Source organism: Opacimonas viscosa (genome assembly GCF_024199005.1).
In the GTDB taxonomy this organism is placed as follows: Bacteria; Pseudomonadota; Gammaproteobacteria; order Enterobacterales; family Alteromonadaceae; genus Opacimonas; species Opacimonas viscosa.
The window spans coordinates 1-57,671 of the sequence record NZ_JANATA010000006.1; the positions used below are offsets into that span (position 1 = coordinate 1).

Annotated in this window: 57 protein-coding genes and 1 riboswitch (1 of these 58 running past the window's edge); of the genes, 27 read left to right on the forward strand and 30 right to left on the reverse strand. The window is 41.8% G+C overall.

The window, feature by feature from the left end:
- Nucleotides 1-180: 180 nt before the first annotated feature.
- The 4 genes from ccoG to NLF92_RS04760 all read left to right on the forward strand — a co-directional run bounded on the left by ccoG (nucleotide 181) and on the right by NLF92_RS04760 (nucleotide 5,885).
- Nucleotides 181-1,644 (forward strand): cytochrome c oxidase accessory protein CcoG, encoded by a 1,464-nt coding sequence (gene ccoG / locus NLF92_RS04745; protein WP_254099411.1) that lies wholly within the window; start codon nucleotides 181-183, stop codon nucleotides 1,642-1,644.
- Between the two features lie 43 nt (nucleotides 1,645-1,687).
- Nucleotides 1,688-2,695, forward strand: a complete 1,008-nt coding sequence (locus NLF92_RS04750; protein WP_254099413.1) for a serine/threonine protein kinase — start codon at nucleotides 1,688-1,690, stop codon at nucleotides 2,693-2,695.
- Nucleotides 2,696-2,776: 81 nt separating this feature from the next.
- A riboswitch (cobalamin riboswitch) is annotated at nucleotides 2,777-3,015 on the forward strand.
- Between the two features lie 66 nt (nucleotides 3,016-3,081).
- Nucleotides 3,082-5,085 (forward strand): TonB-dependent receptor plug domain-containing protein, encoded by a 2,004-nt coding sequence (locus tag NLF92_RS04755; protein ID WP_254099415.1) that lies wholly within the window; start codon nucleotides 3,082-3,084, stop codon nucleotides 5,083-5,085.
- Nucleotides 5,086-5,252: 167 nt separating this feature from the next.
- The gene (locus NLF92_RS04760; RefSeq protein ID WP_254099417.1) at nucleotides 5,253-5,885 is read left to right on the forward strand and encodes a thiol:disulfide interchange protein DsbA/DsbL; all 633 of its coding nucleotides are present in this window, start codon (nucleotides 5,253-5,255) and stop codon (nucleotides 5,883-5,885) included.
- A 420-nt stretch (nucleotides 5,886-6,305) separates the two neighbouring features.
- Here NLF92_RS04760 and NLF92_RS04765 read toward each other — a convergent pair whose 3' ends face one another.
- Both NLF92_RS04765 and NLF92_RS04770 read right to left on the reverse strand, forming a co-directional pair.
- Nucleotides 6,306-7,868 (reverse strand): SulP family inorganic anion transporter, encoded by a 1,563-nt coding sequence (locus NLF92_RS04765; RefSeq protein WP_254099419.1) that lies wholly within the window; start codon nucleotides 7,866-7,868, stop codon nucleotides 6,306-6,308.
- Between the two features lie 72 nt (nucleotides 7,869-7,940).
- Complete coding sequence (locus tag NLF92_RS04770; RefSeq protein ID WP_254099420.1) at nucleotides 7,941-8,501, reverse strand: HD domain-containing protein; 561 nt, start codon at nucleotides 8,499-8,501, stop codon at nucleotides 7,941-7,943.
- A 133-nt stretch (nucleotides 8,502-8,634) separates the two neighbouring features.
- On the opposite strand from NLF92_RS04770, the gene NLF92_RS04775 reads away from it, so the two are divergent.
- A complete protein-coding gene (locus NLF92_RS04775; protein WP_254099421.1) occupies nucleotides 8,635-9,594 on the forward strand; it encodes an AEC family transporter in 960 nt (319 codons plus the stop codon).
- Nucleotides 9,591-10,100 (forward strand): hypothetical protein, encoded by a 510-nt coding sequence (locus NLF92_RS04780; RefSeq protein WP_254099422.1) that lies wholly within the window; start codon nucleotides 9,591-9,593, stop codon nucleotides 10,098-10,100. The genes NLF92_RS04775 and NLF92_RS04780 overlap by 4 nt, the downstream gene beginning before the upstream one ends.
- 83 nt (nucleotides 10,101-10,183) lie before the next feature.
- On the opposite strand, the gene folA is transcribed toward NLF92_RS04780, so the two are convergent.
- Entirely contained in the window at nucleotides 10,184-10,660 is a 477-nt protein-coding gene (folA, locus tag NLF92_RS04785; protein WP_254099574.1) for a type 3 dihydrofolate reductase, read from the reverse strand.
- Nucleotides 10,661-10,737: 77 nt separating this feature from the next.
- On the opposite strand from folA, the gene NLF92_RS04790 reads away from it, so the two are divergent.
- A complete protein-coding gene (locus NLF92_RS04790) occupies nucleotides 10,738-11,199 on the forward strand; it encodes a methyltransferase family protein (protein WP_254099423.1) in 462 nt (153 codons plus the stop codon).
- 47 nt (nucleotides 11,200-11,246) lie between these two features.
- Here NLF92_RS04790 and NLF92_RS04795 read toward each other — a convergent pair whose 3' ends face one another.
- From NLF92_RS04795 to rplU, 4 genes are all read right to left on the reverse strand, one after another.
- Entirely contained in the window at nucleotides 11,247-11,942 is a 696-nt protein-coding gene (locus tag NLF92_RS04795) for a hypothetical protein (RefSeq protein WP_254099424.1), read from the reverse strand.
- Between the two features lie 120 nt (nucleotides 11,943-12,062).
- Complete coding sequence (gene cgtA, locus NLF92_RS04800; RefSeq protein WP_254099425.1) at nucleotides 12,063-13,217, reverse strand: Obg family GTPase CgtA; 1,155 nt, start codon at nucleotides 13,215-13,217, stop codon at nucleotides 12,063-12,065.
- A gap of 256 nt (nucleotides 13,218-13,473) precedes the next feature.
- A complete protein-coding gene (rpmA, locus tag NLF92_RS04805) occupies nucleotides 13,474-13,731 on the reverse strand; it encodes a 50S ribosomal protein L27 (protein WP_254099426.1) in 258 nt (85 codons plus the stop codon).
- 15 nt (nucleotides 13,732-13,746) lie between these two features.
- The gene (gene rplU / locus NLF92_RS04810; RefSeq protein ID WP_254099428.1) at nucleotides 13,747-14,058 is read right to left on the reverse strand and encodes a 50S ribosomal protein L21; all 312 of its coding nucleotides are present in this window, start codon (nucleotides 14,056-14,058) and stop codon (nucleotides 13,747-13,749) included.
- A 268-nt stretch (nucleotides 14,059-14,326) separates the two neighbouring features.
- Between rplU and ispB the strand changes: the two genes are divergently transcribed.
- The gene (gene ispB / locus NLF92_RS04815) at nucleotides 14,327-15,307 is read left to right on the forward strand and encodes an octaprenyl diphosphate synthase (RefSeq protein WP_254099430.1); all 981 of its coding nucleotides are present in this window, start codon (nucleotides 14,327-14,329) and stop codon (nucleotides 15,305-15,307) included.
- A gap of 150 nt (nucleotides 15,308-15,457) precedes the next feature.
- Here the strand turns inward: ispB and pepQ are convergent, their stop codons facing one another.
- A complete protein-coding gene (gene pepQ / locus NLF92_RS04820) occupies nucleotides 15,458-16,789 on the reverse strand; it encodes a Xaa-Pro dipeptidase (protein ID WP_432420208.1) in 1,332 nt (443 codons plus the stop codon).
- Nucleotides 16,790-16,805: 16 nt separating this feature from the next.
- Nucleotides 16,806-18,773, reverse strand: coding sequence for a transglycosylase SLT domain-containing protein (locus tag NLF92_RS04825; protein WP_254099432.1), 1,968 nt, complete (start codon nucleotides 18,771-18,773; stop codon nucleotides 16,806-16,808).
- Nucleotides 18,774-19,012: 239 nt separating this feature from the next.
- Between NLF92_RS04825 and fadB the strand changes: the two genes are divergently transcribed.
- Both fadB and fadA read left to right on the forward strand, forming a co-directional pair.
- Nucleotides 19,013-21,166, forward strand: coding sequence for a fatty acid oxidation complex subunit alpha FadB (gene fadB, locus NLF92_RS04830; protein WP_254099433.1), 2,154 nt, complete (start codon nucleotides 19,013-19,015; stop codon nucleotides 21,164-21,166).
- Nucleotides 21,167-21,184: 18 nt separating this feature from the next.
- Nucleotides 21,185-22,348: an acetyl-CoA C-acyltransferase FadA gene (gene fadA, locus NLF92_RS04835; protein ID WP_254099435.1), complete on the forward strand. Its 1,164-nt coding sequence runs from the start codon at nucleotides 21,185-21,187 to the stop codon at nucleotides 22,346-22,348.
- A 111-nt stretch (nucleotides 22,349-22,459) separates the two neighbouring features.
- Here fadA and NLF92_RS04840 read toward each other — a convergent pair whose 3' ends face one another.
- The 9 genes from NLF92_RS04840 to NLF92_RS04880 form a co-directional block, all read right to left on the reverse strand.
- A complete protein-coding gene (locus tag NLF92_RS04840) occupies nucleotides 22,460-22,984 on the reverse strand; it encodes a rhodanese-like domain-containing protein (protein ID WP_254099437.1) in 525 nt (174 codons plus the stop codon).
- 28 nt (nucleotides 22,985-23,012) lie between these two features.
- Nucleotides 23,013-23,294 (reverse strand): ArsR/SmtB family transcription factor, encoded by a 282-nt coding sequence (locus NLF92_RS04845; RefSeq protein ID WP_254099439.1) that lies wholly within the window; start codon nucleotides 23,292-23,294, stop codon nucleotides 23,013-23,015.
- A 200-nt stretch (nucleotides 23,295-23,494) separates the two neighbouring features.
- Nucleotides 23,495-25,162 (reverse strand): bifunctional protein tyrosine phosphatase family protein/NAD(P)/FAD-dependent oxidoreductase, encoded by a 1,668-nt coding sequence (locus tag NLF92_RS04850; RefSeq protein ID WP_254099441.1) that lies wholly within the window; start codon nucleotides 25,160-25,162, stop codon nucleotides 23,495-23,497.
- A gap of 8 nt (nucleotides 25,163-25,170) precedes the next feature.
- A complete protein-coding gene (locus NLF92_RS04855) occupies nucleotides 25,171-26,031 on the reverse strand; it encodes an MBL fold metallo-hydrolase (RefSeq protein ID WP_254099442.1) in 861 nt (286 codons plus the stop codon).
- A 9-nt stretch (nucleotides 26,032-26,040) separates the two neighbouring features.
- Nucleotides 26,041-26,820 carry a sulfite exporter TauE/SafE family protein gene (locus NLF92_RS04860; RefSeq protein WP_254099576.1) on the reverse strand — a complete coding sequence of 260 codons (780 nt, stop codon included), beginning with the start codon at nucleotides 26,818-26,820 and terminating at the stop codon, nucleotides 26,041-26,043.
- Nucleotides 26,821-26,923: 103 nt separating this feature from the next.
- Nucleotides 26,924-28,588 (reverse strand): amino acid ABC transporter ATP-binding/permease protein, encoded by a 1,665-nt coding sequence (locus tag NLF92_RS04865; protein WP_254099443.1) that lies wholly within the window; start codon nucleotides 28,586-28,588, stop codon nucleotides 26,924-26,926.
- Nucleotides 28,585-30,288 (reverse strand): thiol reductant ABC exporter subunit CydD, encoded by a 1,704-nt coding sequence (cydD, locus tag NLF92_RS04870; RefSeq protein WP_254099444.1) that lies wholly within the window; start codon nucleotides 30,286-30,288, stop codon nucleotides 28,585-28,587. The genes NLF92_RS04865 and cydD overlap by 4 nt, the downstream gene beginning before the upstream one ends.
- A gap of 3 nt (nucleotides 30,289-30,291) precedes the next feature.
- On the reverse strand, nucleotides 30,292-31,293 hold the full coding sequence (gene cydB, locus NLF92_RS04875) for a cytochrome d ubiquinol oxidase subunit II (protein ID WP_254099445.1): 1,002 nt from the start codon (nucleotides 31,291-31,293) through the stop codon (nucleotides 30,292-30,294).
- A 1-nt stretch (nucleotide 31,294) separates the two neighbouring features.
- A complete protein-coding gene (locus NLF92_RS04880) occupies nucleotides 31,295-32,692 on the reverse strand; it encodes a cytochrome ubiquinol oxidase subunit I (protein WP_254099446.1) in 1,398 nt (465 codons plus the stop codon).
- 150 nt (nucleotides 32,693-32,842) lie between these two features.
- Between NLF92_RS04880 and NLF92_RS04885 the strand changes: the two genes are divergently transcribed.
- Nucleotides 32,843-34,135, forward strand: coding sequence for a sigma-54 interaction domain-containing protein (locus NLF92_RS04885; protein ID WP_254099447.1), 1,293 nt, complete (start codon nucleotides 32,843-32,845; stop codon nucleotides 34,133-34,135).
- A 79-nt stretch (nucleotides 34,136-34,214) separates the two neighbouring features.
- Nucleotides 34,215-34,688 (forward strand): LabA-like NYN domain-containing protein, encoded by a 474-nt coding sequence (locus tag NLF92_RS04890; RefSeq protein WP_254099449.1) that lies wholly within the window; start codon nucleotides 34,215-34,217, stop codon nucleotides 34,686-34,688.
- Between the two features lie 31 nt (nucleotides 34,689-34,719).
- Here the strand turns inward: NLF92_RS04890 and nagA are convergent, their stop codons facing one another.
- Together nagA and NLF92_RS04900 are read right to left on the reverse strand one after the other, a co-directional pair.
- On the reverse strand, nucleotides 34,720-35,889 hold the full coding sequence (gene nagA / locus NLF92_RS04895; RefSeq protein WP_254099451.1) for an N-acetylglucosamine-6-phosphate deacetylase: 1,170 nt from the start codon (nucleotides 35,887-35,889) through the stop codon (nucleotides 34,720-34,722).
- Nucleotides 35,886-36,776: a glucosamine kinase nucleotide-binding domain-containing protein gene (locus NLF92_RS04900; RefSeq protein WP_254099453.1), complete on the reverse strand. Its 891-nt coding sequence runs from the start codon at nucleotides 36,774-36,776 to the stop codon at nucleotides 35,886-35,888. Before NLF92_RS04900 ends, nagA begins: the two co-directional genes overlap by 4 nt.
- Before the next feature lie 160 nt (nucleotides 36,777-36,936).
- On the opposite strand from NLF92_RS04900, the gene NLF92_RS04905 reads away from it, so the two are divergent.
- From NLF92_RS04905 to rpoS, 10 genes are read left to right on the forward strand one after another with little or no spacing between them, the layout of a single operon-like run.
- The gene (locus NLF92_RS04905; RefSeq protein WP_254099455.1) at nucleotides 36,937-38,547 is read left to right on the forward strand and encodes a hypothetical protein; all 1,611 of its coding nucleotides are present in this window, start codon (nucleotides 36,937-36,939) and stop codon (nucleotides 38,545-38,547) included.
- Nucleotides 38,548-38,588: 41 nt separating this feature from the next.
- A complete protein-coding gene (locus NLF92_RS04910; protein ID WP_254099457.1) occupies nucleotides 38,589-40,301 on the forward strand; it encodes a TIGR03545 family protein in 1,713 nt (570 codons plus the stop codon).
- Nucleotides 40,302-40,361: 60 nt separating this feature from the next.
- Complete coding sequence (gene ftsB / locus NLF92_RS04915; protein WP_254099459.1) at nucleotides 40,362-40,652, forward strand: cell division protein FtsB; 291 nt, start codon at nucleotides 40,362-40,364, stop codon at nucleotides 40,650-40,652.
- On the forward strand, nucleotides 40,653-41,369 hold the full coding sequence (gene ispD, locus NLF92_RS04920) for a 2-C-methyl-D-erythritol 4-phosphate cytidylyltransferase (protein ID WP_254099461.1): 717 nt from the start codon (nucleotides 40,653-40,655) through the stop codon (nucleotides 41,367-41,369).
- Nucleotides 41,366-41,857 carry a 2-C-methyl-D-erythritol 2,4-cyclodiphosphate synthase gene (gene ispF / locus NLF92_RS04925; RefSeq protein ID WP_254099463.1) on the forward strand — a complete coding sequence of 164 codons (492 nt, stop codon included), beginning with the start codon at nucleotides 41,366-41,368 and terminating at the stop codon, nucleotides 41,855-41,857. The genes ispD and ispF overlap by 4 nt, the downstream gene beginning before the upstream one ends.
- A 6-nt stretch (nucleotides 41,858-41,863) precedes the next feature.
- Entirely contained in the window at nucleotides 41,864-43,003 is a 1,140-nt protein-coding gene (gene truD, locus NLF92_RS04930; RefSeq protein ID WP_432420209.1) for a tRNA pseudouridine(13) synthase TruD, read from the forward strand.
- A gap of 8 nt (nucleotides 43,004-43,011) precedes the next feature.
- A complete protein-coding gene (locus NLF92_RS04935; protein ID WP_254099465.1) occupies nucleotides 43,012-43,659 on the forward strand; it encodes a protein-L-isoaspartate(D-aspartate) O-methyltransferase in 648 nt (215 codons plus the stop codon).
- Nucleotides 43,656-44,240 (forward strand): YqaA family protein, encoded by a 585-nt coding sequence (locus tag NLF92_RS04940; RefSeq protein WP_254099467.1) that lies wholly within the window; start codon nucleotides 43,656-43,658, stop codon nucleotides 44,238-44,240. The genes NLF92_RS04935 and NLF92_RS04940 overlap by 4 nt, the downstream gene beginning before the upstream one ends.
- 18 nt (nucleotides 44,241-44,258) lie before the next feature.
- Complete coding sequence (locus NLF92_RS04945) at nucleotides 44,259-45,086, forward strand: peptidoglycan DD-metalloendopeptidase family protein (protein WP_254099469.1); 828 nt, start codon at nucleotides 44,259-44,261, stop codon at nucleotides 45,084-45,086.
- A 54-nt stretch (nucleotides 45,087-45,140) separates the two neighbouring features.
- Nucleotides 45,141-46,184: an RNA polymerase sigma factor RpoS gene (rpoS, locus tag NLF92_RS04950; RefSeq protein WP_254099471.1), complete on the forward strand. Its 1,044-nt coding sequence runs from the start codon at nucleotides 45,141-45,143 to the stop codon at nucleotides 46,182-46,184.
- A 130-nt stretch (nucleotides 46,185-46,314) separates the two neighbouring features.
- Here the strand turns inward: rpoS and NLF92_RS04955 are convergent, their stop codons facing one another.
- Both NLF92_RS04955 and NLF92_RS04960 read right to left on the reverse strand, forming a co-directional pair.
- Nucleotides 46,315-46,629, reverse strand: a complete 315-nt coding sequence (locus NLF92_RS04955) for a BolA family protein (RefSeq protein ID WP_254099473.1) — start codon at nucleotides 46,627-46,629, stop codon at nucleotides 46,315-46,317.
- 8 nt (nucleotides 46,630-46,637) lie between these two features.
- Nucleotides 46,638-47,273 (reverse strand): alpha-ketoglutarate-dependent dioxygenase AlkB family protein, encoded by a 636-nt coding sequence (locus NLF92_RS04960; RefSeq protein WP_254099475.1) that lies wholly within the window; start codon nucleotides 47,271-47,273, stop codon nucleotides 46,638-46,640.
- Between the two features lie 13 nt (nucleotides 47,274-47,286).
- On the opposite strand from NLF92_RS04960, the gene NLF92_RS04965 reads away from it, so the two are divergent.
- On the forward strand, nucleotides 47,287-48,429 hold the full coding sequence (locus NLF92_RS04965; RefSeq protein ID WP_254099477.1) for a methyltransferase: 1,143 nt from the start codon (nucleotides 47,287-47,289) through the stop codon (nucleotides 48,427-48,429).
- A 59-nt stretch (nucleotides 48,430-48,488) separates the two neighbouring features.
- Nucleotides 48,489-49,127 (forward strand): peptidylprolyl isomerase, encoded by a 639-nt coding sequence (locus NLF92_RS04970; RefSeq protein WP_254099479.1) that lies wholly within the window; start codon nucleotides 48,489-48,491, stop codon nucleotides 49,125-49,127.
- 54 nt (nucleotides 49,128-49,181) lie between these two features.
- On the opposite strand, the gene NLF92_RS04975 is transcribed toward NLF92_RS04970, so the two are convergent.
- From NLF92_RS04975 to efp, 3 genes are all read right to left on the reverse strand, one after another.
- A complete protein-coding gene (locus tag NLF92_RS04975) occupies nucleotides 49,182-49,691 on the reverse strand; it encodes a GNAT family N-acetyltransferase (RefSeq protein ID WP_254099480.1) in 510 nt (169 codons plus the stop codon).
- Between the two features lie 75 nt (nucleotides 49,692-49,766).
- Nucleotides 49,767-50,726, reverse strand: a complete 960-nt coding sequence (gene epmA / locus NLF92_RS04980) for an EF-P lysine aminoacylase EpmA (RefSeq protein WP_254099578.1) — start codon at nucleotides 50,724-50,726, stop codon at nucleotides 49,767-49,769.
- A gap of 10 nt (nucleotides 50,727-50,736) precedes the next feature.
- Nucleotides 50,737-51,306, reverse strand: coding sequence for an elongation factor P (efp, locus tag NLF92_RS04985; RefSeq protein ID WP_254099481.1), 570 nt, complete (start codon nucleotides 51,304-51,306; stop codon nucleotides 50,737-50,739).
- Between the two features lie 30 nt (nucleotides 51,307-51,336).
- On the opposite strand from efp, the gene epmB reads away from it, so the two are divergent.
- Nucleotides 51,337-52,356 carry an EF-P beta-lysylation protein EpmB gene (gene epmB / locus NLF92_RS04990; RefSeq protein ID WP_254099483.1) on the forward strand — a complete coding sequence of 340 codons (1,020 nt, stop codon included), beginning with the start codon at nucleotides 51,337-51,339 and terminating at the stop codon, nucleotides 52,354-52,356.
- A 23-nt stretch (nucleotides 52,357-52,379) separates the two neighbouring features.
- On the opposite strand, the gene NLF92_RS04995 is transcribed toward epmB, so the two are convergent.
- Nucleotides 52,380-52,601, reverse strand: coding sequence for a hypothetical protein (locus NLF92_RS04995; RefSeq protein WP_254099485.1), 222 nt, complete (start codon nucleotides 52,599-52,601; stop codon nucleotides 52,380-52,382).
- A 101-nt stretch (nucleotides 52,602-52,702) separates the two neighbouring features.
- Here NLF92_RS04995 and NLF92_RS05000 point away from each other — a divergent pair, with 101 nt between their 5' ends.
- Nucleotides 52,703-53,029 (forward strand): hypothetical protein, encoded by a 327-nt coding sequence (locus NLF92_RS05000; protein WP_254099487.1) that lies wholly within the window; start codon nucleotides 52,703-52,705, stop codon nucleotides 53,027-53,029.
- 80 nt (nucleotides 53,030-53,109) lie between these two features.
- On the opposite strand, the gene NLF92_RS05005 is transcribed toward NLF92_RS05000, so the two are convergent.
- The 4 genes from NLF92_RS05005 to NLF92_RS05020 form a co-directional block, all read right to left on the reverse strand.
- Nucleotides 53,110-54,405, reverse strand: coding sequence for a hypothetical protein (locus tag NLF92_RS05005; RefSeq protein WP_254099489.1), 1,296 nt, complete (start codon nucleotides 54,403-54,405; stop codon nucleotides 53,110-53,112).
- A gap of 27 nt (nucleotides 54,406-54,432) precedes the next feature.
- Nucleotides 54,433-56,322: a DNA topoisomerase IV subunit B gene (gene parE, locus NLF92_RS05010; protein ID WP_254099491.1), complete on the reverse strand. Its 1,890-nt coding sequence runs from the start codon at nucleotides 56,320-56,322 to the stop codon at nucleotides 54,433-54,435.
- Nucleotides 56,323-56,394: 72 nt separating this feature from the next.
- A complete protein-coding gene (locus tag NLF92_RS05015; RefSeq protein WP_254099493.1) occupies nucleotides 56,395-56,973 on the reverse strand; it encodes a YqiA/YcfP family alpha/beta fold hydrolase in 579 nt (192 codons plus the stop codon).
- Nucleotides 56,974-57,001: 28 nt separating this feature from the next.
- Nucleotides 57,002-57,406 (reverse strand): FAD synthase family protein, encoded by a 405-nt coding sequence (locus tag NLF92_RS05020; RefSeq protein WP_254099495.1) that lies wholly within the window; start codon nucleotides 57,404-57,406, stop codon nucleotides 57,002-57,004.
- A gap of 158 nt (nucleotides 57,407-57,564) precedes the next feature.
- Between NLF92_RS05020 and NLF92_RS05025 the strand changes: the two genes are divergently transcribed.
- On the forward strand, nucleotides 57,565-57,671 hold the 5' end (the start) of the coding sequence (locus NLF92_RS05025; RefSeq protein WP_254099497.1) for a glycosyltransferase family 2 protein. 658 nt of this gene lie beyond the right edge of the window; only the first 107 of its 765 coding nucleotides appear in the window; the start codon lies at nucleotides 57,565-57,567; the stop codon falls past the right edge of the window.

Sequence of the window (57,671 nt, forward strand, 5' to 3'; positions counted from 1 at the left end):
CGCGACATCGCTGTCACTCTGATCACGGGGTTTTCTCGCAAATTTTTGATAAAAATCATCACTATTAGATAAATAAATACACTTAAAGATTGATATACTTCAATAATAAGCAGATTGGACTTTGCTAAAATCATTCATTGCAGTATGCAGTGCGTATACAAGAATATGATGGAACCCAACATGAGTGAACAAATCCCTATTAAAATACTTCCGAGTGAAGCGAAAAAAAACCGCAATAAAACGCAACGAGTACACATCCAGCCAGCTGAAGAGCACGGTGCTGATTACCATCCAGACCGCTCACAAATCTATGTGCGTGCGGTAAAAGGCTCTTTGGAAACATTTCGTCGCTTCTTTGGCTTTTTCTTTTTAGCGCTATTTGCCGCTATTCCTTGGATCCAATACAACGGTCAACAAGCTATCTTGTTCGATATCCCTGAGCAACGTTTTAATTTGTTTGCGATTACTTTGTGGCCGCAAGATCTCACCGTATTAGCTTATGTATTTATTGTTGCTGCCTTTGCTTTATTTTTTGTGACAACGTTTGCTGGTCGTGTTTGGTGTGGTTTTATGTGCCCACAAACGACATGGGTCTATATGTTTATCTGGTGTGAACAAAAAATTGAAGGCGCCGCAAACAAACGCCAAAAGCTTGATCAGAGAAAAATGGATTTTGACAAATTCTGGCGTAAGACAGCAAAACATACTGCGTGGCTGGTCATTTCACTACTGACCGGATTAACGTTTGTTGGGTATTTCACTCCAATAGGACAGCTCTACATTGATTTTTTCACTTTTGAAGTCGGTTTTTGGGCTGGGTTTACTGTATTGTTTTTTACGTTTTGTACTTACGGTAATGCTGGCTGGATGCGTGAAATTATGTGTATTCACATGTGTCCGTATGCTCGGTTCCAGTCGGCAATGTTTGACAAAGATACCTTCACCGTCGCGTACGATGCAAAACGTGGTGAAGGACGTGGCCCTCGTTCACGCAAAGCGACCCAAGAGCAATTAAAAGCCAAAGCATTAGGTGACTGTATCGACTGTAATCTGTGTGTTCAGGTATGCCCAACCGGAATAGATATTCGCAATGGTCTACAATATGAATGTATTAACTGCGGGGCTTGTGTGGATGCCTGTAACGGTGTCATGGACAAAATGGGCTATGCCAAAGGACTGATCAGTTTTACTTCAGAGCATGAGCTAAATGGCGGCACAACCAAAATAATACGTCCTAAACTTGTTGGGTATGCGGTTGTCCTCTTGATTATGACTGGGTTATTGATCGCAGATTTCATGTCACGCAAACCTCTTGAAGTCGATATTATTCGTGACCGAAATACTTTGTATAGAGAGAATAATGAGGGGTTAATTGAAAACGTTTATACTTTAAAAATACTCAACAAATCGCAAACGACACAAACGTATCAAATCACAGTCAAAGGACTTGAGAATCCCGTCTTTATCGGTGCACAAAATGTCACAGTTGCTGGTGGTGAGGTCTACAGTTTGCCAATAAGTGTCGCGGTGGATGCATATAGTTTGACTGAAGCGATAACCCCTATGAGTTTTTATGTGTCAACGACTCAGACCGATGGAACAGTCGTAGATTTAACCCAAGAAAGTAAGTTTATTTATCGCTAATACCTGATAAAATTACTGTTTATTGTTAACTAAGCGAATTGCTATGAACCAGATACCGGCCCAGACACAATTCGGCTCAGATAGTGACTTTACGTTTCAACATTTGTCGCCTGATATCATTCTCGATGCGTTAGAATCGATTGATATTAGGCCGACCACCGGGCTGCTCGCTTTAAACTCCTATGAAAACCGCGTATATCAGTTTGCTGAAGAAAACCTCCGCTATGTGGTAAAGTTTTATCGAGGTGGCCGCTGGACTGATGCTCAGATCCAAGAAGAACATGATTTTGCCCTAGAGTTAGCCGCCAATGAAGTCCCGTTAATTGCTCCTTTGGTCATCCAGAATAAGACGTTGCACCATTACAAGCAAACTCGGTTTACTGTTTTTCCATCAACCGGTGGGCGCCAATTTGAAAATGATAATCTTGACCAGCTTGAATGGATGGGGCGTTTTATTGGACGAATGCATCGCATCGCACAAAGTCAAACATTTGCACATCGAGCTCCGCTGGGGGTAGACAGTCATTTACTTGGTCCACGCGAAATATTGCAACACAGTCAACTGATCCCCGCGCATTTACAAACCGCTTTTTTTGCGATTTTAGATCCTGTCATAGCGCGAGCAACCGAACTGTACCAACCCAATACAGCAATTATTCGACTGCACGGTGATTGCCATCCAGGTAATATTTTATGGCGTGATGGCCCCAGCTTTGTCGATTTAGATGATTGCCGGATGGGCCCTGCCATCCAAGATTTATGGATGATGTTATCTGGTGATCGCGCTCAGCAGATACTCCAACTCGATACAATGGTAGAAGCGTATGAAGAGTTTCACCCCTTCAATGCATCTGAAACCCAGTTAATCGAACCACTTCGGGCACTGCGAATGGTCCACTATATGGCTTGGCTATCAGAGCGCTGGGCAGATCCTGCATTTCCCCAAGCTTTCCCTTGGTTTGGTGAAGATAAATATTGGGAAGGGCAGATATTAGCTTTAAAAGAACAACTCGCCGAACTCAATGAGGCCCCCATCAAGCTCGGTTATTAAGCTGCTCCTTTCTGAGTTTATCTTATGCAGCTCTTATCTAATTTATATCACTAAAACCTGAGACATTAGCGCCAATTCGTTTATAATGCGCAGGTCTTTGGTGCTTGTTGGATAGCATGGCTAACAACAAGGTAAACGGGAAGTAAGTGAATAATCTTACACTGCCCCAGCAACGGTAATATGAGTGAGATTTTTTCATAGCCACTGAGTCATTCGACTTGGGAAGGCGAAAAAATCGAGGCAAACATGATAGCGCTTCAAGCGCATGGTCAGTAGCTAAACTCTTGAGTCCGGATACCGGCCATTGACCGATGTCTTCACAATTGGTGTGAATGGACACATTCACTTGCAACTGTTCTGTGGGAACAGCGTCAATGGAAATCAACATGTTATTTAATGTATCAAAAACAGCACTTGCTGTGTTTTCAGTGTGCTCGTTGAGTCACACTTCTTTATTTGCTAATCCATCTTCTGAGACTAATTCAACCACCATTCAGCAATTAGCCTCCTCACCTACCGAATTAATCACCGTCACTGGTTCACGGCAACCCCTCGCTATCAATCAACTAGCCGGCTCTGTGTCAGTCTTGACTGAAGCCGAAATTGCCCAGAGCTCCGCAACCTTTGTCAGTGAGTTATTAACGCAATTTGCCAATGTCGATCTCAGCGTCAACGGCGGTGTAGGCCAATACGCTGAACTGCGTATACGAGGTGCTGAAGCGAATCACGTTTTGGTTCTTTTAGATGGTGTGCAAATTAATGATTTGGCCCAAGGTGGTCTCATTGATTTAGCGCATTTACCCGTTGCGAATATCGCTCGTATCGAATTACTAAGGGGCAGCCAAAGCGCAGTCTGGGGAGATGGTGCGATTGGCGGTGTGCTCAGTATTACGACCAAACAAGCCGCCATGGATAATTTACAACAAAGTCTGCAGTTTAGTTCTGGGCAAAATAATACCTACCAAGGAGCCTATCAATTAAGTGGTCGTTCAGACGACTTGGATTATCGATTAGCCCTGAGTCATTTTACTACCGATGGGCAAAACATCTCATTGGTCGAAGGCAATGCAGAAAAGGACGGCTATTCCAATACCCAAGTGCAGTTGAATACCCATTACCAGCTAAATCCGCAGCATCGCTTATCTGGTTTTGCTCGCTTAGTCGATTATAAAACTGATTATGATGCGACTGATTTTCTGACGACAGGATTACCTGTTGATGCTAATAATGTATCTAAGGGAACTAAGAATACATTGAAAGCAGGATGGTTATTCGCACCAGAAAATGCACAATGGCAAATTGACTCTGCTCTGCATTATCATCAAGACAAAGTCGATAACATTGAAAATAACGCTATTGCGAGTGCATCAAATAGTACCGAGGCAAAGCTGCTTAGTGTGCTACAAATTACGCACAAAGTTTTCCCCAATGTGGCCTCAAGCTCAACTCAAGGCACAATTAACTTAGGCCTCGAATATTCGAATATTGACTATGAACAAGCGGGTCCTGTCGTTTTTGGTGATCCTAATTATGCTGAAAATATGACTAAAAATAGTGTTTTTGTTGACTCAGTACAGCCCATTACAAAAGCTATCTGGTTAAACACATCTGCACGCTACACCGATAACTCTGAATTTGCTGCCACTACGGACTATCGAATTGGTGGGCATTGGCAATTATCACCTGCAGTGAATCTGTTTGTCAGCAGAGGTAAAGCAACTAAAAATCCAACATTTACAGAGCGCTTCGGTTTTTTCCCAACCTCTTTTGTGGGTAATCCTGAACTGGAACCGGAAAAATCGGTGACGAATGAGCTAGGTCTTGGGTTTATTTTCCCTGGTGTAAATAAAACGACCAACTCATTAGATCTGACTTTGTTTAAGGCCACATTATACAATGAAATCAATGGATTTGTATTTGAACCTGTTTCAGGTGGTTTTACTTCAGCTAATATTAACGGGGAAAGTGAGCGTCAAGGCTGGGAGTTATCTAGCACCCTGCACTCGTCATTTGGTAAAGTTACTTTGGCATATAGCTATTTAGACGCTACTGAAGATACTACTAATTTGCAGATTCGAGAATTACGTAGAGCGGTGCACAATGGTTCGATTACCATCAACAATGAATACCAGAACGAAGTAAGTACTTACTTAGGTGCACGTTATACAGGTAGTCGTGATGATGTCTTCTTTCCCCCCTTCCCACAGCCCTCTGCAACGATTGCTCAACCTGCTTATTGGTTAATCAATGCCAGTATACAATGGCAGGCTCGCCCCGAAGTAAAAGTAGGAGTCAAGGGTAATAATCTGTTCAATGCTACTTATACGGATATTGTCGGGTATCGCGGTTTAGAAAGAAACATAAGTGCGTTTATTCACTATTCCTGGTAGGCAATATTAGGTTACTGATTGTTTTCAGTCTATAGAGAGATATATACCTTGCGTTGATTAAGTATAGATTCAGTTAATGAATCTATACTACAAGCTAGTATTTTAAGGTTTTCAAACTTTATCACTCTGTGTATGATTTACTTCATAACTAACTCGTTGAGAATTATATGAAAAAAATATTATTAAGCTCGTTTATCGCTATTACTACATTAGTGTTTTCACTCACTGCTTGTGCTCAAGCACGCTTCATTGAAGGTGAACATTATAAAGTAATTAGTCAAACAGCGTCTGCAAAGCCCAATGTAAAAGAGTTTTTCTCTTTCTGGTGTCCGCATTGTTTCAATTTCGAGCCGCTAGTGGCACAAATGAAAAACAAGTTAGATGCGAATGTCACGTTCGAAAAAGTACACGTTAACTTTATGGGGTTTGCTGGTCGAGAACTCCAAGACGAGGTGACTCGGGGTATGCTAATTGGCCGTGTATTAAAAAATGAACAAGCGTTAAATACCGCTATTTTTAATTATATTCATCGACAACGGGCCACCATCGCAAGTACTGATGATGTACGCAGTATCTTTTTGGTCAATGGTGTGAGTGCCGAAGAATTTGATAAAACGGCGAAAAGCTTCGCTGTGAAAAATATGCTGCGCAAGAATAATAAGACGATTGATGAGTTCCGTCGTTTTGTATCTGGTGTACCAAACTTCATTGTAAATGATAAATACCAAGCTACATTTACGCGTGATATGACGCCAGATGATATGGTCGATCTGATCGTTTATTTATCGGAAATGAAGTAATCCCAATATGCTCTCAAGCTATTATTATAGTATGCTTTGAGAGCTAAATTTGCCCCTTCAGAAGCTCTGCTTTCCTTATCAAAGTCACTCCGATCCGATATTTAAATCCAGCTTAAATTTTAATACTTAAGTATATTTTGGCGTGTTTTTATTTTTAGCAATTATCGGAGAGTCGATTTCCTGCTATATTTATAAACGTAAATCATCTCAGATTATTTAGTGGTATTTGCTTAATAACCTGTTATCTAGAGAACCACTCTCAGTTAAAGATAAAGATAGATATCAACGGTACACTTATGCCTGTCAAAATTAACGATTAAGTAAAAATCAAACACAAGTGCTTAATCATTATTTGTGCCAGATACTAAGCGTACTGGAAAGGGTAAAATATCGTTGGTATCTATCTTTGTTTTTGAGGCTTTATCCTAACTCGTCACTTGCTACATAATAACGAGGATCTTCATTCACATTAATTTCCACGAACTTAGACGCCTTGCGTAAAAGTTTACGGCATTCTGGTGAAATATGACGGATGTGAAGCTTTTTACCTGCGGCTTCGTATTTGTCAGCCAACGTGTCTAAAGCATCAATCCCCGATGAATCCCATATCTGCGACTCATTAAAATCAATCACTACATCCGTTGGGTCATTTTCAGGATCAAAAATCTCTTTAAAGTGCGTCACTGAGCCAAAAAATAAAGGACCATCTAACTCATATACTTTCCAGTCATCTTTATCCGTATAAGATTTTGCGGAGATATGTGTCGCATGTTTCCAAGCGAACACTAATGCAGATACAATCACCCCAACAATAACCGCAATAGCTAAATCAGCAATAACCGTCACAAAGGTCACCAAGAATAAGACAAATGCATCTTCTTTGTTCACCCCACGAATGATTTTGAATGAAGCCCACTCAAATGTGCCAATAACGACCATAAACATGACCCCTACCAATGCCGCTAGTGGGATCATTTCAATAAGTTGTGAGGCAAATAAGATAAAACCAAGCAATACTATAGCCGCCGTAATACCCGATAAACGACCACGACCACCAGAGTTGATATTAATCATAGACTGACCAATCATGGCACAGCCTCCCATACCACCAAAGAAACCATTAACCGTGTTGGCAACCCCTTGACCAATACACTCTTTGTTGCCACGACCACGTGTGTTAGTCATTTCATCGATGAGCGTTAGCGTTAATAAGGACTCAATCAAACCGACCAAAGATAAAATAATCGCAGTGGGTAAAATAATATAAAGCGTCTCTAGGGTAAATGGAACCATTGGGATAGAGAAGCTAGGAAGCTCACCGGCTAGTGTTGCCGTCGCTTTTTCTTCTTCAGGCAACATATCACGAACGAAGTCAATAACTGTCCGTGCCTCTAAATCTAAACCATGGACCAATCCTGTTACCACAATAATGGCTGCCAAAGATGAAGGAACGGCTTTTGTTAGTTTAGGTAAAAATACAATAATCGCCATGGTTAACGCGGTTAAACCAAGCATCAAGTACAACACCTCACCCGTCATCCAGACTTGTAAACCTGAGGTATCAAAGACTTTGAACTGCCCTAGCTGCGCTAGAAATATCACAATCGCCAAACCGTTTACGAAACCTAGCATTACTGGGTATGGGACTAAACGGATAAACTTACCAAGACGAAATACACCGGCAAGTATTTGTAATAACCCGGCTAACACAACCGCAGCGAAGAGGTATTGCACACCATGCATAGCGACCAAGGCAACCATGACAACTGCCATTGCTCCAGTAGCACCTGAGATCATTCCTGGACGACCACCAATAGCGGAGGTAATTAAACCCATCATAAACGCAGCGTATAAACCCACCATCGGTTCAACACCTGCCACAAACGCAAAAGCAACAGCTTCTGGCACAAGGGCCAAAGCAACTGTAATACCAGATAACACATCGTTCTTAACGTTGTTATTGGCCATATCAAATTTAAACATATCGTACATTTACCTGTAAAAAAATCCGGTGCAGGATAGCACAAATTACGGATAAGTACTTTTAATTAAATGTTAACCAATAGCAACGGGGTTGTCGTGAAAGACTTTGCGTATGAGTGGAATAAAACTATCTAGAGGATCCACCACAAAATCAGGATCAAATGCAGGTGCATCCCATTCATCCACTAATTTCACTGCCAAGTCATACCAAGGCTCGTCTTTAAATTGCAGACGCAAATTTGTGGGTGCACCCAGATAATCATAGTAATAGGCCCCTTGGAAAGCCTGATGGTAATAAATAACGTGATAGCTATCATCTGAAATATATGGCCGCATCATTTCAGCGGCTATTTGACCGTGATTGGGTACGTTGATCACTTTGGCAATATCATGACATAACGCAATAACGATATGTTCATCACACGCACCAGCTCGACGAGCTAACGTCCCGGCCATCAAAGCATGTTGTAATTGATCACAAGCAAACCCTAACGTATGGTTTTCAAGTTCGCGCAACATTGCTATGAAGCGGTCTGCGGTATGTTTAAATGACTCTTTGTGCGCAGCAGCAATGACCATCCATTCTTCTTTGGTACCGTCTTGCATACGTGTGAAACTAGCATGTTCACTCATTAGAAATCTCCATCAGTTGTTACATTTTTGTTAACTTAACCGAAAATATGTATTTAAAATATATAAAAGTATGCTTTTAGTGTTTTAAGTTTAGAGGCAAGGTATAATAAGACTTTTCCATGATATATAGCTTATGATTACTTCTCCATTGATGACGGCGCTCATTGTCGTTGCACCTGTTATGTGTTTGATTATTGCTGGTGTCGTTTTTAAGCGTGTTGGCTTAATGAATGACGCGTTTGTTGAGGGTGGCTCAAAGCTGGTCTATAACATTTCACTTCCCGCTCTATTATTCAACTCCATTTATACGGCTGATTTCAGTACAGCTGCCAACCCGACTCTCATTTTGACCAGTGTGATTGGCACCATTGTATTTGTGTTACTCGCAATGGTTTTTGCTCAGGTCAATATTCGCGAGCGTGTAGACAGAGGGGTTGTTATCCAAGGTGCCTATCGCTCTAATATCGGGATTGTCGGTTTAGCCCTAAGCGCGAACGCATATCCATCGTTTTTTGCTACCGCATCGGTATTCATGGCCTGTACGACATTGATCTATAATTTGTTAGCAGTACTACTATTGAACTTTTATTCCATAAAACAGTATTCGATAAAAGATAATCTCATTGCACTGGTCAAAAACCCCATCATTTTATCCATTGTTTTGGCTTTATCAGCATCTTATTTTGAGTTAACTCTGCCCAGTGTAGCCGAGGTCAGTCTGGCTTACTTTGCCCAATTAACCTTACCTCTGGCACTATTATGTACCGGCGCATCATTACAACTATTCGCCATGAAAACTGAAGTAGCGCCCATGATATTCGCCAATATAGGTAAATGTATTGCTTATCCAGCAGTTATCTTAGGTAGTGGATATTTTCTAGGATTGGATTCAGTCGCTATGGGTATTTTATTCTTAATGTCAGCTTCTCCCACCGCTGCAGCTAGTTATATTATGGCGAAAAAGACCAATAACAACCCGGTATTGGCAGCAAATATCGTTGTCACAACGACGATAGTAGCTATCCCAATCATGATGTTGTCACTGATTATATTACTACAATATGGGATCATTGCCCCAGCAGAGGCCTTATGAATAAAATAACTCGACTAGTACTCTCCGCCGTCATCGCCTTTTTATTCTATGGTGTGTGGGCCTACCTAGCCAACATGACGACATTATCTAACAATGCTGACCTGTACCGAGTGGCTCTAGTCCAGGGCTTAACCAGTGCTACTATTACCCTTGTGTTTACCATCATTACCGAGTGGAGCTTTGCCAAATTTAACCAGTACCGCATCTCTTTTGCTTTTGTTACACCATTAATCTGTCTGCCATACCATCATTCAGAAGCTGCGAAACAAATACGCAAGAGTTTTAACCAAGTCTTAAATACTATGGCCACGACAGCGAACCAGGTCCGTCTACCCATGGTGCTGTTGGCTCCGCTCTTGCCCATGGCATTACAAGCCAGTGTGGTAATTAGCGTCAACATCATCAATGCCACACCGAACTTGTGGTTAACAGTAGCACCTTCCATATTCTTTAGTGGGTTATATGGATATCTTTACACGTTCTCCTTGTACCAAAGCGCAAAGTAAACCGATACCCGTGACAATAATGATAGAACGTAGATAGAGTCCTGTGACATGCTTCCGGTTGTTCTTACCTGTTTACAGCTTAGCTACTCACGGACTAAAGTGACGAACTGGTAGTCATGTGGATTTTTTTCATCGGCTTGATGGGCTTCTCGTGATATTTCTTGCCAGGCGCCATATTGAGTCCAATCTGGAAATTGTGTGTCACCTGCCACCTTTTTATCAATAAAAGTGAGGTGTAACTTATCAGCATGCGGGATCAGTAATTCATAAATGGTGCCTCCGCCAATGATCATGACTTCATCCTCTTTGGCACACTCCGCCAGCGCTTCTGCAACAGAGTAAACTACGGTTGCATCCTCAAGTTGATATGTCTGATTCGTCGTGATCACAATATTATGACGGCCCGGTAAAGCTTTACCAATAGATTCATACGTTTTGCGTCCCATAACGACGGGTTTCCCCATAGTCGTGCGCTTAAAATGGGCTAAATCTGCGGGTAGATGCCAAGGCATATCATTATCAGCACCAATAATACGCTCATGAGCCATTGCGACAATCATAGATAATTGGGACATGTATTTTATTCTCTTTAATTTATACTTGTTGATATTGTACTTGAGAGATAAGGAAATAGACCATGAATTTTTTACACTTAAAAATCCCACCGGTGATTGTTTTATTATTTTTTATCACACTAACCGCTGCCGCAAAGCTGCATTTTGCAACCATGGAGCACTTGGGTATAGCCCCTTTGTTCTTTGCTGTATGTACGCTTGTAGCTGGGGTAACTTATATCATGTTAGGAGTATGGCAATTTAGAAAAGCACGAACGACTGTAAACCCACTTGCACCTGAAGATACTTCTCAATTAGTTGAAAACGGGATCTTTGCTAAAACCCGTAACCCGATGTATGTAGGATTTGCTCTCTTGCTTGTGAGCTGGGGCTGTTTTTTGAGTACGTTTGCTATGCCCCCATGTGTCATTCTTTTTATGGTGTATATGCAGTATTTCCAAATTATCCCTGAGGAGAAAATTCTTACAGTTAAATTTGGAGATGCTTACCTCGAGTATATGAAAAAGGCTAAACGCTGGGTTTAGCCTAGTCACTATTCTTAAAAAAATGGAATCAAATAAGTAATCAGCGCTTACTCACTATCACCAAAGTATTCTGCACGCTTGCTTTGATATTTCTCTTGTTTTTCATTCATTTTAATTAACTTTTTTAGAAGCTCGGGATTATCTTTAACGATTTTTTCAGCGTACAACAACGCTTCTTCTTTATCACGTTTCACCAAAAACTCTATTTCTTCCAAAGTTGGAAAGGGACTTCCGCTTGATAGGGCATTTTGTGTTTCTTGGGCCATTCTATCCAAGACGTAACGAGGGTAACACACACGTTTCTTTATACGGCTAGCGACTTTGGCTTCCAAACGACACTTAACCCTAAACTTGTCTTCGTCAGCAATCGCGTTAAAAGATTCATAAAAATCCAGCTCAGCTCTTTCCATTTCTTTTTTGAAAAATAACAGCGGTGTTCGGGCAAATACACCAATGATTTCAATATTGTCTTTCACCTTTGGATTTACGTCATCTGAACTCAGCACAATATCTTTTGGATCCAGTGCCTCTGACGCCTCAATATCAGCTGTAATTTGTTTCAATTGAGTCGCGTTTGCATTCGCTGATGTTTGTGTATCTGCTTTTTGCGACGGCTTTGATTGTTCATTTTTAGTCATCGCTGCCGCGTTAAAAGCAAAGCAACAAACCAAGACGAGACCAAGAGTTTTCTTGCCGAAAGAAAGGGGGTATTTAACTGCGTGTGTAACATTGTTTTGAGGCATCAAATATCCTTGTTTGAATCTGCTTCAGTTACCGACTAACTTTACGACAATCACGGTAGATTAGTCAAATTAGAAATGTAACCTAAGCAGTAAACATGAAACAAAATGTTTTGCGAGCTATTATTCGTTGGTATAAACCACGTTAGGATGGTCATCTTCGTCATCCCAATCATCGTCGTCATCTTCAACACCAGAATGCTCAGCAATGACGCGCTCATGATAAGAATCCCATTGGAACTCTACTTCTTCTTCAGCAGTAAGTTCTTCTACTGGTAGTGTCTCAATATAATTCATTATATCGCGACATAGTTCATCGACGTTAAGTTTTTGGAAAGCAGAAATTTGGTAGTAATTTTCAACTTCTAATGCACTCGCTATTTGGTCACATAACTCTTTAGCTTCGTCTTCGAGTAACAAATCAATTTTGTTAAATACTAACCAACGTGGTTTTGCGGCTAGTTTTGGTGAATATTGTTCTAGCTCATTAATAATCGCTTTAGCATTATCGACAGGATCTGAACCATCAGCCGGCATGAGATCTACCAAATGTAGTAGCACTCGACAGCGCTCTAGATGTTTTAAAAATTGAATACCCAGACCGGCGCCATCAGCAGCACCTTCAATCAATCCGGGAATATCAGCGATCACGAAGCTTTGTTGAGACTCTAAACGTACTACGCCGAGATTAGGCACTAACGTTGTGAAAGGGTAATCAGCAACCTTGGGTTTAGCCGCGGACACACTGCGGATAAATGTTGATTTACCAGCATTGGGTAAACCCAATAAACCCACATCAGCCAACAGCATAAGCTCTAGTAGTAAATTACGAATTTCACCCGGTGTACCATTGGTTTTTTGACGAGGTGCACGGTTCGTCGAACTCTTGAAACGCGCATTGCCCAAACCATGGAAGCCGCCTTGTGCGACCTTCAAGCGCTGACCGTGCTTCAACAAATCTCCAAGCACTTCTAAGGTGTCTTTATCCGTTGCTCGTGTACCAACGGGTACAGGGATCTCTAAATCTTCGCCACCGCGACCAGTACAGTTTGCACCTTGACCATTTTTACCGCGTTCAGCTCGATGAAAACGTTCGAAGCGATAATCAATAAGGGTATTTAGGTTTTCATCTGCGACCAGATAAACAGAACCACCATCGCCACCATCTCCCCCATCAGGACCACCTTTAGGGATATATTTTTCACGACGGAAGCCGATAGTACCATTACCACCATCACCAGCTTCTACTCTTATTTCTGCTTCATCTACGAATTTCATGTTCTTACTTCATCACTTATATGTCATTTACGCTGTCGAGTATGCGTAGTCATTGATTCTTGTATCATTCGCTTTGCGTTTCACACAGAATCAGAATGATTATATTATACACTGTATTAGCGCATATTGTGCAACTGACCTGTAGTTGCGTTTATTTGGTCAAATAAAACACAGTTTTACCACAGAGCAATAAATATTTTGCGCTAAAAACAAAAAACCTCGCAAAAGCGAGGTTTCTAAATCAGTGTATTACTGCTTACTCTGCAACGATGCTTACGAATTTACGGTTTTTTGGACCTTTAATTTCGAATTGCACTTTGCCATCAGTTAAAGCAAATAATGTGTGGTCTTTGCCGATACCCATATTGCTTCCAGGGTGGAATTTAGTACCACGCTGACGAACAATAATGTTACCCGCTAATACAGATTGGCCGCCGTAACGTTTTACGCCAAGACGTTTACTTTCTGAATCACGACCGTTTTTGGTACTACCACCAGCTTTTTTGTGTGCCATGTGATAATTCTCCTATTATGCGTTAATACCAGTGATTTTCACTTCCGTGAACCACTGACGATGACCTTGCTGCTTACGAGAGTGCTTACGACGACGGAACTTAACGATTTTAATTTTCTCGCCACGTCCGTGCGTAACTACTTCAGCAGTTACTTTACCACCGGCCACATAAGGTGTGCCGATCTTAACATCTTCACCATTGCTCACCATCAAGATGTTATCGAATTCTACTGACTCGCCAGGGGCGACTTCGATCTTCTCTAGACGAACGGTTTGGCCTTCAGCCACACGGTGTTGTTTACCACCACTTTGGAAAACCGCGTACATATTTATCTCCGCTCTGCGTACTTAAACGCTAAATTCAAAAAACAGGGCGCAGATTATACGTAAAATAGGGGGTAGTGACAAGCCCCATTATCAGAAAAAGATCAAAAATGTTCCTAGGCTTGATAAAACCTGATACATTTTCACTTTATTGGTGAATTACACTAATATACCATTGATTTTAGTCTGCTACACAGGTATTTTGCCGTGTCCATTTTGTTCATTGTTATAAAATTCAAGATTTAATAACATTCACCAAACACAAGTTGCTATGAATCCATCAGACACACAAGACATTTTTGACCTCGCTAATACAGACATGCAAGCTGTAAATCAGCTTATTCAAGAGCAAGTTGATAGTGATGTTGCATTAATTCGACAACTTGGGTTTTATATTGTTAACAGTGGCGGTAAGCGTTTACGCCCACTCCTCACGGTCCTTGCAGCGCGTGCTTTAGGTACCACAGGCACCCAGCATCATACATTAGCTGCAATTATTGAATTTATTCACACTGCTACATTGTTGCATGATGACGTCGTAGATGATTCCAAATTACGCCGCGGTCAAGAGACAGCAAACGCATTATTCGGGAATGAAGCTAGCGTCTTGGTTGGTGATTTCTTGTATTCGCGTGCTTTCCAGATGATGGTTGAATTAGATAGCATGGCGGTTATGCGTATCTTATCTGATGCGACGAATCGGATCGCCCAAGGCGAAGTTATGCAGTTGATGAATGTGAACGATCCTGAGACGACGGAAGAAAACTACTTTGCTGTCATTTATAGCAAAACAGCTCGCCTCTTTGAAGCGGCTACCCAGCTCGCTGCAGTGTTAACCCAGCAGTCTCCTGCTATAGAAACCGCTATGCAAGAATACGGTAAACATTTAGGGACAGCTTTCCAGCTTGTTGATGATATTCTTGATTACACGGCAAGTGCAGATGAAATGGGTAAAAACGCTGGAGATGACTTAGCCGAAGGCAAGCCTACCTTGCCTTTGTTGCATGCTATGTGGCACAGCCAACCAGCACAATCTGAGCAAATAAAAGCAGCTATTGTTGCTGGTGATGGCTCTGCTGCATTGGATGACATCTTAGCCATAATGCAAGAAACACAATCCATCGAATACACCAAAACCAAAGCCTTGGCCGAACGAGATATGGCCATAAGCCATTTAGCTGTTTTACCTGAAAGCGAGTATAAACAGGCTCTGATAGGTCTAGCGCACCTTGCTGTCGAACGGGTATCTTAAGCTTTTTCACTGCACAGATAGCTCAGCTTCGCTCGCATATGAAAGGTACATTAATCTCGATGCTCACCCTGTAAAGACACCCTTTAACGATCCCCTTTGCAAAACAGAGGGTATCGCTACATTGCTGTCGCAAATGGTATCTAAAACGGGTTAGTTTAACCCACCTTCTCTCGTCATATTTTCATTTTTTGTCGCATGAACTATGACATTGTCTTCGATCCGAATGCCACCAAAGGGTTTTAATTGTGCAACCACATCCCAATTGACATATTGCGATTGTGGTGTCGCTTTGAGTTTCGCTAGCAAACTATCAATAAAATATAAACCCGGTTCAATGGTATAAACGTGATTAGCTTCTATATCACGGGTGCAACGCAAGAACGGATGCTCTGCTGGTGCAGGGTGTGGTGTACCGCGATCATCATGGACATGCCCCGCGACATCATGTACTTGCAAGCCCAGCATATGACCAATACCATGCGGGAAAAACGTTTTTGTAATCCCTTGCGCAACGATATCTTGGGCCGGTAAATTCACAATGCCGAATTCTTCTAACAAAATAGCGATACCGGTGTGAGCTTGCAGATGCGTCTCGATATAAGACTTTTGTGGCGTCAGTTTACCAGCGAGTTCCACAGTTAACGCATCAACACCTTTAATCATATCGGCAAACACACCTGTGGATGTGGTATAAGTGCGGGTAATGTCTGAAGCATACCCATTTACACTCGCCCCTGCATCAATCAAAAACGATAATGATTCAGTTGGCGCTTGTGTCTCAAGTACGGTGTAGTGCAATATCGAGCTGTGTTCATTTAATGCGATGATGTTGTTGTATGGCACCTGATTGTCGCCTTGCCGTGCTGCGGCCAAATAATCCAGGTTAATATCAAATTCACTTTTACCTGCTAAAAAAGCTAATTCAGCCGCTTTATGCGCACCAATTGCAATGCGATTTGCTGCACGCATACAGGTCAACTCATACTCCGTTTTGTAGGCGCGATGATAGTGCATGTAATGCAACGCTCGGTCAGGGTTTACATGTTCAAAACCCAACGCTTTAGCGACCTCGATGTACTCGCCAATATAGGCATAGCGAGCTTTGTCAAAAGGTAAGTGCTTTTCAACTGCATTGGCTTGGGTCAACAAGATAATATCAAATTCAGCCGTCCAAAAATCTTGTGGTGCCGGCGGGACTTTATGCCAAAAATCATCTGGACGATAAAAAATCAGTTTAGGTTTGTTCACCCCGTCAATCACTAACCAACAATTTGGGTTATCTGTTACTGGACACCACGCTTTGAATTGGGGATTTACGTGAAATGGGTAATGATTATCGTCTAGGAACATCCGCTTACTCTGACCTGAGTGAATAACCAAACCATCCAAATTTTCTCGGGCCAATGCCTCTCGAGCCAAATGCTGCATGTGTTGGATATGTGCGGGATATAATTCAGCTGCCATGTGCGTGAAATCTGTCATTTAGGGGTCCTTATTATTATCTTTTGGCTAGTTTACCACCCAGCTCCTGTGTTGTCAGTGTATCCTGACTGATCATCATTTGCGACAAATCTGCAAAAGACGAAGGTACAATCTTCCCCTCATTAGTAAGGTGCTTGGCGTAGATGCGTTCATACGCAATGACCGCCTTCACATACGCTCGTGTTTCTTTAAATGGTATAGACTCGATCCATTGTATGGCAGCAACGGGTTCTTGAGGTAACCAGTTTATCACCCTGCGCCAACCTGCATTGTAAGCAGCGGTTCGTAAGACTTGATTGGTACTCACTTTAGTACTCAAGTAATCTAAATATTGTGCGCCAAGTGCTATATTGGCAGTAGGATCGGTTAGTTCAGCCCGAGCAACATCACGTTGCGCTATGTACGACGCAGTGCTCGGCAAAATCTGCATTACCCCATAGGCATTTGCCGTTGAACGTGCGTCAGGCGCAAAGGCACTCTCTCGACGAGCCACGGCTAGCAACCAACTAGGTGCCTGATTATACTGTTCTGCTGCACTAAAAAATGCATCTTTATACACGACTGGAAAACGGACTTGCGTCTCGCTAAGTGCCCCAAACTCTGCCATTGCGAATACAGCTCTATCATACCAACCACGCTGCGCAGCAAGTACACCTGCACTTTTACCGACAGGGTTAGGTAAATTTGTCAAAAACTCATGCCATTTACTTCGAGCCCACTGCAATTGCCCCACCGCAAGTAACTCAAAGGCGGTTTGAAAAGCTTTATCATTTTCGATGATATGGAAATGCTCTTGGGGTATGACAATACTCTGATGATTCAGTTGAATCGGTAAACCCAACTCATCACTGGCCAGAAACCCATAGTAACTGCGAGTGTTTGCTAATGAGTTGAACAGCGTTTTGGCTTGCTCATTTTGACCGGTTAGATGCAGCGATTTGGCAAACCAAAAACGCGTTCGACTATCGTTTTGCCACTTTTGGGGTAAGGCACTGACAAAATTCAATAATTCTGTCCAATTTTTTTGCTGGATCCAATAACTCACTGTCCAGTCTCTAAGATCGTCTCGCATATCCAGTTTTGCAGCGGCTTCTAACCAGTGTTTAGCTCGTTTATCCTGTAATAGTGCCAAACGAATGGCCAGTGTTTTGTACAAATAAAAACGTTGGGCTGACTTCAGTTGCGCTTTATTAGTAACCAGATGAATATGCCTCGTCGCCGCATCAACATCATGCCAAATTAAGCGCTCTAGACCAAACATCACGATGGCTTGTTGATTAAATGTATCTGCTTTTTGCCAATCAGCGATTCGGGCAATATATGCTGGAGAATTGGCAACCTGACCCCATAAACGTCCCAAGTATTGTGCCTCTTTACTAAGTAAGGTCGTCAAATAAGCAATGAACTTCGGGTGCCCTTGTTTCGCGACTAACTTTATACGCGCCAGTATTCGCTCTTGAGTAAGCCCTCCATAACTGCGCCAGCGAGAAAATACAGGGTCACATATTCCAAGCTGTGAAGCAGGTTTTTGCCACAGTGAATTAATCAGTGAGTCATAGCGCATCAATTTGGATTTGTTACGACTAAACCCACGCAAATAACGACAATGCAAGGAGGCATTTAACCAATCCGAGGGTGTTTTTTGATACCACTGTGCAAATTTTCGAGGATTACGCGTCGATAAATAGGCAAGATAACGAAATTGAATAGTCTTTATAAATGGATCCTGACTATAATCATTGAGATATTGCTCAACAACCGTAGCAGGTAAACTACGCATAAATTTTTGGATATAGGCGCGATGTAAATACGGCAATAATGGGTAATCTTCGAGCTCAGCTTGTGCTTTCCAGTAGGCTTTGCGGTCACCTGATTGGATATCTTGGTACGTTTTTTTATAAAGGGCTTGTTGCGGAGTTAATGCTGCGCTGGCAGATGAGTTTGACGATTGAGACACCGCAAACGCAGGACCCACAATAAGCATACTTATCCATGTGCTGATGAGAAGCTTACTGAATATTGTGCTTGCTCTGTGCAATGTTCTTAATAAATAAAGCAATAGTAAACCCTATTAAACTATAAATAAAAGCTATATACATTTAAGCATAGAAATCATTTGCACTTATTGACAATATGATTTTCAATGGATTCACTGATACGACCAGTTATTATAAAAAATTTCACTCTACATATAACGATTTGGCACTGCCAAAGGAGACAATCATGATGTACGAAGGTACCAATATCAGCGTTAATTTGGACGCTGATGGCATTGCAGAGCTGTGTTTTTCTGCTAGCGGTTCAGTTAATAAATTCGACCGTGAAACATTAGAGCAATTTGATGCTGCAACGCAAGCGATTTCTGCCAATGGTGCAGTAAAAGGTGTTTTAGTCTACTCTGACAAACCCGCATTTATAGTCGGCGCTGACATTACTGAATTTACAGACATGTTCGCTATGCCAGAAGCAGAAGTGTTAGCTTGGGTAAAAGCTTCTACCGATATTTTTGACCGCTTTGAAGATTTACATGTGCCAACCATTGCTGCAGTAACTGGCTTTGCCCTAGGTGGTGGTTGTGAAATGGCACTCGCTTGTGACTTACGTATTGCTGATACCACAGCCCGCTTGGGTCTTCCTGAAGTAAAACTTGGCATCATGCCAGGTTTCGGCGGTACGGTGCGTTTACCTAGAATTGTTGGTGCAGACAACGCATTAACATGGATGACAACAGGTGTTGACCGCAAAGCGGAAAAAGCCTTGCATGAGGGTGCGGTAGATGCGGTTGTGGCTCCAGAGCACTTAATCACGTCAGCCAAAACCATGTTACTTTCAGCCATTACCGGTAAATTAGATTGGCAAAAGCGTAGAGCCGCTAAACTAGCTCCGCTAAACCTAGGGCAAAATGAAGCTATTATGGGCTTCAACACGGCTAAGGGGATGGTATTTGCCAAAGCTGGTAAGCATTACCCAGCACCACATATGATGGTAAATACGGTTGAAGCAGCTTCGGGTTTAGGCCGCTCAGAAGCAATGGCTCTAGAAAATAAAGGCTTTGTACAATTAACCAAAACTGATGCCGCGAAAGCGCAAATTGGTATTTTCCTCGCTGACCAAATGGTCAAGGCGAAAGGGAAAAAACAAGCCAAAAGTGCGACCAAGGATGTGAGCCAAAATGCCGTCCTTGGCGCTGGTATTATGGGTGGTGGCATTGCGTATCAAGGCGCGGTCAAAGGTATTCCTACCATCATGAAAGATATCGCAGCTGCGGCCCTTGATTTAGGTTTATCGACAGCGGCAGGTATTCTCGAGAGTGGTATGAAGCGCGGTCGTGTAAATGCTAAAAAGATGGCCAGTACACTAAATAACATTACGCCTACTTTAGACTATTCCGCTATCCAACATGCAGATTTGGTCATTGAAGCCGTTGTTGAAAATCCAAAAGTCAAAGGGATTGTACTAGCGGAGACTGAGCAACATGTTGCAGACGATGCCATTATTACATCGAATACATCGACCATTTCCATTGATTTACTCGCAGACTCATTACAAAAACCTGAACGTTTTTGTGGTATGCATTTTTTTAACCCTGTACACAAAATGCCACTAGTGGAAATTATTCGCGGAGCAAAAACCACCGAAGAGACGATTGCAGCGGTCGTGGCAACTACCCTACGTATGGGTAAAACACCTATCGTGGTAAATGACTGCCCAGGTTTCTTTGTCAACCGTGTGTTGTTCCCTTATTTTGCAGGTTTCAGTAAGCTTGTCTTGGACGGCGCAGATTTTGTCACCGTTGATAAAATTATGGAAAAAGAATTTGGCTGGCCTATGGGACCTGCTTTTCTGCTAGATGTTGTCGGTATTGATACCGCTGATCATGCTGCTGGTGTGATGGCAGATGGATTCCCTGAGCGTATGCAAAAAGTGACCAATGATCCTGTCACATTAATGTACCAAGCAAATCGCCTAGGTCAGAAAAATGGTGTTGGGTTCTATGACCACGGCAAAGATAAGCGGGGACGTCCAAGTAAAACACCAGCACCTGTCGCTATCGACATGATTGCTCAACACGCCGCCACAAAGACAGAATTTAGCCACGAAGAAGTGATTGCGCGTCTTATGATCCCTATGGCCAATGAATCGATTCGCTGCTTAGAAGAGGGCATCATTGCATCACCAGCTGAAGCCGATATGGCATTGTTGTTTGGTACTGGATTCCCGCCGTTTAGAGGTGGAATATTCCGTTACATTGATACGATGGGGCTGGCAAACTTCGTAGAACTCGCGGATAAATATGCGCATTTAGGTGCTATTTACCAAGTTACAGACGGTGTCCGAGAAATGGCAGCCGCTGGCAAATCTTATTTCACCGCATAACGGCCAAGGAGAATTATTATGCAAGAAGTTGTTGTAATCGATTGTGTACGTACCCCAATGGGTCGTTCAAAAGGCGGTGTTTTTAGAAATGTCCGTGCGGAAAATTTATCAGCCCACTTAATGAGTGCGCTTTTAGCTCGCAACCCAAAAATTGACCCCAGTGAGATCGAAGATATTATTTGGGGTTGTGTGCAACAAACTAAAGAACAAGGATTTAACGTTGCACGTAATGCGCAACTGCTCACTGACATCCCGCGTTCTGTAGCTGCAAATACCGTGAATCGACTCTGTGGTTCTTCTATGCAAGCATTGCATGACGCTGCTCGCGGGATCATGACCGGTATGGGTGACGTGTATATGATTGGTGGTGTTGAGCATATGGGACATGTCCCAATGAACTACAATATTGACTTAAATCCCAGTCTAGCGAAAACGACAGCGTCGGCATCAGGCAGTATGGGGTTAACTGCTGAGCTTCTGGGTAAACAAAATGGCATTACCCGAGAAATGCAAGATGCGTTTGGTGCTCGTTCACATATCCGCGCACACGCTGCTCATTTAGCCGGTCGTTGGGATAATGAAATTGTCCCCATTGAAGGCCATGATGCTAACGGTATGCTAACACTTGTTGAGTCTGATGAAGTTATTCGCCCAGAAACCACACCCGAGACATTGGGAACACTGCGTCCAGTATTCGATCCTGTAAATGGCACGGTCACGGCAGGTACGTCTTCGGCTATCTCTGACGGTGCATCTGCGATGTTACTCATGTCTGCTAAACGGGCCAAGGAATTAGGGCTTACACCAAGAGCAAAAATAAAAGCGATGGCGGTTTCAGGTTGTGATGCAGCTATTATGGGCTTTGGGCCAGTACCAGCGACCAAAAAAGCGCTCGCACGTGCAGGCATGACTATGGCTGATATAGATATTGCTGAATTTAATGAAGCATTTGCTGCACAAGCACTATCATGCATAAAACAACTTGGTTGGTTGGACAATTATGATGAGAAAGTCAATCAAAATGGTGGAGCTATCTCCCTTGGGCACCCATTGGGTTGTTCAGGCTCACGTATTTCGACAACGTTGATTAATGTCATGGAGCAACAAAACCATAACGTAGGATTAGCCACCATGTGTATCGGTTACGGCCAAGGGATTGCGACCATATTTGAAAAGATGTAAATGTCTTTTATGTAGATAAAAATAGGAGCGTATGCTCCTATTTTTTTATTTTTAACTTACGGGCAATATATTCGACAATAGCACTTTCACCATTGTGGAATTAATTTATGATTAACTTAACTTTTTATTCCAAGGCATCATTGCCATAACACGTGCTAAACCACAAAAACCAGATGCACCCGCAAATGTTAAGCCCGCCCCAAAAAATGCTGGGATAATAAGGAAGTTTGGATCAATAAAGTAGGTGGCTGCAGAACCTAAGAAAACAGCACTACCGATCGTTAGTTGTACTTGACGATCCAATGGCAACACTTTTCTGTGTCCTATTTTGACTGGAAAACCTGCTTGCTCCCATGCCGTTATACCACCTTCAACGTTATAAATTGTTAATGTACTATCTTCGTCGATTAGTTTGGTACAGGCTGAAGAGCCTCTGCCTCCCCTCAAGCAATATATGATGATTTTCTTATCTGTTTTGGGCAGATCATTTGCCGTAATTTTGCCCAAAGGCAGCAATGTCGCACCCTCAATATGTTTACTAGAAAACTCTCCAGGCTCTCTCACATCGATTAACTGAGCTTCACCTTGAGCAACTAGAGCATGTGCTTCTGCTGGAGAAATATTAGTAAATTTCATATTACATTCCTTTTATATTAGTAAAATCTTATTCTTTACAGTAAATAAGGTGGAGAACAGATAACAAAGCATTGATCTCAACACTAGCCAGTTTGTAATACACCATCTGCCCGTCTTTTACTGCTGTCACCACATCAGCTTGACGTAATTTCGCCAAATGTTGGGATAACGCTGACTGTGAAAGACCACAAACCTTCTCTAAGTCAGTAACGCTAAGTTGTTTTTCTGTTAATGAACACAATATTTGCAGGCGATATTTATTTGCTAGTAATTTGAGTAAAGCTTCAGCAGCCTCTGCATTTTCTGCCATTTTACGTTTTTGAAATTCAGAAAAAATGGTATCACCCAACAGCTATATATATTAGATTTATCTAATATATATAGCTATGTGCGATTTGTCAATGTGGTATATCTACACAAAAACACTCGCCACAATAAAATAACCCCCGAAAGTGATAACAAACCTTCGGGGGTCAATTAATTTAGCACTATAACTAGACGTAAAAGTGACTAATTAAGCTCTTTAGGTTTAGCAAACCATTCTTTACCTTTAAGCATCGCTTTCCAATAAATAGGCGGCAATAACTTTTCTTTTAGCAACCAAGCTAGTTTCGAAGGTTTAGTGCTATTGATCAACCAAGCAGGAAATGTCGGTAACAGTTTTCCACCATAACCAAATTCAGCTAAAACTATTTTTCCTTTTTCTACCGTTAAAGGACATGAACCATAACCATCATAAATCGCTCTGGTTTTAGACATCCCTAAATCATGTAGCACATTGGTTGCTACTACTGGGGCTTGCATTCGTGCAGCGGCCGCGGTTTTTGCATTAGGGGCATTCATGACGTCACCCAAACTATAAATATCAGGATATACCTTGTGTTGTAATGTTGATTGATCAACGTCTACCCAACCATTAGCGTCAACCAGAGGACTACATTTAATGAAGTCTGGGGCTGATTGACTAGGTACAACATGTAGCATATCAAATTCGACTTCAAGCAAATCCGTTGTGTCACTTGCGCTTAAATCTTGGAAGTAAGCCTTTTTGTTGGGTCCATCAACTTTTACTAAATTATGTGAAAAATTAAGGTTTGCATTATATTTTTCAACATATTCCATCAATGGTGCAACATAATCTTTGACCCCAAATAAAACGGGACCCGCATTGTAAAATTGCACATCAATTTTATCTAGAACAGCACTTTTTAGCCAATGATCACATGATAAATACATGGCTTTCTGTGGTGCACCAGCACATTTTATCGGCATGGGTGGTTGTGAAAATACCGCTTTACCCGAGCTAAATTTTTCCACGAGTTCCCATGTATAAGGTGCCAAATCAAATCTATAATTTGAAGTCACCCCATTTTTACCCAGCGTTTCTTTTAAGCCGCTGATTTTATCCCAATCCAATTTAAGACCAGGACACACAATTAGCTTTGTATATTCAATGATACTGCAACCGTCTAGAAGCACTTTTTTATGATCGGGTTCAAACGCAGCTACAGCATTTTTGATCCAAGTCACACCTTTAGGGATAAGCGAGGACATTGTTTTCACCGTTTCCTCAGGCTTAAATACTCCAGCACCTACCAATGTCCATCCCGGTTGATAATAGTGGACATCGGCAGGGTCTATAATTGCAATTGACAAGCTAGCTTGTCGTTCAAGTAAGCTTGATGCAACAGAGATCCCCGCAGCACCACCACCAACAACAACGACATCAAATTTTTGGTCGGTTGTATCCGTTGGTGTATTACCCCCATTCAAAATTCTTCTTGCGACACCTGACATGTCATAGCCTGCATTTTTGGTAATCTGTAGAATATCGTTTACAGGTATTTCTGTAGCCTGGGCTAAAGCCCATAAGGTGGTAGATCTTGTTCCCGTACGACAGTATGCAAATATTGGTGACTCTACTTCAGCTAAAATTTGTTTAAATGCAAGAGCATCTTCATCCGTGATCTTCCCACTCACAACAGGTTGATAAACAGCCTTGATACCTAGTGCTTCAGCGGCTTCTTTGATTTCAGTAAAATTCACTTGATCGGCACCTTCTCCATCGGGACGGTGACAAACTATTGTGTTAAATCCTTTTTTATGAATTTCTGCTAAATCAGAAACTGTGATCTGGGGACAAACAGATACATTTTGGGTTAATACTTTATAATCCATGATATACCTCACAATGCATTAATTGGAATTTTGATGTATTGCAAACCGTTTTTGGATTTAACACCAAAATCACCCAATCTTAAGTTAGTTTGTAACGATGGAAATAACAGCTTCGGTACCGATAATGTCGCATCTCTCGCTTCTCTTTTAGCCACATACTCCGCGTATTCTGTGTCTGGTTGGATCTGCACATTAGATATCTTCTGCTCACCTATCGTAATCTTTACCAAAGGTTCTTCGCCAGGCTTTGGATAGTCATGACATAAATACACTGTGGTATTGTCAGGTAAAGAATAGAATCGTTGTATGGTTTTATATAGATCTGATGCAGAGCCTCCTGGAAAATCACATCTTGCAGTACCCAGATGCGGCGCGAACATCGTGTCTCCCACAAAAATAATATCTTCTTGGGCACAGTAGTAACTCGCACAGGCAGGAGTATGACCTGGTGTTAACCATGTCGTTAAAGTAATATTACCAACTTGAATTTCATCTCCTTCGTCTAGCAAACGATCAAATTGCTCTCCTGTAATGGGCGTATCTTCACTCGCATCAAAGAGTGGGACCCAGATCTTTAATACATCTTTAATCCCAATACCTATCGCGGTTTGACCACCAATATGTTCCTGCAAATAGCCTGAGGCAGTGATATGGTCGGCATGGATGTGTGATTCTAAAATCCACTCATTTACCAAGCCGTTTTCTTTTATGTAAGCTATTACTTTGTCAGCATTATCTGTTTTTACCATGCCAGAGAAATGGTCATAATCTAAAACGGAGTCAATAACAGCACATTTTTTGGTGTCTTCATCAATGACGATATGGGTAAACGTAGCGGTTACCTCGTCGTGAAAAGTCTTTATTTTCATTGCTACTCCTTATATCAATTCTTTAATTAAAATGAATGCGGCGATTATCAAGGTAAATACGCCAAAACCTTTTTGTAATTTTGTTCCGTCAACATTCGATGCTATTTTTGCGGCGATTGTCATGCCAAGAGTCGTGCAGACGATGAGTTTAAGAACAAACAACCAGTCAACTTGAAAACCGGCTTGTAAATCACCGGTAAAACCAATTAACGATTTTAAAGAAATAATTAGGAGAGAAGCTGCTACTGCTTTTTTCATTTCCATGCCCATAAAAATCACTAGTGCTGGAATAATCAAAAATCCGCCTCCTGCACCAAGGACACCGGTTGCAACACCTACCACTGCGCCTTCAAGCATAATCAGTAATGGGCGTTGTCCCTTATTTGCATGGCTCATTTTATTATTGTCTCTCGTCAGCATCATAAATGCTGATAGCAACATCAACATGGAGAAACTCACCATAATCAGTGCATTTCGCGTCAACTCAAAAGGGGTTGTGAATAACACTTCAGGAATAGCAGGCATCAAGTATGCGCGCGTTAAGTACACGGCGATTATCGATGGGATAGCAAAAATGATAGCGGCTTTGAAATCAATCAAACCTTTACGAAAGTAAGAATAGGCACCGTAGGTAGCTGTCAAGCCCACGATCAACAACGAATATGCGGTCGCTTCAGTTGCTTCTTGACCAAATAAATAAACGAGAATAGGGACCGTTAGTATGGAACCACCACCACCGATAGCTCCCAGTACAACTCCCATCAATACAGCCGCAATATATCCAAACACTTCCAAAACTTCACCACGATTTAGATCAAAAAGATATAATATATACCCTAAAGTACTAAGTCAATTTGTGTGTTATAATTTTGTAAACTTAAAGAGCCTTTGCTTATGCCAAATTTAAATCAGTCACTACGGCTTGTACCTCATTTGAATGAAAGCCTGCTAATTCGTGTGTAAAAACAGCTACTTTACTGTTTTTAAAATGCTGTAATAATTCATCATTGATCTTATCTGCAGTACTTTTATCAACTCCATTGAATGGTTCGTCTAAAATAACAAACTTGGGTTGTCTCAAGAACAGTCGAGCAAGACAAATTCGACGCGCTTGTCCTCCAGAGAGACTCTCTCCAGTTTCACCAAGCCATGTATCCAAACCTTGAGGTAATTGTGCTACCCAATCAGCTAATCCAACTTTCTTTAACGCTAAGGTTAACTCAGCATCAGTGACTCTAGGCAGACCAATAGTGAGGTTGTAACGAATTGAATCGGAGAAAATAGTATTTTCTTGTCGCAAATAAAATAAATCAGCTGTATTGAATAGCTTGGTATTTTGTAACGATTCACCATTTAGGAAATATTGCACCTGATTTTCTGACAACTCTGTTTGAGATACTAAACCGGCTAATATATTTGCGCATGTCGACTTGCCAGATCCTGAGCGTCCAACAAATGATGTTATATTTTTATTCAATGAGATGACTAAGCCCTGTTTACTGGCGGGTATAAAAGGATGAGCATTTATGTGTATTGATAATTGTTCAACGGCAGGACTTGTAGCAGGTAAATCAACCGAATGTTGTGTCGTTTGTGAAAATTCATGTTGTAGCTTAACGGCTGAGTATTTGGTCTTCCCCCACTCTTTAAATTGACCTGGCAAGGCTTGTACAACCTCAATCAAACCGACTGTCAGAAAAATAAATAATACTGCAACAGGTTCAGAAATAACCATCTCGTTCACGTTATGTAACGTAAATAAAATCACACTGACCAAACCTAATTGCAAAAATAGATCCAAACAAAATTGAACGCGACTAGAGGATTTTCGAAATTTAGTTTCCAAACGATTTAATCCGCTTAACTTTTTTTGTAGCGGAGTAGCATGCATAGTTTGTAAACCCATACAATGTAACTCAAAACTCCCTTCTAAATGCTCAATACTTTTCTTGCGTAACGTATTTTGCAGTACGGCTATATCAAAGGCATGTTTCGCCGTGAAAAATACAGTACCAAACACTCCCAATAAGCAGGCAATGATAAGCAATACCAAGAGTAAAAAAGTAATATCACGCCATATAAAATAGCTGAATATCGTGACAACGATACTGAGCAATAAAATAGCTAATGGGGTGATGGTATATCTTAACAAGATGCTGTCTAAAGCATCTAAATCGGCGGTTAAACGGCTTAACCATTCTTTGCTATCTGTGTGTTGACTCGCACTGTAATTCAGCCTGAGCAAACGCCCAAACAACTCCCCTCGAAATACCGCGACTAATTTTAAAATCGTATTATGATTATATAACCTTTCAACATATCGGCTTACGGTTCTATTTAACGCAAAAAAGCGGATACCTGAACCAGGCATATACATATCAAATAAAACAACTATACCCAAACTCAAACTGATGCCGACCAAACCTGTAGCCGTAATAAACCAACCAGATAAAAGTAACAATGCAACGCCAGAAATAGCGGTAATAAAGGTTAATAAAATACCTAGCTGAATTCTCTTTTGTTCAGCTGCAAAAATGATCTTAAACCAATATTTCATGAACGACTCTCATATCTTAGAGAAGCAAAATCAATCACTTGCTGGGCAATTTGTATCAGTGCATGATCATGAGTCGCAACAATGACAATAGAGGATTGTGCTAAAGCCTGGATGACATCAATCACGGTATTACGGCTTTCCCTATCTAATTTTGCCGTTGGTTCATCTAAGATAATAATTGGACTTGGCTGCAACAATATTCGACTTAAAGCAATTCTCTGTAATTGCCCACCAGACAAACCTAAACCTAGATCTCCTATATTGGTATCTAAACCTCGTTTACTCTCCTTCAGCTCTTTTTGTAAACCGACACGATCCAACGCTTGCCAAATATCATCTACTTCAGCTAACGGAGCCAACGCTGTAATATTGTCTAAAATCGTCCCGTTTTTAAACCAAGGGCGTTGCGGTAAATACGAGATATTACTTTGCGGTAGTATTTTTATTTGACCTTTAATGGGTGGTAAATAACCCACTAATGTATTCAATAACATGGTCTTGCCGATACCTGAAGGACCGCTTACTGCGATAATTTGCCCTCCCTTGGCACGTAAATTTATATTTTGCGCTAACACTGCTTCCCCAACTATCCCTATCGACAAATCTCTTAGGTAGAGTTGTGGACCAGGAGAGTGAATTGAGATAGGAAAAGGGCGCTCAACAGCTGTAGTGGTTTGGGTTATGTGATGTAATTGTCCTAACTGGGGTAATAGATTATCGGCAGCTCCCAGTGCACTTGCCTTATCGTGATAATACTGGGATAAAATTCGTAAGGGTTGAAAAAACTCAGGTGCCAATAACAACATAAACAACCCACTAAATAATGATATCTCCTGAGCAGGCCCCCAGGTTATTGCTCCGTACAAGGAAAAGCCGATGTACATAGCTAAACTCGCTATTGCAATACTTGTAAAAAACTCCAGTACGGTCGATGATAAGAATGCTATTTTCAGCGTTCTCATTATGACGACTCTATATTGTTCACTCTTTGTCTTTATTTCATCCTCTAGCTGAGTGGTTGCCCCAAGTAATTTAACCACTTGTAAATGCTGAATACGATTCAAAAAATGTCCAGATAACCGCTGCCTCAAAAGCATATGTCTCGCGTTGACAGTTTCTGCTCCCATACCTATAAGAATCATAAATAGTGGAATAAGCGGGGCAGAAATCAGAAGTAACAATGCACACAACCAATTCAACCACAGCACGACAAAAAATATCAGCAATGGAGCTATCACCGACAACATTTGTTGTGGCCAATACCGAGAAAAATACCCTTCCATATTATGCACATCATCAATCAACTGAGTGGCAGATGCGGCAGGAGAAATTTGCCTTTGACAAGGTGATATTTTATTCCAGTGTGCCAGTAATACTTGCCTTATCTCATAACAAATTTCAGCACTAGCTAATTCAGAAAAATGAGTTTGTAACTTCGTCACTATGACTTTTAGCACAATAGTCATCACTAAAATAATGATCAAAGATAAGGTTGCACTGATTTTTTTTTCATCAACAACTACCTCATGGACAAGCCATGAAACCACTCCCCATTGGACACATAGAAGAAACGTGCTTAACGCACCACAAAGCACCGCTAATCGCAACTGTGCTTGGTGGCTATTGAGACAGGTTTTAAGAAAATCTTGACCAGTATTAACATCTTTGAAACTAGCTAAACTTAGCTTTTCCTGAGGCATAGTTTAATGATACCCACCTTCTTTGACCTTGCCTCTAAACACCCAATATGTCCAGCTGGTGTAAGTCAACACAATGGGAATAACAAATAAAAAACCAAGTAGTAAGAATAACTGTGAGTTGTATGCTGATGCCGCATCGTAGATAGTAAATTTAGGCGGCACAATGTAAGGCCATTTACTGGCTAATAAGCCTAAATAACTAAATAAGAAAATACCCATGGAAGCCACAAAAGGTAATCCTTCATTGCGTTTTTTTACATGCCTATAAACAAGATAGGCACAATACAACACCAATACTGGCAATGCCCAAATGAATGAAATATCGTTAAACCAGCGGCTAAACACATATTCATCAATAAACGGAGTGTAAATACACACCACAGTAAACACCCCAATTAATCCGAATAGTAACTTTGGCGTAATCTTATAGGCAAAATCTTGGACTTCTCCTTCGGTTTTCAAGATCAACCATGTACTACCTAATAACGCATATCCAATCACTAAACCGAAACCTGTCAAAACAGTAAATGGTGTTAACCAATCTAGAGCACCACCTGAATAAGCAAATCCTTCTGTCTCAAAACCTTGAATGTATGCTCCGACTACTGCTCCTTGGGCGAATGAAGCAACGATAGAGCCAACAGAAAAAGACCAGCTCCATAAGTATTTTGAGGTTTTGGCTTTAAAACGAAATTCAAAGGCAATTCCTCTAAAAATAAGCCCTGCCAACAACAAAAACACGCCAATGTATAATGCGGGTAAAAATACGGCATACACTAAAGGGAAGGCTGCTAGCAAACCAGCCCCTCCTAACACTAACCAGGTTTCATTACCGTCCCAAATCGGCGCAACAGAATTCATCATGGTATCTCTTGCTTGTTCATTTGGAGCGAAAGGAAATAAAATCCCCTGCCCTAAATCGAATCCATCCATTAAGACATACATCATCAAGCCAAAACCAATTATGCCAGCCCAAATTATGGTTAAATCAAATACATTTTCCATTTTATAAATCCTCGTCAATACCAATATGAGCAGCAGAAAGTGGACGACTTGGTCTTTCGACCGTAGTCAATTCATGAGGAATATCGGTATGCTCAATTCCTCCTTTAAACACCTGTAATAAATAATATATGCCAGCGCTAAATACCATTGCGTAAACTAATACATAACCAATGAGTGAAAATAGTGCCATACCTCCAGTGAGTGACGGAGTCAAACCTTCAGCATGTGTCATCTGACCATAAATAAGCCATGGTGCTCGACCTGACTCGGTAACGACCCAACCTGCTAAGACGGCTAAAAATGGAGAAATACTCATTAGTCGCAGGCCGTTTAAGAACGTTGTCGAAGTGTAAATTTTTCCATTGCGTCGCAACACCAGCCCCCACAATGCAAATAGAATCATTAATAACCCTAAACCAACCATCACTCTAAATGACCAAAAGACAATAAAAACTGGCGGTCTTTCTGCAACAGGAACATCTTTTAAGCCAGGCACAACACCATCAGGGTCATGGGTCAGTATATAACTCGCTAATTTGGGAATTTTTATCTCAAAATGATTTTTCTCGGCGCTTTCGTCTGGTATTGCAAATAACAGTAAAGGTACACCAGGTTGTGTCTCCCAGTTACCCTCCATTGCTGCGACTTTCATTGGCTGATATTTTAATGTATTTAAACCGTGAAAATCGCCAATAACGGCTTGTAACGGCGCTAAAACAAGCAAGAACCATAACGCGATGGATAATGCTTTTTTGTTAGCTTCGACCTCTCTTTTTTGTATTAAAAACCATGCACTTACACCTGCCACCACTAGGGAGGCGGTTAAAAATGATGCAAGTGCCATGTGGACAAAACGATAGCCAAAAGAAGGAGTAATCAGTGAATCAGTCCACGATACAACATGATATATCCCATCAATATTGATAAGTCCATCAGGGGTTTGCATTAATGAATTTGCCGCTAAGATCCAAAATGAGGAAATAAAGGTGCCTGTTGCGACCATCAACGCAGCGAAGAGGTGAACACCCTGTGGTACTTTATCACGGCCAAATAACAATACTCCTAAAAAGCCGGCTTCCAAAAAGAAAGCTGTGACCACTTCATAACTAAGTACAGGCCCAAGGAAGTTCGCAGTAGCATAGGAGAAATTACTCCAGTTAGTCCCAAACTGGAAAGACATGACTATGCCAGAAACTACCCCAATACCAAATACCACCGCAAAAACTTGGATCCAAAACTTAGAAAGTTTGTGCCATATAGGATTACCTGTTTTATATGCTAAGGTTTCAAACCCTGCGATAGTGCTAGCTAACCCTATTGTAAATACTGGAAAAATGGCGTGGAAACACACCACAAAGGCAAACTGTATTCGAGATAGAATAAGAGGATCAAGTTCCATGTGGACTCCGATTAAATTAAGACTTAATAAAACTATTGCGATTTTCGTGCCAACCCTAACAGTCTTATTTTAACTGGGAAATATCAACTCATCTTGACAACCTTTGTCAAATTAGACAATATTATCGACAAATATGACAAAAATTTAATTATGAATTTAACTATTATCAAAACGATGATTGATGAAATTGACAAACCTGCGATTTTCATCGATCTGAATTATGTCATTCTTGCTGTTAATACCCTGTACATGGAAACATACGATACACCAGTGGAGCTGGGTAAAAGTACTTGTTTTGGGATCTCACATCGGCATCATGCACCTTGTGATATGCACGGTGAAGAATGCCCTATGCAAGTATGCAAACAAACTAAATTACCCCATACTGTGATCCATAATCATCATACGAGCCAGGGCAAAACGTACTGCAAAATCAATATGAAGACGATCCAAGACGATGATGGGATGACTATTGGTTTCTTGGAAATATTAGACCGTATCGACTATGCTTCAGCCGAACCAACCAAGCAAAAGATGTTAGGGCGTTCGCCTGCTTTTCTATCTTTACTTCAAGAAATTAATACGGTGGCAGAATCAGAAATTAGTGTGTTATTACAAGGTGAAACAGGTACCGGTAAAGAACTGACCGCAAGAGCAATTCATGACTCCAGTGCTAGGAATGTTGGACCATACATTATTATTGAATGTACAGGGATGAACGAAAACTTATTTGAATCAGAATTATTTGGGCATGTGAAAGGAGCGTTTACAGGGGCTCAAACAGACAAAAAAGGTCTGATTGAACTCGCCCATGGTGGCACCGTATTTTTTGATGAAATCGCAGATGTTTCATTAGGGATGCAAGTAAAACTCTTACGTCTACTTGAGTCTAAAACATTTAGAAGAGTTGGCGGGATCAAAGAAATCTATTCTGACTTTAGGATCATCTGTGCATCCCACAAAAATCTCCTTGAACTTGTTGCACGAGGTGAATTTAGAAAAGATTTATATTATCGTCTATGTGGCTATCCAATATTATTACCATCGTTACAGGAAAGAAGAGAAGATATATCATTATTGGCGGAGTCGCTGCTTGATGAAACAGAGCTAAACCATAAACAATTTTCTCCAAAAGCCTTGTCTAAACTCTCTACTTTGCCATATTGGGGAAATATTCGAGAACTAAAAAATATCATCTATCGTGCAGCACTCAAGGCACCTGGTAAATTGATCGAGTCACACCATATTGTTCAATCCCACCTAGGACATCCTCTCGAAAAACAAAACGAAAATGAAAAAATCCATACCCTAGAAGAACAAGAAGGCCTTTATCTTAGTAAACTTTACACACAAGATACGTCCATCTCGACTTTGGCTAAACAGTTAGGAGTAAGTGAACGAACGTTATATCGAAAATTACAAAAACATGGATTAAAGCAGTAACTTCACTATGTCTGTGATTGTCTTATCAACACTTTATGTTGGTACGTGTTAATCTAAGAAAAAACATTAGAGAAACAACGTGAAAACCGCTGCTATTTTTGTTGATGTACAAAACATTTATTACACTTCACGCGATACTTTTGGTCGTCCGTTTAACTATCGCTATTTTTACCAAAGTATTGCCCAAGAATTTACTATTCAAGCCGCCTTTGCTTACGCTATAGATAAGGGGGATAGCCAGCAGCAAAAATTTCAAAGTGCACTAAAACACATCGGTTTTGACGTCAAACTCAAACCGTTTATCCAACGCCAAGACGGTTCAGCCAAAGGTGATTGGGATGTGGGTATTACGATAGATATCATGGAACAAGCTAAAGGTGTTGATCACATTATCTTGCTCTCTGGGGATGGGGATTTTGCGATACTGTTGGACCACATTAAACGCCAGCATTCTTGCTCTACAGCTGTCTATGGGGTACTAAATCTGACCGCTAATACTTTGATCCAAGCAAGTGACACATTTATTGATATTGACCAACGTTGGTTGTTATAAGGTGCCAGTGTGACTTATTTAATAGGCACATTTAAGTGACTTTGCTCCCCTGATGCCATTGCGCCTGCAAAGCAAACTGAGCATCTAGTGCGATAAAATTAGCCTGATTGCCTTGTTGTATTGCATTAAATTTAGGTGCTTGCAACCAATCAAGAGGGGTCTGTGAGGCCATTTTTACACTTTCAAATAACGCAACACCGACGCTTTTATGCATATACAACATAGCTTCATGCATAGTTAAGCAAGAACCCGCTAAGGCACCATCGGGGGTGGTTAAGCGATTTCCTTGACGAGTAATTTCTGTTGTGAAATAGGGTAGAACAGCTTCGGTAGAACCTGCATGTGCCATAGCATCCGTCACTAAAACAAGTTTATCTGCCCCTTTGGTTTTATAGGCTAACTTTAAACCATAAGAACTCACATGGTGACCATCCGCAATAATCCCCGCAAATGTATCTAACTCGCCCAAAGCGGCACCTAGTACACCTGGGTCTCGCCCCTGTAAACCTGACATTGCATTGTATAGATGTGTGAAACCAGTTGCTCCTGCAGATAAGGCCGCTAAGGTTTGATCCACATTCGCATTAGAGTGACCAATCGAAACAACCACGCCTTGCCTGACTAGATCTTGGATAACATCCACAGATACCGTTTCTGGGGCCAGTGTTAACATGACTTTCCCCAAATCCTTTCGTGTCACACAATATAACTCAGCATCACTTGGCGCTCTGATATGTTCAGCTAAATGGATCCCTTTTTTGGCTGGACTTAACCATGGACCTTCAAAATGTACACCGAGAATACCTTGTACCGGTCCTCCTTCTAACAATCCTGATGAAGCTTCAGCTAAAACCGATGAAACCACATCGGCCATGTTTTCCATGGCGGCTTGATGATGGGTGATCAACGTGGGTAATAAAGCGCCTGTACCGTATTTAGCGTGAACTTCCACGACTTTTTTAAGGTCTGAAGGCGTGGTATTTTCCGCAAATAATATTCCACCGCCCCCGTTTACTTGGAGATCGACATAATTAGGTATCAAAAATTCACAGCAAATATCCGCTGTCGCCTGCACACTCGCCAGTTCATGGTCATGTATTTGTCTGACAGCTGAAATAGCTTGGGCATTAAGTGATACCAGAACGTGTTTTTGCCAATCAGAGGTTTGCGGCAAAAATGCCTGCTTCGCAAAAATATTCATATCTCATCCAGCGCTCTTAGTGTCTGCTCCAAATAAACAATGGCACCACGTTCCGGCATGATTTTCTGATGCACTAAAATCTTTTTCGCTGCTTGTTTTAAATACGGAATATAATGGGTCATGACGCTGCCATAATAGAAAACCGGCTGAGAAAAATCATCACTCACACGTTGGATTAATTTATCTAAATAACGAGCACCCTGTTGGATAATAGTTAATGCCGCTTTATCATCGGCATAGGCACAACGAAACACAATCGGGCTAAACTGACCAAACTCTTTTGGGCCTAATTTATGAAAACTCTCAATAATACTCGCGATATCTGAATGCCCTAAGTGTAATACGACTTCATCACTTAACAAGGATGTATCAACCACACTGTCCAATGCTTGTAAGGTATGCCTCAGGGCTTGTAGGCCGAGCCAACTACCCGATGCATCGTCTCCTAGACAAAAGCCATATCCACCATATTGCACTAAGCCACTATTATATAATTTCGCCCCACATGAACCCGTGCCAACAACAACTAGCCCACAGTCTGCACCACCATTGGCAGCTAATGCTGATATATGTACGTCTGTCGTCACCGCAAAGTGCGCAAAAGGATGCTCCCAATCCACCATAAGTTGTTGGGCAGAAGTCACTCCCATCCCGGCTAACCCTGCGCCTACATAGACAGAGGAGAGTGCTGAAGTGGATAAACCAACCGATGCGAGACAGAGTTTAACGGCGGATAAAATAGATTCTTGGGCTTGTTGGGCATCCACAAACGCGTTGGCTGGCCCCGATTGGGCTTCTGCTAATACCTGTTTATCACGATTAAATAGTTTGGCATTACAACAAGTGCCTCCCCCATCAATCCCAATAAAAATTGCATCAGTTGTCATAATCTACTCATTTAAGCAACGGCATAAGACAAGACTAAACCGATGTGAGTTGTCTTTCAAGTTATCTACTGCAGTGCTAGTGTGAATAGGGATGATTTGTATGGATAATTAATGCTATATTAAACCAAACGTTTTTTGGTTTGATTAGTAAAGGATGACTATGACCCACTCAGTTCGTAATATGCTGCAGAGCACTTTCATTTTTGCTGGTATTTTTGTTGCGATTATTGTGTCAATTTTTGGGGGTACGGTTAGTGTTGCACAAGCTCAAATCGTCATAGATGACTCAGAGTTAGGCCAAGCTAAACAAAAGTTACAAAGGGCCGTCGAAGCGACTAAGCAAAAGAATGCTGAATCGTCGAGTACCTCTCAAAAGACGCAAGCCAATTCCCCATCCCAAACACCCAACCAGAACAATCAAAGCCATCGTTTATTTAAGTTCTGGTCTGCTAATGCACCCGCTACTACGTTTACTTATAAAGCACCCAGCCCCGCTTTTGTGGATTATTTTTATTCCAGTGTCATGACCAGTCCGCCTTTGTTACCGCAACAAAACAGCACTACATCATTACATTGTGACTCGTTACGTTCTGGCTCAACTGCCCGATACAGCACCTCGGCCTCGGCAGATTATGCACGTCCGTACTGGGAAGATAGAGTGTTGGGTAATGCACAATTATTTGCTATCCCAGCTGAACAAGGTACGGTTACGGCGATTGATTTTGCCACGTTAAGCAGTCAAGGGCAGACCCAATTAGGATTTCGTTATTACGCGAATAGTTTGGACTATGACACGCCTGTAGAGCCTCTGAAAATAGCAGATGTTTTTGCGATAACAGGGACTCTGAGCAAAGCTCGAATGGCAGGAGCGAGTACCAACAGCTTGCTCGGGGATCAGCATGTCTTGGCACTTTTTGAACAGACTCTAACACGCACCAAGAAAACCTCATCCAGTGTGGTTAGTCACCCCATTACAACGTATTTCGCAGATATTGCCGAGCGAGATTATTTGACTAGTTTATTAAAAGAACGTTGGTTATTAGCTAAAAACCCACAGAATGTGCTTCGAGGATTTACCAGCGCTGCACCTTATACACCGAGTAATGAGAGCTGGTTAGCACTAAATTCCCAAACGCTGCACACAGTTCCTTATCGTTTGCCGTTAGTCATCAATGATGAAGTGACTAACCCAAGTGAACAACAAAACCGTCTGACTCCATTAGTCATGGTAGAGTGGTTTAAACGCTTGGTCACGCATGATCGAGTGGCACAAACCGCCTTTCCAAGATTAACTGATAGCGATATACAAGGCGTTTTTTATGGGCAAAAAGCCTTTAAACCTATACATCATGGCGGACATACTGGAGGCTTGCAAAGTAATACGGGGAATATCGTACATGCTGCGCTTGCCGAAGCAATCCAAGGCGCGCCGGTCAATCGCCCAAAAACGGTTTTAGATAACAATACTCGTGGTGCTTGGCGCATTTGGCAAACGACGGATTGGCAAGCTGATTTACAAACGCAGTCTAGTCGAGCAGTGGTGCTGACCCATATTTGTTTACCCAACTATCAAGGTGGACGTGAGTTTACGGTTTTTGCCGAAGCAAAATATCAGCACTCAGATGATTTATACAGTACGACTGTTAACAATATAAAAGTGCAAAATGCGACACCAGAAATGACCCAACAGCGCCTCCAAAATCATGCAGCAATAAAACTTAAACAAATTTTAACGGAAGTTTTTGGGCAACTTTTACAAGTTGAACCATAATTATGTTGGTTGAACATATTTTTATTTAACAAGGATTGTGTATGTCAAAAAATCTTCCCCTAACCGTTAAAGTCGCCTTAGGTGCAACCTTTGTTCTTTTGGGTGTCAATTTATTCTTGGTAGATCCCATTGTAAAATGGGTAGCTGAAGCTGAAATGGGGAAAATGCACGGTGCGGAGGTGAATATTGGCTCTGTGAGTCATTCTATTTTTCCATTATCAGTCCAAATAAATGATATAGAAGTAACCGATGCCCGCCGTCCAAAACTCAACCAAGTGCAAGTACAAAGTATTTCTGCTGATGTTGCGTTCATACCATTACTATCTAGCAAAGTCATTGTTGATGAATTAGTCATCGTTGGGATGGAATTTAACCAAGCAAGAGCCGTCGAAGGTACTGTTTTTCGTCCACCTGGCCCCAGTTTTTCAGAATTATTAGCGACTTTACCTAATCAAAATGATATTCCCTCGAAAGATGAGTTATTAGCACGTTCGAGTTTACAGACCCCGCTAGCCGTTGCGGCAGCCCAAACTACCAAAGAAAAATATGTTGACCCTTTACAAGAAAAATATGCGGCTTTGCCTGACAAAGAAAAATTAGCCGCCTACAAAAAAACGTTTAATGAGCTAAAGAACACTGACTACAAAAATCCTGCAGCCCTACTCAAAGCTAAAGAGCAGTGGGATAACGTCAAAGCACAAATTAAACAGGATAAAGCGCTCATTTCTGAATTTCGCACTTTAGCTTCTGCGGCAAACAAAGCGGTAAAAGAAAATATTGTGGCCTTAAAATCTGCTCCACAAGCTGATTATCAAGCCTTGCAAAAGGTCATGGCAGGCGACCCTGAAGCATTATCACAAATCACATACATGCTGTTTGGGGACAAAGCTGAACAATTAAATCAAACCATCTTACTCGCACTAGATACTGTTTTACCGATGCTTGCACCAAAAGCAGATGAACCAGCAGTCAGCATCGACCCAAATGCTGAATATGCCAACATCCTAATTCGCGAAGCAAGGATTTTATTGAGTTTGAATGACACTAGCATCAGAAGCGATTGGCAAAACATTACAGACCAACATATCATCACCAAAACACCTACTACATATACGATTAATAGTATCGGCACTGACGTAATTGATGTCCAAGGTGAGTTTAGTATTTTACCGACGGGGATCTCTGCTCAACAAGCATGGCAGATTATGGATATTGCTTTAGATAATGTTCCAGCAGTAGATAGTGAACGCATCAAGGCGGTCATTAATTCTGCAAACATGATGACTCGAGGTAGCCTAAACATTACCAACAACATTCTCAGTGGTCAGTCCGATATTGATTTAAGTGCGTTAGCCTTGACCGCAACAGGTACCGACAAGTATTCAAATATCATTGCGCAAACGCTCAATCAACTAGATGCGCTCAACTTAGCGACAGATTTTTCGGGTTCTGTGGCTGAGCCTGGGTTTTCTTTATCTTCAGATCTTGATAACAAACTCAGTAAAGCACTTATTTCTGGTTTGCTCAACGACCAAGAAGGAGAACTTGCTGAGATCCGTCAATCCCTCAAAGCAAAAGCTGCACAGAGCCTGAATGTAAACCAAGAATACCTGGGAAATATCACCAAATTGATGCAACTTGCGGATGGAGACCTCAGTAATTTAGAGTCCCTTTTACAAGGACAATTAGGTGATTCTGATGACTTGAAAAATAAACTAATGAACAAGTTAAAAGGGAAACTTTTTGGTGACTAGGTTTTAGCGCTAAAAACTATTACAATACCTGTAATTAATTATATCTGTTGCGGGTTTCATGTGAAAAAAAGTCAATTCATTGTGTTGATATTAGTCGTCTTATTTGGCGCACTACAATATCGCCTATGGTTTGGCAAACACAGCATCCCAGATTATTGGCAGCTCAAAGCCGAAGTACAACAGCGTGTTGAACAAAACGCAAAGCTTATCCAGCGCAATAGTCTTCTCGAAGCAGATATCAATGACCTAAAAATTGGCATTGATGCAGTTGAAGAAAGAGCTCGTAATGAACTTGGGCTGATCAAAGAAGGTGAAACCTTCTTCCGTATTGTGCCCAAAGAGCAGGATTAAATGGCTACCCAATCGACATCAGCTCCTTTTATCGCAATTATCCCGGCCGCAGGAATTGGGTCTCGGATGCAAGCAAAACAAGCCAAACAATATTTAAAAATCGGTGCTCAGACCATCCTAGAGCGTACTTTAACGATTTTTTGTGAACATCCAGAAATCCATGCCGTGTATGTTGCATTACACCCTAACGATCCATCTTTTGACACGTTAAAGATTGCTGCTCACCCGAAAATACAACGAGTTGCCGGCGGCGCAGAAAGAGTGAACTCTGTCTTACACTGCTTAGAGAATATTGCAGCAGCTGATGCAGTGGTATTAGTTCATGACGCTGCTCGCCCTTGTCTGCAAACACCAGACGTTGACCGACTTTTAGCATACTATCGCGAGCATGAATCCCCAGCTATTCTTGCCAAACCAGCGAGTGACACGATTAAAGTGAGCCAGGCACAACAGCCCAGGGTTGCATCGACACTAGACCGAAGAACGATCTGGCAAGCACAAACACCTCAAATTGCAGCATTAACTGCACTCAAACAGAGTATTACTGAAGGTCTGGCACAGGACCTAATGTTAACCGATGAGGCATCTGCACTTGAAGCCGCTGGGTACCCTGTAGCTCTGATTGAAGGCCCTAGCTACAATATCAAAATCACCCATCCAGAAGATTTAGCACTTGCTGAATTTTATTTAACTCAACAAGGATTAATGACCCAATGACCCCGCTCCCACTGAGAATTGGCCATGGCTATGACGTGCATAAATTTGGTGGCACTGACCCATTAATTTTAGCTGGAGAAAATGTCCCTTACGAGACGGGTTTATTAGCCCACTCAGATGGGGATGTCGTATTGCATGCTTTATGTGATGCGCTCTTAGGCGCTGTCGCATTAGGGGATATTGGACGTCACTTCCCTGATACCGATCCTGCTTTTGCCGGCGCTGATTCCGGTCGCTTGTTACAACATGTTTATCAATTAGTCACGGACAAAGGCTATATCTTGGGTAATGCTGATATTACGATTATCGCCCAAGCCCCCAAAATGGCACCACATATTGCGCGTATGCAATCAAATATAGCAGCCCTACTAAATTGCTCCGCTGAGCAGGTAAATGTCAAAGCAACAACCACTGAGAAGCTCGGTTTTACCGGACGCAAAGAAGGTATTGCCACACACGCGGTAGTGACCGTTATACATCAAGGATAAGTTATTTTGTCAATCTCACCAGCTAGCCTGACTTCGCCCTTACCTTTTCCGCTAATGGACTGGGCATATTGGTATGGTAAACCCGTCAGCACAGCTAAATTTAAACAAGTACTAAGTGATTTCAAAGTTGTTGAAGATATCGGATTTAGCCCGTCAGGTGAAGGCGAGCATATTTTTTTACTTATTGAGAAAACCCAGTTAAATACCGCTTATGTTGCAGAGCAGCTCGCGGCATTTACAGGTTTACCATTACGTAATATTTCTTACGCAGGACGCAAAGATAAATTTTCGATCTCCACCCAATGGTTCGGAGTGCACTGTCCTGGCAAGAAATCCTTTGCATGGGATGAGTTCGACCTAAAAGGTGTCGTTATTAAAAGTGTTAGTCGCCATGATAAAAAGTTAAAAACAGGTGCCCTAAAACGCAATGCGTTTACGATTGTATTGCGTGATGTCTCTGATATCTCAGCCGTACAACAACGACTGGATAACATTGCAACCGGTGGCGTACCCAACTATTTTGGGAGTCAGCGTTTCGGTGAAGTCCGTTATTTAGATGAAGCCGGACAACAGTGTACCAAGTTTGGCGGCAACCTCACTCTCGCTGAAAACCTCTATAACGGTAAAGGTATTAAAAACCGCAACAAACGTTCCGTGGCTATATCGGCCCTCCGTTCTTGGCTATTCAACACTTACATATCGGAAAAAATCCGCCAAGAGACCTTTGCTACAGTGACCTCAGGCGATGTCTGTATCCTCAGTGGTTCAAATAGCTTTTTTACTGCCGATAAAGCAGATGCATCCATTCAACAACGTCTTGTAGATAGAGATATTGTATTGTCTGCCCCCATGTGGGGAGCAGGAGAGTTGGCAGCCAATGACGACGCAGCAGTATTTGAACAAACACTAGCTGCACATTATCCAGAAATTACGAACTGTCTGGTAGATTTAGGGCTAAAACAGGAGCGGCGTGCCATTCATCTATGGCCAGAAAATTTAGTTCACCGCGTTATCGATACACAACACATCGAAGTCTCTTTTGGGTTACCCAAAGGGTGTTTTGCGACATCTATTTTGCGTGAGGTTGTGCAATTTACCACTAACGATGCGACTGACCATTGTGCTGTAAACCAATTACCAGAGTGAATTAAACGATGATTGCTTCTATTGCCAAAGCATTGCCTTTGTTACAAGAATTACAACGTCTTGGGATCAACGACACTCAAGTACTCGATGTGATGAGTCAGATCCCCAGAGAACTTTTTTTACCCCCGACGTTGACCCACAAAGCATGGGAAAACAACGCGCTCCCTATCGGACAGGGGCAAACCTTGTCTCAACCCTACACGGTTGCTCGGATGACAGAGTTATTGTTGGCACACTTACCGGTACCTGCAAGCAGTGCAACCGTTTTAGAAATCGGGACGGGTTCGGGATATCAAACCGCTGTATTGGCGCACCTTTTTGGACAAATTTGTTCGGTTGAACGGATTAATAGCCTGAAATTCCAAGCCAAACGTCGTCTGAACCATTTGGATTGTCATAATGTGAAACTGCGTTATGGTGATGGCTGGGAAGGTTGGGCGAGTAAAGGACCTTATCATGCGATTATCGTGACTGCAGCGCCAACTTCAGTCCCCCAAGCACTACTAGAGCAACTCAGCGAAGGAGGCTGTTTGTTGATCCCAGTCGGGAATGAACAGCAATCTTTAACCTTATACCAAAAACACAATGACACGATTCAACAAACTGTGATCGAGGAGGCCAACTTCGTGCCTTTAATCCCCGGAGAGCTCCAGTGAAATTATTTACCACACTTTATGACGTTTGCCTTAACTGGGCCAAACACCCCCAAGCTGAAAAATACCTCGGTGCTTTGAGTTTTACCGAATCAATGATATTTCCCATCCCACCCGATGTTATGTTAGCACCAATGTCTCTGGCAAAACCCCATAAAGCTTGGCGCTACGCTTTAATTACGACTGTAGCCTCGGTGTTAGGTGGCATGGCTGGGTATTTTCTTGGCCTGTTCGCTTTTGATTCGCTTATCGCTCCCCTTATCGAAACACTGGGCTATCAAGACAAACTAGCTAATGCTGTAGCATGGTTCAGCGAATATGGTGTTTGGATTGTTTTTATTGCAGGGTTTTCTCCCATCCCCTACAAGGTATTTACTATCACTGCAGGCATGCTAAGCATGGCATTTTTACCATTTTTAATCGCTTCATTTATTGGCCGTGGCAGTCGATTTTTTCTCGTCGCAGGTTTGATGTACTGGGGAGGTGAAAAAATGGAAAGCAAACTACGTGAGTATGTTGAAATACTTGGGTGGGCAGTTATTGGACTCGCAATCTTGGCTTATTTGTGGGTGAGTTATACATAAATCAGGAATATTCGTCATATGACCCCATTTTCTTCACGTTATCTCCTAACCGTATGTCTACTAAGTACAACGATACTTGTCAGTGCTTGTGCACAACGCTCTGTCCCAGCTCCAGTAATCAAAATTAATACCCAAGTTGCAGAAACTGACCGCTGGGCTGGCACCCGAACTCATACCGTGCAACAGGGAGAGACACTGTATGGGATTGCTTGGCTCTACGGTAAAGACTATCAAGAGCTAGCCAGTATAAATGGACTTGCTGAGCCATATCAAATCAATAGCGGGGAAACACTTAATTTAATTGGAAATAGCAATAATATTGCCGGTTCTTCAGCCGATACAAGTATATCAGATGATGTTCTCCCTAAAACTAAATCGGATAAACGTATTGTAAATAATACCAAAGAGGCGTATCGTATACCCCAGGTTAAGGATAAACCTATACCTAAAAATAATAACCTTCCAACACGAGTCAGCCGTTGGTTGTGGCCAGCCGAAGGTACTTTGATTGGCAAGTTTTCGAATAAAGAAGCAGGGCTCAAGGGCATTGAGATAAGTAATACTATTGGGACTCCGATTGTATCAACCGCAAAAGGTAAAGTTGTTTATACTGGTGATGCACTGAGAGGTTACGGAAACTTAGTTATTATAAAACATACGGATAATTTTTTAAGCGCGTATGCACACAATACTAAAATAATAGTCAAAGAAAGACAGATAGTACAGGCAGGCGAGAAAATCGCTGAAATGGGTCGTTCGGGTACTACGGAAGCAAAATTGCGATTTGAGATCCGCTACAAAGGTAAATCTCTGGATCCGCTGAAGTATTTGCCTCGACAGAAATAATAATAAGGTTTTAGGGATGCATTCAGTTTAATCCGATTTACAGGAGATGCTGTTATGGGTCAGAAAAATAACACAGAAGTCGATCTTATCTCTGTGGAAGATGTTGTTAATGACATTGCTCCAGAAAGAACGCTTGGCAAAAACACAATTAGTTCACCACATTTAACTGAAGTTAAAGCTGAAGACACCTTAGTCGATGACATTGATTCCGATGCATTTGATGATGTTGATATCACTGATGATGTCCAAAAGAACTTAGATGCTACTCAACTATATCTTGGTGAAATTGGTTTCTCCCCTCTGCTCAGTGCCGAAGAAGAAGTCCTTTATGCACGTCAAGCCCTAAAAGGTGACGAAAAAGCTCGCGAACGTATGATTGTGAGTAACCTACGCCTAGTGGTAAAAATTTCCCGTCGTTATAACAACCGCGGCTTAGCATTATTAGATCTTATCGAAGAAGGTAACCTAGGTCTTATTCGCGCTGTTGAAAAATTCGATCCTGAACGTGGTTTCCGTTTCTCTACCTATGCGACTTGGTGGATCAGACAGACCATTGAGCGCGCGATTATGAACCAAACGCGGACGATCCGCTTGCCCATTCATGTCGTTAAAGAATTAAATACTTATTTACGGACTGCTCGTCAACTTGCTCAAGAGCTTGATCACGAGCCCACCGCCGAAGACATAGCTAAAGAATTAGACATGCCGGTTGAAGACGTTGCCAAAGTGTTAAAGCTGAATGAACGCATCAGCTCCGTAGACTCCCCTGTTACTGGAGATACTGAAAATAAAGGTATGCTCGAAATCTTGGCGGATGAAAATAACACAGGGCCGGAAGATGAGGTACAAGATACCGATTTGAAAAAGTCGATTGTGCGCTGGTTAGAAGATTTAAACCCAAAACAGCGGGAAGTATTGGCTAGACGCTTTGGCTTATTGGGGCATGAGCCTTCTACCCTTGAAGATGTCGGGAGTGAAATTGGCCTGACTCGTGAAAGAGTTCGTCAAATCCAAGTCGAAGCTTTACGCCGCCTAAAAGATGTCCTAGGTCATCAAGGTCTTAACTTGGAAGCCATTTTTGATAAGCGCGAGCCTTAAACATGATTTTTACTTTATACTACCCCGCGACGTCACTGCCGTTCCGATCACGGGGTTTTTTCACTGAGTTTTGATACATCCCAGATATACTTTCGCAGGGTTGCTACCAACCAGCCCAAGCTAAGCTAAATTAATCGTGCTTACTGCCACCTAAACAATTTGGAGAAGCAGGTACTGTTGACTCACCTTGCCACTTCTCTGGAGCGTAGGTATGTAAAGCAAGCGCATGAATGTCATTTGCCAACTCATCAGCCAACACCTCGTTTACCAACCGATGACAAGGTAGTAAGCGCTTACCTGAAAACTGTTCTGCTACAATCGTGACTTTAAAATGACTTTCTGAACCAGCCGGAACATTGTGCATGTGACTTTCATTTACGACTTGTAAATGACTGGGTGAAAATGCATTAAGCAACTTTTCTGTGATGCGATTTTGAATTTCCATAAATCTAATTATTTTCCTGTAGTAAGCGGATAAACCCACCGAAACGTTAAGTTAATTCTATCACCAATAGGCTTTTTTGTCTTATTGATACCATGTTGCCAAAACTGTTGAGTATCACCTTGCATAACTAATAAACTGCCATGCTCTAAGACAACCTCGACTTTTTCTTGCGTCTTTTTATGTTTAAAAATAAACTTTCTGGGCTCACCTAAAGTGACCGAAGCAATCGTCGGTTGTGGGCCTAATTCTGGTTCATCATCACTGTGCATGCCCATACTATCTTGACCATCTCGATACCAATTCGCCAGTACACTGTTAAACTTTACCCCGGTCGTTGTTTCACAAAGATGTCGAATTTCTGTGACAGGTGCCTGCCAGGGTAAAGGGGTCATTAATAATTGGGAATACGTGTATTGTGCCTCAGGATCGCCTATCCACGATTGTAAACGCGGTATCTTCACATCTCGGCCGTAAATTTTGATATAATCCTGGGACCAGGTAAGTGCTTTCTGACAATCTTGTAAATACCGTTCAGCATCAGTAAGTGTTAACCAATTCGGATAATAGCGCACATCACCATCTGTCATTGCCAGTTGCAAAAACAGTGGTTGGTGTGGGTCATCGTCAAAAAAATCGGCTTGCATAAGGGCTCTACTGTTGATTAATACACATTTTATACACGCTTTTGGCGAACACAGTTTATATCGTTTTCCATTAGAACAGCAAATGCCTAATTTACAGGCTTGGGATGCCGTAGATGAATATTTACTGGCACACCTTTACGAGCATGCTATTGAGCGCTTACCCAACCAACATATTGTGCTTGCTAATGACGACTTTGGTGCGTTGTCCTGCGCTTTACATGAGTATTCTCCCACTCATATTAGTGACTCTTGGGTCGCACAGGCCGGGTGTCGCCACAATCTGCAAAAGAATGCGCTCGATAGCGACGCAGTGACGTTTATTGACAGTTTATCGGTACCAGACCAACCGATTGATATTTTGGTAATAAAAATTCCAAAAAACTTGAGTTATCTCGCGTATCAACTGGCACAATTAAAGCCTCTATTGCACGCTGATACGCTAGTATTAGCTGGTGCCAAAGTGCCACAGATGACTCAAAATGTGCAGAAGATATTTAGTCAGTATATTGGTGAAAACAAAACATCATTGGCGAAAAAGAAATCGCGTTTATTATTTAGTCAGGTAGCTCCAGACCTTGTCGGACGAGCTCCTCAGAATACGGCATGGGATGTCAAGAACCCGAGTTTACACATCAGTAACCTACCTAATGTGTTCTCTCGTTTAAATTTAGATATTGGTGCTCGGTTTATGCTTAACAATTTACCTTTCGTCGATGATGGCCATGTGATTGATTTGGGCTGTGGTAACGGCGTGTTAGGTTGTGCGGTATTAGCTAAAGCCCCTCAAGCCAAAGTGACATTTGTTGATGAGTCATATATGGCTGTTGCATCAGCTAAAGCGAATGTCACAGCAAACTTTCCAGAGCTGGTAGACCAATGTACCTTTTGGGTAAATAACTGTTTGGCAAATTATACCCTGCCACCTGCAGATTTAATTTTGTGTAACCCTCCTTTCCACCAACAACAAGCCATCACTGATCACATTGCCAAACAGATGTTTAAAGACAGTCATTTTGCTCTCCGCCATGGTGGTGAACTCAGAATAATAGGGAATCGTCACCTACCTTATGGCGAGCTATTGAAAAAACGTTTTGGTGGTTTTAAAGTAGTCGACACGAACAAGAAATTTTCGATCTTATCGACCATCAAACATTAATTGTGCTGATTATTTCTAACACACATAACTTCTGAATTTCCGAACAAGAGGTTGCTAACATGCAAACAATCTATTCTTTGAGTCTGGTACTACTTATTTCACTCACCTTGGTCCTGACGAGTACGACGAGTTATGCCAAAACACGCACCATCCCAGACGGTTCCCAAATTCAACCTGATAATTTATTTCCACGTGTCAAACTGACCACCACGATGGGCGATATCATCGTTGAATTAGATCGTAGAAAAGCCCCCATTACCGTGAATAACTTTTTGCGCTATGTCGATAAACGCAGCTTTGAAGATACTATTTTTCATCGTGTCATTGCAGGTTTTGTTGTTCAAGGGGGTGGATATACTGCGGATTTCAGTGTGAAACCGAGTATGGGTAAGATTTTTAATGAATCCGGTAATGGCCTAAAGAATGAGATGTATACCATTGCTATGGCACGCAACACCGAACCGCATACCGCTACCCGCCAGTTTTACTTTAATCTACGAGATAACGAATCATTAGATCCCGGTAAAAACTGGGGCTACACAGTATTTGGTAGCATAGCAGAAGGATATGAAGTGGTTGACGCTATTAGTGAAGTAGAAACAGAGTACTCGCTAGAGTTTGGCCAACCTGATGTCCCCAAAGAGCCTGTTGTCTTGTTAAAAGCAGAAATATTACCTGAGCCTCTTGTTAAACCCTGAGCCTCGTGTTTAAAAGAATATCGAGGTAGCGCTCGCAACCTCAAGTATTTTCAGCTAGCTAAACGTTTTTTGGTAAATATGTAGAAGCTCCCCGGCGTCGTGTTCTGGATACTGATAGCTAAACCCGAGCTTTTCTAATACGCGTATTGATACCGTATTGGTGGGTAGTACTTTGGCAAATAAATATTGGTATTGCTGTTCGTGACACCATTGTACAACACTTTGACAAGCCTCTGTTGCGTAGCCTTTCCCCCTAAAATCTGGTAATAGTGCGTAGCCCAAATCGGGGAGATCATATGCATTGCGCTGCATTAAACCACATACACCAATAGATTGTTGGCTATGTACTTCAATCACTTTCAACAAACCTACACCATACTGGGTATACATCGCTAAATGGGCATTTTCAATATAATCAGCCGCAGTTGTGGGATCTGTCACACCACGATCACCAATTTGCTTCAACCACTCAGGATCTGTCGTTAACCGATACATAAAATCAGCATCTGCGACAGTCAGGCGAGTTAATGCTAGGCGTTCAGTAGATAATTTCACTAAAGACATGTTGTTACCTTATTATCGCTTATCGTTACTGTTTGATAGGTTCGGATTAACTTCATTAACAAATCTACTGAGTCATTAAGCATCTGTAAAACCAAAGGCCAGTGTAGATTGGATATCTGATGCTGCCAAAGCCAACATGAGTAAGCGATCCACTCCTAACGCGACACCTGCACAATCAGGTAAACCACTATGTAAAGCCGCAACTAAACGCTCGTCATGAGGCATTTGCGGTAACCCTTGCTTTTGTCGTGTGGCGTTATCCCCTTGCCAGCGCTGTTGTAACTGTTCAGGATCCGTTAATTCATAATACCCGTTGGCAAGTTCTAAACCTTTGAAATACACTTCAAAGCGATGAGCTTTATGTTGTTCAGATGCTTTTAATTTTGCCAAAGCCGATTGACTCGCGGGGAAATCATAAATAAAACAAGGTGTAGACTTGCCAACCTTTGACTCAATTTGCTCACTGAACAATAATTGTAAGACATGGTCTCGCGACTCAGCCAATAAATCATATGTACACTCACTTGTATAACAAGCAACGAGTTCTTGGTGTGTAGCTGTCCAAATATCTATCTGACAATACTGTAAAAACGCTTCGTCATAAGCCAAGTATTCGACCGCTGTAACGCCTAGCGTTGCTTCCAGTAATGCTGCAACTTCATGCATTAATGTTCGGTCATCAAACCCTATGCGATACCATTCAAGCATCGTAAACTCTGGGTTGTGCTGTGGGCTTTGTGGTTCATGGCGAAACGCTTTACCTAGATAATAAATATCGCCAGAACCAGATGCCAACATCCGCTTCATACCATACTCAGGAGAGGTTTGTAGGTAATAAATAGCGTCTCCATCACAGGGGGCAGAATAAGCAAAACTAATTTTGAAGTTGTCTAAAAAAGGATCCGTTACGGGTGCTTGTGAGAGTATGGGGACATCGACTTCACATACGTTACGAGACATAAAAAAAGCTCGGATATTATGTAATATCTGAGCTTTTTTTTGTAAATTCGCAGGTGTTATCTGCATTTGCCACATTGGCAAAGTCTTACTTTTGTGCACGTGACGCGTATTCACCGCTACGAGTATCTACTTTCACAACTTCGCCACGTTGGACGAATAATGGTACTCGTACTACGGCACCGGTACTAAGTGTAGCGGGTTTACCGCCAGTACCCGCTGTATCGCCTTTCAAACCTGGGTCTGTTTCCACAATTTCTAACTCGACAAAATTAGGTGGCGTGACTGCAATTGGGCTACCGTTGAACAATGTAATCGTACAGACATCATTCTCTACTAACCATTTGACGCTATCACCAACAGCCTTAGCATCTGCCGCAACCTGTTCAAACGTTTCATTATTCATGAAATGGTAAAATTCGCCATCGTTGTATAAATACGATAGTTCAGTATCTAATACATCTGCACCTTCAACTGAATCACCTGATTTAAACGTTTTTTCTAATACTTTATTCGAGATCAGCTTACGGATTTTTACTCGGTTAAACGCTTGGCCTTTGCCAGGCTTTACATATTCGTTTTCTAAAATGTTGCATGGTTCGCCATCGATCATGACCTTTAGTCCAGCTTTAAATTCATTTGTGCTAAAATTCGCCATACATCCTCATATTCATTTAGTAATGGTTTATTGGTGCATAATATACACAAAAATCTGCTCTCTGTAGAGCCTAACTGGCAAAAAGAATTAGCAAATAGCTTTACTGATCCTGAAGATTTGTTGTCTTATTTAGAGTTACCGCTTGCAAAATACACACAGCACAGCAAAGCGCGCCGTTTATTTCCTATGCGCGTGCCGTATTTTTTCGCATCCTTAATGGCTAAAGGACAAGCTGACGACCCGTTATTAAAACAAGTACTGCCTCTCGCAGATGAATTTTTGGAGGTAGATGGATTTGTCACAGACCCGCTAGAAGAACTAGATAATGCCAAAGATGGTATCGTTCACAAATACCACAACCGTTTATTGTTAATCGTCAAAGGCGGGTGTGCAGTGAATTGTCGCTACTGTTTTAGACGACACTTTCCGTATGGTGAGCATCAGAATAACAAAACCCAATGGCGCGAACATTTTGCCTATATTCATGCGCATACCGAACTAGATGAAATCATCTTATCGGGTGGTGACCCACTGATGAGTAATGATGACCATATTGCTTGGCTGATTGAACAAATCGAGGCCATCGCTCACATTAAGCGTTTGCGTATCCACACTCGCCTCCCTGTTGTGTTACCTAACCGTGTTACAGAGCGCTTGGCGCAACTCTTGGCACATTCTCGATTGCAGAGTATTGTGGTGTTGCATATCAACCACCCTAACGAGATTTCCCCAGAGTTGACCACCAAAGTACATGCGTTAAAACAACACAATGTCACTGTGTTAAATCAAGCTGTACTGCTCAAAGGGGTTAATGCAAATGCTCAAACTCAAATGGCGTTGAATGAAGCGTTGTTCAGCGCTGGTATCATGCCGTATTACTTACATATGTTTGACAGGGTCAAAGGAGCGCATCATTTTGCGGTCAACGACAATGAAGCGATTGGAATTATGCAAGAAGTGATTAAGCAACAATCAGGCTACATGATCCCCAAATTAGTTCGAGAGATCGGCGGTGAACCGAGTAAAACACCGATTGATTTGAGTATCTAAGCGGTATCTAATGCAATTATGACTTACGCGTAGGTATCAATATATGTGCCTTTTGGGGCGGCAAAGGTAGGGGTATTGGTATCTGGGAGAATTTGACCTGCACTTTGGATTAATTGAACCGAAGCTTGGCCTTGTTGTTGCACCATATCATTACTCATTTTCGCCGTCAGTACTTGTTGTTCTTGACTTAAATTGGCGGTTTGGTTCGCTATACCAGCTGCGACAAGACTCGATTCAATATTCATAAAGACGCCGTTTGTAATGATAAACAAATATGGATATCGGTTTAACGGCTGATTCATGATAAACTTTACCAATATTCCATCGTTTTATGTAAAAAAAGCACATGCAAGCCATCATTGACAAACTTCAAGAAAATTTACAAATCATTTATCGCAAAGCCGTAGACGCAGATGCCAAACTCGATGCATTTCAAAAAGAAGGGAAAGGTAAATTTCACACTATTTTTGCTGAGTCTAGCCCATTTAATGCCCGTGCCAAACGTTTTGAGCCTTACGTTGCTGAAGTATGTGAAAATATGGATGCGTTTGTCGCTTTAGATTTAAGCCAAACCGAGCAAGCGGAAATAGAACAACGATTGAGTATCATTGTGGCACAAATCGAACAGCTTTTATCAACGCTTGTACAGTTCAAAGAAAGTCTAAAAGCATAAGTTTTTGGGGCTACGTGAGGGATGTAAAAGTAACATAAACCTTAGCCCATTAGCACCCTCTAGGGTATTGATAGGATAAACTACAACTTAGCGAGTGGCGTCGCATTAACCCGTTGTATGACCTTTGCGACCATAGCTTTGTACGTAGCACTATCCACCTGACCAAATGCTGCGGTGAATTCATCGCGTCTCAGGCCTTCTGGTAACGCAGAGGTGTCTGGCATAAATACACTTTCATCTGCAGCTAGTGACAGTAATAATTGTGCATCTGCAGCGATATCTTGTTCTGCGAGTTGGATTGCAAAATGCACACCTGCTTTGTCGGCAGCTAAGTCGACAAAACTATATCCAGAACCGGTTTGGACACGATCCATTAATTCTTTGAACTCACCGATAGCTACAGACGTCCCTTGATCAGATAAGATTTTTATAGCCGCACTAAAAATAAAATGTTGCGCTAAATCAGGACGATTTTGCAGAGTAACCACAGTGCCTTTGGGCAATACCCGTTCTTGGGCCACTTTATCTATTCCTATAAAACTCCCAAAACGGCGATCTCCGGCATAAATCGCCAGAGCCAAAATAGCGGCTTCATTTTCTAAATGTGCCGTATCTGGTTTACTTTGAATCTGTGCCTCCAGCATCAATTCCCGCAAATATTCCGCTAATGAAATCGTCGGGGCATAAGCAATACTTTGTTCATAGGCCAAAAAATACAAATAATATGTCACTCTAGCGAGTAACTCTTCATCTTGATCAAGACTTAAATTACCTTTGGCTTTTTTGAGTGCGACCATAAAATCTTTTAACGGATGGATGAGGACTTGTGCTTGGCCTGGCAAAAATGCGACTTTTACCACCTGCTCTCGAGCTAACGTGGCTATTTCACTGCGGGTATATTGATTGACACCCCAACTCACAATGTCTAAAACAGCATTGCCAGGCAATGGGACTTTACCTAAAGTGAGTGTGTCTATAAATACCTTATCAGCATCTTTTAACACCAATAAAACATTGGCATAGCGGGTTATCCCGAAAATGTTTATCGGGTAGCTAAAAGCGAGACGTCCTTGGCCAGATGACAGTGTAACTTTAGCGGAAAAGCCAGGCATTGCTCTTTGCAAAAAGCCCAATAGACTAGCGAATTGAGGTTTAGTAACGACTAAAGAGTGTTGGAGATTATTTTGCGCAAATACGCGTTTTACGTCATTTAATAACGGATTCACCGTATCGGCATAATCCAAGTATTCCGCTTTTGTTGGTGGTACTGACGGGGCGGCATCCAAAAACAACACGAACGCCACAACCAGTAAAACAATGGTGGTGGTGAGAAGTTTATAAAAAGAACGAAAGGAAAATACCGATCCCTTAACCATGCTTTTCCCTACGTTGATACTGCATCATTATACGTCAGCCAAGTTTCCTTTGTTCTCTAACCACTCTTTGCGGTCGCCTGAGCGTTTTTTCGCTAACAACATATCCATAATCTCTAACATGCTCTCAGCATCATCTACGGTGAGTTGTACTAAACGACGAGTATTCGGGTCCATCGTAGTTTCGCGTAACTGTAAGGGATTCATTTCACCTAAACCTTTGAAACGTTGGACGTTCACCTTGCCGCGTTTTTTCTCGGCTTCGATACGGTCTAAAATACCTTGTTTTTCACTTTCATCAAGTGCGTAGAAAACTTCTTTGCCAACATCAATTCGGAACAACGGAGGCATAGCTACAAAAACATGTCCTTTTTCTAACAATGTCCTGAAGTGCTTTACAAACAAGGCACACAACAAAGTCGCAATATGCAGTCCATCGGAGTCAGCATCTGCTAAAATACAAATTTTGCCATAGCGCAAACCTGATAAATCATCGCTATCTGGATCAATTCCTAGGGCAACTGATATATCGTGAATTTCTTGGGAAGCCAGCACCTGGGATGAGTCTACTTCCCAAGAGTTTAAGATCTTGCCACGCAGAGGCATAATAGCTTGGATTTCTCGATCACGAGCCTGTTTAGCAGAACCACCGGCGGAATCACCTTCCACCAAAAACAGTTCCGAACGAGTATTATCCTGCGAAGAACAGTCTGTTAGTTTGCCCGGTAATGCAGGGCCAGAAGTGACTTTTTTACGGGCAACTTTCTTGGTTTGACGCAGTCGTTTCTGAGCGTTGTTGATACACATTTCTGCGAGTAGTTCTGCAATGTCAGTGTGCTGGTTCAACCATAAACTAAAAGCGTCTTTAACCACACCTGAGACGAATGCTGATGCTTGACGGGAAGATAAGCGTTCTTTAGTTTGTCCGGCAAACTGAGGATCCTGCATCTTGGTCGATAGGATGTAGCAGCAGCGGTCCCAAATGTCATCTGGAGTCAGTTTTACACCACGAGGAAGTAGGTTTCTAAACTCACAAAATTCACGCATAGACTCCAACAGTCCTTGTCGTAAACCATTCACGTGGGTACCGCCTTGCGCAGTGGGGATCAAGTTTACATAACTCTCAGTTACCATATCGCCACCTTCTGGTAGCCATATGACCGCCCAATCTGCAGCTTCAGTGCTCGTCGTAAACTTACCGACAAAAGGTTCATCATGTGGAATTTTTTCCGCATCTGCGACAGACTGCATCAAATAATCACGTAAACCATCTTCGTAATGCCATTCAGTGGTTTCTTTGGCTTGTTTATTATCAAAACGGATGCGCAAACCGGGACATAAAACGGCTTTTGCGCGTAAGACATGGTGCAACTGGCGCACCGAAAACTTTTCCGAATCGAAGTAGGAACCATCTGGCCAGAAACGGACACTAGTCCCCGTGTTCCGTTGTCCACAAGTATCAATAACAGCTAAATCTTCAATTTTATCGCCATTGGCAAATACCACTTGATAGACTTTGGCATCGCGGCGAATCTTTACTTCGACACGAGTAGATAGTGCATTTACGACGGAAATACCTACTCCGTGCAAACCACCAGAGAACTCATAATTTTTATTTGAAAATTTACCACCGGCATGCAGTTTAGTCATAATTAATTCCACACCAGAAATACCTTCTTCTGGGTGAATATCTACCGGCATACCACGTCCATCATCGACGACTTCTAGGGAGTTATCTTCATGCAGTACCACTTTTATCGAACTCGCATGCCCGGCCAGGGCCTCATCCACCGAGTTATCGATGACTTCTTGGCTAAGGTGATTGGGACGTGTCGTGTCTGTATACATCCCTGGACGACGTTTGACGGGATCCAACCCGTTCAATACTTCTATGGCATCTGCGGTATATTGATTCGACATAATGGTATTCTTATTTTTAGTAATGTCTTGATATTACCAAGTGTGTGGCCTTTGAGCAATTAAGGATGGTATTTATGCCATAAAAAATCGTAGCATACGCGGTAAATACTCAGGAAATTCTGAGTAAGCATGATCACTTCCCTCACTAAGCAAAACATCGCTGTTTTGGTATAACTTTTCGGCTAAGCGATAATCCAATACTTCATCTGCAGTGCCCAAATAAACTTGCGCCAAATCAGGATGCACAATATGCCGTAATACCACATCAGCCAAGGGACTAATATCTTCACGTTTAAGTTCAAAGACATCCCCTGTATAAGGGTTAGTATGCTGCCCGAGGTAATCTGGGAAAAGTCGATGAGGCGCAACGGCTGGATTAATCAAAACCGCTTTGATTTGATATTGCTCAGCAAACAACCCTGCCAAAAAGCCTCCCATGGAGCTCCCGATAATACCAATAGGTGATTGGGGCAACGCGTTAAGCGCTGCCTCAGCCTCACGAATGGCCAACGCTGGCACACCGGAAAGCTGGGGAGTATGCACCGTGATATCAGGATGATGTTGCGCTATATATTGGCGTGTCTGCTGTGCTTTTAAGGAATCAGGCGAACTCAGAAAACCATGTAAATACAATAAGTGATGCTGGTTCATTTATCACACCTTCTGCGGTTATGTTGGATTAGTTTGCAAAAGCGTCTGAACGCACAACTTCGATGATTTCTGTGGTTGATACCGATGGTGTACGAGTAAAATAGGTCACTTCACATAACTCGGAAAAATGATCGAACTTGCCAGCCCAATCATCCCCCATAACCAACACATCAGCTTGGTAATTTGCGATATATTCACCCTTTAACTCTAGTGATTCTTCGACAAACACTTCATCAACACAGGCTAACGCAGCCACAATCGTCATGCGATCTTGCTCAGAATAAACAGGGTTTCTGCCTTTTTTGGCAAAATTGAGAGCATCAGATGAAACGCCAACAATTAAATAATCACCCAAACTTTTAGCGCGTTGTAAGATTTTGACGTGACCTGCATGGAACACGTCAAACGTCCCAAAAGTAATAATTTTTTTCACTTTGTATTCCTAGTATTTTACTTCCCGAATAAACAATACTATACAATTTTATATTAATCCTACTCAATAACATTAAAATCCTACGGTTTCTTTTTTTGTTTAAAAATTTATCTACACAGTGTTAAAATTAATTGTCCTTTACTCACACTTGGCATTCTATGAAACTCCCTATTAGCGTATTTATCATTACTTTAAATGAAGAAGCCCACTTAGAAAAAACATTAAAAAGTGTCCAAGACTGTGCTGAAATTATTGTGGTTGATTC

Excerpts from the sequence above, each read along its gene's own strand:
- rplU (WP_254099428.1), bottom strand. The coding sequence starts at position 14,058 with ATGTACGCGGTTTTCCAAAGTGGTGGTAAACAACACCGTGTGGCTGAA.
- NLF92_RS04855 (WP_254099442.1), bottom strand. The coding sequence starts at position 26,031 with ATGAAAATAAAGACTTTTCACGACGAGGTAACCGCTACGTTTACCCAT.
- NLF92_RS04900 (WP_254099453.1), bottom strand. The coding sequence starts at position 36,776 with ATGACAACTGATGCAATTTTTATTGGGATTGATGGGGGAGGCACTTGT.
- NLF92_RS04775 (WP_254099421.1), top strand. The coding sequence starts at position 8,635 with ATGATTACTTCTCCATTGATGACGGCGCTCATTGTCGTTGCACCTGTT.
- NLF92_RS04750 (WP_254099413.1), top strand. The coding sequence starts at position 1,688 with ATGAACCAGATACCGGCCCAGACACAATTCGGCTCAGATAGTGACTTT.
- NLF92_RS04795 (WP_254099424.1), bottom strand. The coding sequence starts at position 11,942 with ATGCCTCAAAACAATGTTACACACGCAGTTAAATACCCCCTTTCTTTC.
- ispB (WP_254099430.1), top strand. The coding sequence starts at position 14,327 with ATGAATCCATCAGACACACAAGACATTTTTGACCTCGCTAATACAGAC.
- NLF92_RS04755 (WP_254099415.1), top strand. The coding sequence starts at position 3,082 with ATGTTATTTAATGTATCAAAAACAGCACTTGCTGTGTTTTCAGTGTGC.
- cydB (WP_254099445.1), bottom strand. The coding sequence starts at position 31,293 with ATGGAAAATGTATTTGATTTAACCATAATTTGGGCTGGCATAATTGGT.
- NLF92_RS05000 (WP_254099487.1), top strand. The coding sequence starts at position 52,703 with ATGCAAGCCATCATTGACAAACTTCAAGAAAATTTACAAATCATTTAT.
- efp (WP_254099481.1), bottom strand. The coding sequence starts at position 51,306 with ATGGCGAATTTTAGCACAAATGAATTTAAAGCTGGACTAAAGGTCATG.
- NLF92_RS04975 (WP_254099480.1), bottom strand. The coding sequence starts at position 49,691 with ATGTCTTTAGTGAAATTATCTACTGAACGCCTAGCATTAACTCGCCTG.
- ccoG (WP_254099411.1), top strand. The coding sequence starts at position 181 with ATGAGTGAACAAATCCCTATTAAAATACTTCCGAGTGAAGCGAAAAAA.
- NLF92_RS05015 (WP_254099493.1), bottom strand. The coding sequence starts at position 56,973 with ATGAACCAGCATCACTTATTGTATTTACATGGTTTTCTGAGTTCGCCT.
- rpmA (WP_254099426.1), bottom strand. The coding sequence starts at position 13,731 with ATGGCACACAAAAAAGCTGGTGGTAGTACCAAAAACGGTCGTGATTCA.
- NLF92_RS04780 (WP_254099422.1), top strand. The coding sequence starts at position 9,591 with ATGAATAAAATAACTCGACTAGTACTCTCCGCCGTCATCGCCTTTTTA.
- ispD (WP_254099461.1), top strand. The coding sequence starts at position 40,653 with ATGGCTACCCAATCGACATCAGCTCCTTTTATCGCAATTATCCCGGCC.
- NLF92_RS04825 (WP_254099432.1), bottom strand. The coding sequence starts at position 18,773 with ATGCTTATTGTGGGTCCTGCGTTTGCGGTGTCTCAATCGTCAAACTCA.
- NLF92_RS04960 (WP_254099475.1), bottom strand. The coding sequence starts at position 47,273 with ATGCAAGCCGATTTTTTTGACGATGACCCACACCAACCACTGTTTTTG.
- rpoS (WP_254099471.1), top strand. The coding sequence starts at position 45,141 with ATGGGTCAGAAAAATAACACAGAAGTCGATCTTATCTCTGTGGAAGAT.
- folA (WP_254099574.1), bottom strand. The coding sequence starts at position 10,660 with ATGATTGTCGCAATGGCTCATGAGCGTATTATTGGTGCTGATAATGAT.
- cydD (WP_254099444.1), bottom strand. The coding sequence starts at position 30,288 with ATGCCTCAGGAAAAGCTAAGTTTAGCTAGTTTCAAAGATGTTAATACT.
- fadA (WP_254099435.1), top strand. The coding sequence starts at position 21,185 with ATGCAAGAAGTTGTTGTAATCGATTGTGTACGTACCCCAATGGGTCGT.
- NLF92_RS04770 (WP_254099420.1), bottom strand. The coding sequence starts at position 8,501 with ATGAGTGAACATGCTAGTTTCACACGTATGCAAGACGGTACCAAAGAA.
- NLF92_RS04970 (WP_254099479.1), top strand. The coding sequence starts at position 48,489 with ATGCAAACAATCTATTCTTTGAGTCTGGTACTACTTATTTCACTCACC.
- fadB (WP_254099433.1), top strand. The coding sequence starts at position 19,013 with ATGATGTACGAAGGTACCAATATCAGCGTTAATTTGGACGCTGATGGC.
- NLF92_RS04885 (WP_254099447.1), top strand. The coding sequence starts at position 32,843 with ATGAATTTAACTATTATCAAAACGATGATTGATGAAATTGACAAACCT.
- NLF92_RS04845 (WP_254099439.1), bottom strand. The coding sequence starts at position 23,294 with ATGGCAGAAAATGCAGAGGCTGCTGAAGCTTTACTCAAATTACTAGCA.
- NLF92_RS04850 (WP_254099441.1), bottom strand. The coding sequence starts at position 25,162 with ATGGATTATAAAGTATTAACCCAAAATGTATCTGTTTGTCCCCAGATC.
- NLF92_RS04840 (WP_254099437.1), bottom strand. The coding sequence starts at position 22,984 with ATGAAATTTACTAATATTTCTCCAGCAGAAGCACATGCTCTAGTTGCT.
- NLF92_RS04865 (WP_254099443.1), bottom strand. The coding sequence starts at position 28,588 with ATGAAATATTGGTTTAAGATCATTTTTGCAGCTGAACAAAAGAGAATT.
- NLF92_RS04995 (WP_254099485.1), bottom strand. The coding sequence starts at position 52,601 with ATGAATATTGAATCGAGTCTTGTCGCAGCTGGTATAGCGAACCAAACC.
- NLF92_RS04945 (WP_254099469.1), top strand. The coding sequence starts at position 44,259 with ATGACCCCATTTTCTTCACGTTATCTCCTAACCGTATGTCTACTAAGT.
- NLF92_RS04905 (WP_254099455.1), top strand. The coding sequence starts at position 36,937 with ATGACCCACTCAGTTCGTAATATGCTGCAGAGCACTTTCATTTTTGCT.
- NLF92_RS04935 (WP_254099465.1), top strand. The coding sequence starts at position 43,012 with ATGATTGCTTCTATTGCCAAAGCATTGCCTTTGTTACAAGAATTACAA.
- NLF92_RS04955 (WP_254099473.1), bottom strand. The coding sequence starts at position 46,629 with ATGGAAATTCAAAATCGCATCACAGAAAAGTTGCTTAATGCATTTTCA.
- NLF92_RS04790 (WP_254099423.1), top strand. The coding sequence starts at position 10,738 with ATGAATTTTTTACACTTAAAAATCCCACCGGTGATTGTTTTATTATTT.
- NLF92_RS05005 (WP_254099489.1), bottom strand. The coding sequence starts at position 54,405 with ATGGTTAAGGGATCGGTATTTTCCTTTCGTTCTTTTTATAAACTTCTC.
- NLF92_RS04765 (WP_254099419.1), bottom strand. The coding sequence starts at position 7,868 with ATGTTTAAATTTGATATGGCCAATAACAACGTTAAGAACGATGTGTTA.
- epmA (WP_254099578.1), bottom strand. The coding sequence starts at position 50,726 with ATGTGGCAAATGCAGATAACACCTGCGAATTTACAAAAAAAAGCTCAG.
- pepQ (WP_432420208.1), bottom strand. The coding sequence starts at position 16,789 with ATGACAGATTTCACGCACATGGCAGCTGAATTATATCCCGCACATATC.
- NLF92_RS04760 (WP_254099417.1), top strand. The coding sequence starts at position 5,253 with ATGAAAAAAATATTATTAAGCTCGTTTATCGCTATTACTACATTAGTG.
- NLF92_RS04910 (WP_254099457.1), top strand. The coding sequence starts at position 38,589 with ATGTCAAAAAATCTTCCCCTAACCGTTAAAGTCGCCTTAGGTGCAACC.
- ispF (WP_254099463.1), top strand. The coding sequence starts at position 41,366 with ATGACCCCGCTCCCACTGAGAATTGGCCATGGCTATGACGTGCATAAA.
- NLF92_RS04880 (WP_254099446.1), bottom strand. The coding sequence starts at position 32,692 with ATGGAACTTGATCCTCTTATTCTATCTCGAATACAGTTTGCCTTTGTG.
- cgtA (WP_254099425.1), bottom strand. The coding sequence starts at position 13,217 with ATGAAATTCGTAGATGAAGCAGAAATAAGAGTAGAAGCTGGTGATGGT.
- nagA (WP_254099451.1), bottom strand. The coding sequence starts at position 35,889 with ATGAATATTTTTGCGAAGCAGGCATTTTTGCCGCAAACCTCTGATTGG.
- parE (WP_254099491.1), bottom strand. The coding sequence starts at position 56,322 with ATGTCGAATCAATATACCGCAGATGCCATAGAAGTATTGAACGGGTTG.